The sequence below is a fragment of the Gemmatimonadaceae bacterium genome (assembly GCA_020852815.1).
Classification (GTDB): Bacteria; Gemmatimonadota; Gemmatimonadetes; order Gemmatimonadales; family Gemmatimonadaceae; genus SCN-70-22.
On the sequence record JADZAN010000033.1, the window covers coordinates 1 to 57,671 of the forward strand.

Annotated in this window: 36 protein-coding genes; 25 read left to right on the forward strand and 11 right to left on the reverse strand. The window is 68.6% G+C overall.

Annotated elements, in window-relative coordinates:
- The coding region (locus tag IT359_16980) for a dienelactone hydrolase family protein (GenBank protein MCC6930686.1) at positions 1-670 on the reverse strand (670 nt) is incomplete at its 3' end.
- A gap of 261 nt (positions 671-931) precedes the next feature.
- Between IT359_16980 and IT359_16985 the strand changes: the two genes are divergently transcribed.
- The 4 genes from IT359_16985 to IT359_17000 all read left to right on the forward strand — a co-directional run bounded on the left by IT359_16985 (position 932) and on the right by IT359_17000 (position 7,705).
- On the forward strand, positions 932-2,653 hold the full coding sequence (locus IT359_16985; protein ID MCC6930687.1) for a GMC family oxidoreductase: 1,722 nt from the start codon (positions 932-934) through the stop codon (positions 2,651-2,653).
- On the forward strand, positions 2,650-3,447 hold the full coding sequence (locus IT359_16990; GenBank protein ID MCC6930688.1) for a gluconate 2-dehydrogenase subunit 3 family protein: 798 nt from the start codon (positions 2,650-2,652) through the stop codon (positions 3,445-3,447). The genes IT359_16985 and IT359_16990 overlap by 4 nt, the downstream gene beginning before the upstream one ends.
- 177 nt (positions 3,448-3,624) lie before the next feature.
- A complete protein-coding gene (locus IT359_16995; protein ID MCC6930689.1) occupies positions 3,625-6,138 on the forward strand; it encodes a TonB-dependent receptor in 2,514 nt (837 codons plus the stop codon).
- 19 nt (positions 6,139-6,157) lie between these two features.
- Positions 6,158-7,705, forward strand: a complete 1,548-nt coding sequence (locus tag IT359_17000) for an aminopeptidase P N-terminal domain-containing protein (protein ID MCC6930690.1) — start codon at positions 6,158-6,160, stop codon at positions 7,703-7,705.
- 6 nt (positions 7,706-7,711) lie between these two features.
- Here IT359_17000 and IT359_17005 read toward each other — a convergent pair whose 3' ends face one another.
- Positions 7,712-8,548: a DUF4198 domain-containing protein gene (locus tag IT359_17005; GenBank protein MCC6930691.1), complete on the reverse strand. Its 837-nt coding sequence runs from the start codon at positions 8,546-8,548 to the stop codon at positions 7,712-7,714.
- Positions 8,549-9,303: 755 nt separating this feature from the next.
- On the opposite strand from IT359_17005, the gene IT359_17010 reads away from it, so the two are divergent.
- Together IT359_17010 and IT359_17015 are read left to right on the forward strand one after the other, a co-directional pair.
- Complete coding sequence (locus IT359_17010; GenBank protein ID MCC6930692.1) at positions 9,304-11,748, forward strand: ABC transporter permease; 2,445 nt, start codon at positions 9,304-9,306, stop codon at positions 11,746-11,748.
- Positions 11,749-11,837: 89 nt separating this feature from the next.
- Positions 11,838-12,578, forward strand: coding sequence for a 1-acyl-sn-glycerol-3-phosphate acyltransferase (locus IT359_17015; protein MCC6930693.1), 741 nt, complete (start codon positions 11,838-11,840; stop codon positions 12,576-12,578).
- A 219-nt stretch (positions 12,579-12,797) separates the two neighbouring features.
- Here the strand turns inward: IT359_17015 and IT359_17020 are convergent, their stop codons facing one another.
- Positions 12,798-14,516 (reverse strand): S8 family serine peptidase, encoded by a 1,719-nt coding sequence (locus IT359_17020; protein MCC6930694.1) that lies wholly within the window; start codon positions 14,514-14,516, stop codon positions 12,798-12,800.
- Positions 14,517-14,775: 259 nt separating this feature from the next.
- Positions 14,776-19,677, reverse strand: a complete 4,902-nt coding sequence (locus tag IT359_17025) for a diguanylate cyclase (GenBank protein ID MCC6930695.1) — start codon at positions 19,675-19,677, stop codon at positions 14,776-14,778.
- Positions 19,678-19,891: 214 nt separating this feature from the next.
- Between IT359_17025 and IT359_17030 the strand changes: the two genes are divergently transcribed.
- Both IT359_17030 and IT359_17035 read left to right on the forward strand, forming a co-directional pair.
- A complete protein-coding gene (locus IT359_17030) occupies positions 19,892-21,643 on the forward strand; it encodes a peptide ABC transporter substrate-binding protein (GenBank protein ID MCC6930696.1) in 1,752 nt (583 codons plus the stop codon).
- A gap of 90 nt (positions 21,644-21,733) precedes the next feature.
- On the forward strand, positions 21,734-22,879 hold the full coding sequence (locus tag IT359_17035; GenBank protein MCC6930697.1) for an MFS transporter: 1,146 nt from the start codon (positions 21,734-21,736) through the stop codon (positions 22,877-22,879).
- A gap of 109 nt (positions 22,880-22,988) precedes the next feature.
- Here IT359_17035 and IT359_17040 read toward each other — a convergent pair whose 3' ends face one another.
- Both IT359_17040 and IT359_17045 read right to left on the reverse strand, forming a co-directional pair.
- The gene (locus IT359_17040; GenBank protein ID MCC6930698.1) at positions 22,989-23,579 is read right to left on the reverse strand and encodes an Hsp20 family protein; all 591 of its coding nucleotides are present in this window, start codon (positions 23,577-23,579) and stop codon (positions 22,989-22,991) included.
- 271 nt (positions 23,580-23,850) lie between these two features.
- The gene (locus tag IT359_17045) at positions 23,851-24,507 is read right to left on the reverse strand and encodes a hypothetical protein (GenBank protein MCC6930699.1); all 657 of its coding nucleotides are present in this window, start codon (positions 24,505-24,507) and stop codon (positions 23,851-23,853) included.
- A 295-nt stretch (positions 24,508-24,802) separates the two neighbouring features.
- On the opposite strand from IT359_17045, the gene IT359_17050 reads away from it, so the two are divergent.
- On the forward strand, positions 24,803-25,909 hold the full coding sequence (locus tag IT359_17050; protein MCC6930700.1) for a hypothetical protein: 1,107 nt from the start codon (positions 24,803-24,805) through the stop codon (positions 25,907-25,909).
- Between the two features lie 95 nt (positions 25,910-26,004).
- On the forward strand, positions 26,005-26,760 hold the full coding sequence (locus IT359_17055) for a hypothetical protein (protein MCC6930701.1): 756 nt from the start codon (positions 26,005-26,007) through the stop codon (positions 26,758-26,760).
- Between the two features lie 57 nt (positions 26,761-26,817).
- On the opposite strand, the gene mprF is transcribed toward IT359_17055, so the two are convergent.
- From mprF to IT359_17070, 3 genes are all read right to left on the reverse strand, one after another.
- Positions 26,818-29,442 (reverse strand): bifunctional lysylphosphatidylglycerol flippase/synthetase MprF, encoded by a 2,625-nt coding sequence (gene mprF / locus IT359_17060; GenBank protein ID MCC6930702.1) that lies wholly within the window; start codon positions 29,440-29,442, stop codon positions 26,818-26,820.
- Positions 29,443-29,531: 89 nt separating this feature from the next.
- Complete coding sequence (locus IT359_17065; protein MCC6930703.1) at positions 29,532-30,989, reverse strand: HAMP domain-containing protein; 1,458 nt, start codon at positions 30,987-30,989, stop codon at positions 29,532-29,534.
- Positions 30,990-31,014: 25 nt separating this feature from the next.
- The gene (locus IT359_17070; protein MCC6930704.1) at positions 31,015-31,710 is read right to left on the reverse strand and encodes a response regulator transcription factor; all 696 of its coding nucleotides are present in this window, start codon (positions 31,708-31,710) and stop codon (positions 31,015-31,017) included.
- A gap of 129 nt (positions 31,711-31,839) precedes the next feature.
- Here IT359_17070 and IT359_17075 point away from each other — a divergent pair, with 129 nt between their 5' ends.
- From IT359_17075 to IT359_17120, 10 genes are all read left to right on the forward strand, one after another.
- Positions 31,840-32,046 carry a hypothetical protein gene (locus tag IT359_17075; protein MCC6930705.1) on the forward strand — a complete coding sequence of 69 codons (207 nt, stop codon included), beginning with the start codon at positions 31,840-31,842 and terminating at the stop codon, positions 32,044-32,046.
- An 81-nt stretch (positions 32,047-32,127) separates the two neighbouring features.
- A complete protein-coding gene (locus IT359_17080) occupies positions 32,128-32,814 on the forward strand; it encodes a hypothetical protein (GenBank protein MCC6930706.1) in 687 nt (228 codons plus the stop codon).
- Between the two features lie 97 nt (positions 32,815-32,911).
- On the forward strand, positions 32,912-34,258 hold the full coding sequence (locus IT359_17085) for a hypothetical protein (GenBank protein MCC6930707.1): 1,347 nt from the start codon (positions 32,912-32,914) through the stop codon (positions 34,256-34,258).
- A 45-nt stretch (positions 34,259-34,303) separates the two neighbouring features.
- Entirely contained in the window at positions 34,304-35,284 is a 981-nt protein-coding gene (locus tag IT359_17090) for a carbon-nitrogen hydrolase family protein (protein MCC6930708.1), read from the forward strand.
- 193 nt (positions 35,285-35,477) lie between these two features.
- Positions 35,478-38,621, forward strand: a complete 3,144-nt coding sequence (locus IT359_17095) for a serine/threonine protein kinase (GenBank protein ID MCC6930709.1) — start codon at positions 35,478-35,480, stop codon at positions 38,619-38,621.
- 119 nt (positions 38,622-38,740) lie between these two features.
- Positions 38,741-39,466 carry a hypothetical protein gene (locus IT359_17100; GenBank protein ID MCC6930710.1) on the forward strand — a complete coding sequence of 242 codons (726 nt, stop codon included), beginning with the start codon at positions 38,741-38,743 and terminating at the stop codon, positions 39,464-39,466.
- A 54-nt stretch (positions 39,467-39,520) separates the two neighbouring features.
- Complete coding sequence (locus tag IT359_17105) at positions 39,521-40,243, forward strand: hypothetical protein (GenBank protein MCC6930711.1); 723 nt, start codon at positions 39,521-39,523, stop codon at positions 40,241-40,243.
- Between the two features lie 254 nt (positions 40,244-40,497).
- Positions 40,498-40,956 (forward strand): hypothetical protein, encoded by a 459-nt coding sequence (locus IT359_17110; protein ID MCC6930712.1) that lies wholly within the window; start codon positions 40,498-40,500, stop codon positions 40,954-40,956.
- Positions 40,957-40,996: 40 nt separating this feature from the next.
- Positions 40,997-42,196, forward strand: coding sequence for an Ig-like domain-containing protein (locus IT359_17115; protein MCC6930713.1), 1,200 nt, complete (start codon positions 40,997-40,999; stop codon positions 42,194-42,196).
- 491 nt (positions 42,197-42,687) lie between these two features.
- Positions 42,688-43,251, forward strand: a complete 564-nt coding sequence (locus IT359_17120) for a hypothetical protein (GenBank protein ID MCC6930714.1) — start codon at positions 42,688-42,690, stop codon at positions 43,249-43,251.
- Between the two features lie 82 nt (positions 43,252-43,333).
- Here IT359_17120 and IT359_17125 read toward each other — a convergent pair whose 3' ends face one another.
- Complete coding sequence (locus tag IT359_17125; protein MCC6930715.1) at positions 43,334-45,031, reverse strand: serine hydrolase; 1,698 nt, start codon at positions 45,029-45,031, stop codon at positions 43,334-43,336.
- 214 nt (positions 45,032-45,245) lie between these two features.
- Here IT359_17125 and IT359_17130 point away from each other — a divergent pair, with 214 nt between their 5' ends.
- From IT359_17130 to IT359_17145, 4 genes are all read left to right on the forward strand, one after another.
- On the forward strand, positions 45,246-47,426 hold the full coding sequence (locus IT359_17130; GenBank protein ID MCC6930716.1) for a S9 family peptidase: 2,181 nt from the start codon (positions 45,246-45,248) through the stop codon (positions 47,424-47,426).
- Positions 47,427-47,468: 42 nt separating this feature from the next.
- The gene (locus IT359_17135) at positions 47,469-50,558 is read left to right on the forward strand and encodes a hypothetical protein (GenBank protein ID MCC6930717.1); all 3,090 of its coding nucleotides are present in this window, start codon (positions 47,469-47,471) and stop codon (positions 50,556-50,558) included.
- 151 nt (positions 50,559-50,709) lie between these two features.
- Complete coding sequence (locus tag IT359_17140; GenBank protein ID MCC6930718.1) at positions 50,710-53,181, forward strand: hypothetical protein; 2,472 nt, start codon at positions 50,710-50,712, stop codon at positions 53,179-53,181.
- A 113-nt stretch (positions 53,182-53,294) separates the two neighbouring features.
- Complete coding sequence (locus IT359_17145; protein MCC6930719.1) at positions 53,295-54,557, forward strand: serine hydrolase; 1,263 nt, start codon at positions 53,295-53,297, stop codon at positions 54,555-54,557.
- A gap of 56 nt (positions 54,558-54,613) precedes the next feature.
- Here IT359_17145 and IT359_17150 read toward each other — a convergent pair whose 3' ends face one another.
- On the reverse strand, positions 54,614-54,811 hold the full coding sequence (locus IT359_17150) for a hypothetical protein (protein MCC6930720.1): 198 nt from the start codon (positions 54,809-54,811) through the stop codon (positions 54,614-54,616).
- Positions 54,812-55,052: 241 nt separating this feature from the next.
- On the opposite strand from IT359_17150, the gene IT359_17155 reads away from it, so the two are divergent.
- On the forward strand, positions 55,053-57,047 hold the full coding sequence (locus tag IT359_17155) for a S9 family peptidase (protein ID MCC6930721.1): 1,995 nt from the start codon (positions 55,053-55,055) through the stop codon (positions 57,045-57,047).
- Positions 57,048-57,671 lie beyond the last annotated feature (624 nt).

Here is a 57,671-nt window from a genome sequence, read left to right on the forward strand (position 1 = left end):
CCGCCTTGATCTTCGGCACGTCCGCCGTCGCGGGAGAACTGCCGTAGAACACCACGCCCGCAGCCAGATCCGGCAGCTGCGTGGCCAGGAAATTGACCACGCCGCCGCCGTAGCAGAAGCCCACGGCACCGTACCGGCCGCTGCATTCGGGCCGCGCCTTGAGCCAGGCCGCGCCGGCGATGAAGTCTTCACGCGTCTTGACCTGATCGAGCTTCGGGAACAGCTCGCGCGCCTTATCTTCGTCGCCGGGATAGCCCCCCAGCGGGAACAGAGCGTCGGGCGCGAAGGCCACGAAGTTGTCGAGTGCCAGGCGGCGCGCGATGTCTTCGATGTGCGGGTTGAGGCCGCGGTTCTCGTGAATCACAAGGACGCCGGGTGCCCGCCCCTTGGCACCGGCGGGACGCGCGAAGTAGCCGCGCATGGTCCCGTAACCGTTAGGCGACGGGTACTCGAGGTACTCCTGCTCGATGCGCGCATCGTCGGGCTTCACGACCTGCGCCTCGAGGAACCGTGGGCTCAGCTGCTCCAGGAGCATGGCGGCGGTCACGCCACCGACGGCGAACTTCGAGGCGCGATCGAGGAAGGTGCGGCGATCGATCCCGCCGTGGACGTACGCATCGAACAGGATGAGGAGCTCCTGGTCGAAGTCGTGCGCAGTCTTGCGCTCCATCGGTCGCTCTCCTGCCGGAGGGGTTGGGCGTCGTCCCGTTACCGGGGGGACGGCGGTTTCAGAGTGCAGCGTGATCGGTGAAGTCGCCAGCACTCTCGCCCGTTCCCGACGCCGGCGACTCGCGGTCGCCTCCCCAAGCTCTCTTCCGCGCGTAGATTGGCTCCCGACCTTCACCGGAGTGCACGCCGGGTGTTCCTGCAGAATCCGAAGTCGCAAACCCAATACGACGTCATCGTGGTCGGCTCGGGGGCCGGCGGCGGGATGGCCGCCTACCAGCTCGGCATTGCCGGGCTCAAGGTCCTCGTACTCGAGGCGGGACGCCGCTACGACCCGCAGGTCGAGACGCCGATGTTCAACCTCCCGCGCCAGGCGCCGTTGCGCGGTGCAGGGTCGAAGGAAAAGCCGTTCGGCTTCTACGACGCCACGGTCGACGGCGGGTGGGAGGTGCCGGGCGAGCCGTACACGACGGCGCCGGGCTCCGACTTCATGTGGTGGCGCGCCCGCATGCTCGGCGGGCGCACGAACCACTGGGGGCGCATCTCGCTTCGCATGGGCGAGTACGACTTCAAGCCGAAGTCGCGCGATGGGCTCGGCGCCGACTGGCCCATCTCCTATGCCGACCTCGCACCGTACTACGACAAGACGGAGATGCTGGTGGGGGTGTATGGCGGCGATGACGACCTGGAGAACACGCCGCGCTCGTCACCTGGCGTGCTGATGCCGCCGCCCAGGCCGCGCGCCACGGAGCTGCTCGCCAGGAAGGCGTGCGATCCGATGGGGATCCCGGTGATTCCGGCGCACCTGGCGATCATGACGCAGCGGCAGGACGCCGACACGCTGCCCAGGAAGATCCATCCCGACAACCCGCTGGCGCAGAAGGTCCTGGCCGAGTCGATGCGGCAGCGGCAGGCGTGCTTCTGGGCGACGCCGTGCGGCAATGGCTGCTCGATCCGCGCCAACTTCCAGTCGACGACGGTGCTCATTCCGCCGGCGCTGGCCACGGGGAACGTGGACATCATCCCCGACGCGATGGTGCGCGAGGTGACGGTGGACAACACGGGGAAAGCGACCGGCGTTTCCTACGTCGACAAGCGCACGCGCACCGACCATCACGTCCAGGCGCGCGTGGTGGTGCTGGCGGCGAGCGCCGCCGAGACGGCGCGCATCCTCCTCAACTCGCGCTCGAACCAGTTTCCCAACGGGCTCTCGAACTCGAGCGGGTTGGTGGGGAAGTACCTGATGGACACGGTGGGGGCGGGGATCGGCGGGCAGATCCCGGCGCTGGAGAACACGCCGCCGCACAACCAGGACGGCGCCAGCGGGATGCACATGTACATGCCGTGGTGGCTGTACAAGGAGCAGAAGCGCGGCAAGCTCGGCTTCGCGCGCGGCTACCACATCGAGTTCGGCGGTGGGCGGTCGATGCCCGGGTCGGGCGCTTTTGGTGGTTTGGGGAACCTCACCGAGGGGGCGTACGGGAAGAAGTACAAGGAGGCAGCACGTCGCTACTACGGCTCGTGGATGTGGTTCGACGGGCGCGGCGAGATGATTCCCAACGAGGATTGCTACTGCGAGCTGGATCCGGACGTGGTGGACCAGTGGGGGATCCCGGTGTTGCGCTTCCACTGGAAGTTCAGCGACCACGAGACGCGCCAGGCGGCGCACATGGTGAAGACCTTCGCCCAGATCATCGAGCAGATGGGGGGGAAGGTGAACGGGAAGGTGGAGACCGATGGGGCGAAGGTGATTGCCAAGGGTGGGCAGATCATCCATGAAGTGGGGACGTGCCGGATGGGGACATCGCCGCGCGACTCGGTCCTCAACGAGTGGTGCCAGTCGTGGGACGTGAAGAACCTGTTTGTCACCGACGGGGCGCCGTTCGTGTCGAACGCGGACAAGAACCCGACGTTGTCGATCCTCGCGCTGGCGTGGCGCACGTGCGATCACATTGTCGGCCAACTGAAGACGCGGAGCATCGGATGAGCGAGCGCATGCCTGGCGAGGATTCGCCGGAACCGCAGGGAATTCTCACCGCGGGGGACGCCGCGCGCACCGAGGGGAGCGGCCGCGCGCCAGGGGGAGAGGGGAAGGGGATGGGGCGTCGGGCGGCGCTCAAGGTCCTGGCCTCGACGGCGGCGGCGCTGCCGGTGGTTGGGGCGGTGGCGGCGTGCGCCCCAGGGGAGAAGGGGGGCGAGGGCGGGGCGGCGGCCACGCCTGGTGCAGCTGGCGGTGTGCCCACGTCGACCGGGCGGCCGACTGTCGGGCCGCGCGGCACGCCGAGCGATCCCGACTTGCTCAACCCGAAGATCACGTGGGAGATGCAGCTGACGGCAGCGGAAATGGCGACGCTGACGGCACTGTGCGACATGATCATTCCCGCAGACGAGAAGTCCCCCTCGGCCTCGCAGGTCGGCGTCCCGGCGTACATCAACGAATACGTGAGCGCGCCGGCAGACTGGTACAAGAGAGCGCTGGTACAGGTACGCGGCGGGCTGGCGTGGATCAACGTCGAGAGCACGAAGCGCTTCGGCAAGGCGTTTCATGAAATCACCGATGTGGAACGCACCGCCATCTGCGACGACATCTGCTACGCCGCCAAGGCGAAGCCGGCCTTCAAGCAGGCGGCGAAGTTCTTCGACCGCGTGCGCGACCTCACGGCGGAAGGGTTCTACACGACCGACGCCGGGATGAAGGACATTGGCTACGTGGGCAATGTGGCGCTCGCGACGTTCGACGGTCCGCCGCCTGAGGTGATGAGGCACCTCGGGCTGGCCTGACGGCGTCGTGTCGCGAGGGGAATCTCACGACGGATAGGCGGACACCCCCCGATTGTCGGTTCGGGGGGTGTTTGCACATTCTGGGCGAGATCGCCGGCGACGTCAGCGACTCGAGCGACGTCGGCGCGCGGGGACATCGCGGCTCTCGTTGGGACCGTCGCGAAGGAGAGAAAACCGATGAGAACGCATCTCTCGTCAGCTGCATCGTTGCCCGGTCGCGCGCGCGCCGCAACGGCGCGCCTTCCACTGGTGGCATTGGCGGCCCTCGCGTGGGCGCACCCTGTGCAGCTGCCGGCCCAGGCGCTCTCGACGCTCGAGGGACGGGTGACGTCGAACACGGGCTCGCCGCTCGCGGGTGTCGCGCTCTATCTGACCTCGGCGGTGCATGCGACGCGGGGGACAACGAGCGACGCAGACGGACGATTCCGGTTCGATTCGCTCGCGGTGGGACGCTACTCGCTCCGCGCCCGTCGCGTCGGCTACGAGGCGTGGAACGGCGACGTCGACGTGAAGCCGTCGGGAACAGCCGCGATGGAGATCTCGCTCGTTATTGCCCCGATGAACATCGAGCATGTCTCGATCGGTCCTGCGTGGCAGGCACTTCCGAGGCACCACACCGTCGCGCAACAGCCGCAGGGTGTCACGCACGCACCCGACGTGGCCGGCGGTATCGTCTACGCCGGCACCAAGAACGAAGTCGTGCAGGTGGCGGGGATGGCGGCCAACCTCGCGGAGAAGTCGGCTCGGCAGATCTTCGCTCGCGTCCCCGGCGTCTTCGTGTATGACATGGACGGCACGGGGAACCAGGTGAACATCTCCACGCGAGGGCTCGATGCGCACCGCTCATGGGAGCTCAACGTGCGCCAGGACGGTGTGCTCCTCAACTCCGACCTCTACGGTTATCCGGCCAGTCACTACTCGCCGCCGATGGAGGCCATCGAGCGGCTCGAGCTCACGCGCGGGACGGCGGCGCTGCAGTACGGAGCGCAGTTCGGCGGGTTGCTCAACTACGTCACCAAGGCGCCCCCGCCCGACCGACGCGCCGCCTTCGAGTCGATCAACAGCGCCGGCTCCTACGGGCTGCGCAGCACCTACAACAGCCTTGCCGGCACCGTGGGCGACTGGTCTTACACGGCCTACGCTAGCGGGCGATGGTCGGATGGCTATCGCACCAACGGGACGTCGAACGCCGACGCCGAGTACCTGGCGGTGCACTACGCCCCGCTGGGGAAGTACTTCTCGGTGAAGGGGCGGGTGGGGCACTCGCGCTACCTGTATCGCATCCCCGGGCCGCTCACCGACGCGCAGTTCGCCGCCGACCCGCGCCAGGCAACGCGGAGCCGCAACTATTACAGCCCCAACATCACCGTCCCCTCACTGGTGGTCGCGTGGGGCGACAGCGACTGGACGCGCGTGACGACCACTGTCTCGGGCGTCTTTGGCCCGCGCAACAGCGTGCAGTACTTGGGCTTTGCCAACCAGCCGGATGCGCCCGACGCCTCGGGTGCCTTCGCGCCGCGCCAGGTGGACATCGACAACTTCCAGTCGGTGACGACCGAGACGCGGGTGACGCATACGTGGTGGTGGCACGGGCGCACGCAGGTGCTGGCGGCGGGAATCGCCCTCTCCAGCAACCGGATGCGCCGTCAGCAGCAAGGAACCGGAACGCGCGGCGACGACTACGACCTCACCATCACGGCGGCCGGCTTCCAGCGCGATGTCACATATCGCACGGAGAACGGGGCCGTGTACGTGGAGAACCTCTTCCGCCTCAACAGCCGGTGGGACGTGATTCCCGGCCTCCGCACCGAAGTGGGACGCACGCGGCTGATGGGGCGCCTCGCCTACCATGACCCGGCGGATACCCCGCGGCAGATCGATCATCAGTACCCGCTCCTTGGGCTGCGCACGACCTACCGTGGGAAAGCAGGGATCGAGTGGTACGGCGGGTGGAGCCAGTCGTATCGCCCGCAGATCCTCAAGGACGTCCTCCCCAACTCGGCGCTGGAATACACCGACCCCGCGCTCAAGGACTCGCGCGGCTGGACCGCCGAGGCGGGGGGACGCGGGCGCTGGGGATCGCGGCTGCGCTACGACGTCTCGGCGTTCGAGATGCGCATCGGTGAGCGCTTCGGGACGGTGCGCCGAACGCAGGGGAGCGCGAACGTCCTGGTGCGCACCAACGTGGGCGATTCGCGCACGCGCGGGATCGAACTGGCCGGGGAGCTTGTCCTCTGGGAGGGAACGGGGGTGGCGCTGCGCGTGCATACGGCGTCGTCGTTCTACCAGGCGCGCTACACGTCGGGAACGGTCGTCGCGAGCGGCACGAACCGGAGCATCGTGGGGAACCGCGTGGAGAGCGTCCCCACGGTGATGAGCCGGAGCGGAATAGCGTTCGAGCAGGGGCGGCGCTCGCTGCAGCTCCTGGTGAGCTACGTGGGGGAGAGCTTTGCCGATGCGCTCAACACGCGCACTCCCACGGCGGATGGGGCGGTGGGGCTGGTCCCCGCCTATACGCTCACCGATGTCAACGCCGCCTTCGGCGTGACGCGCCACGCGCGCGTGCGCGTGGGGATCAACAACCTCCTCGACCGCGCGTACTTTACCAAGCGCCCGCAGTTCTACCCCGGCCCCGGCGTCTGGCCCAGCGATGGGCGCGGCGTGCAGGCGTCGCTCGAACTCTTCTACTGACCCAGTCCTCCCGGCTCCCATGACTCAGGCTATCGGACGTTTGTCTCGCCTTGCCCAATGCGCGATGCGTGGCGCGGCGGTTGCCGGCGTTGCCGTGCAGGCGGCGGCGACGATGGCAGCGCTGGCCGGCGCGGCGGTGATGGCGATGCCTAACGCCGCGGCGGCGCAGATCCCGGTCGCCGAGTACGCGACGCGGCGCGCCGCGCTCGCCGCGAAGCTCGATAGCGGCGTCGTCCTCGCCTTCGGTCGGCGCGAGCCGGTGAACCACTGGCCGCCCTTCTACCAGAACCCGCACTTCCGCTACCTCACCGGCTTCCTCGAGTCCAACGCGGCCTTCGTGATGGTGAAGCGTGGCGGCGCCGTCACGTCGACACTGTTCGTCGAGAAGCCCAACCCGCGTACCGCGCTCTATCTCGGCGATCGCAAGACGCCGCAGGAAGCGGCGAAGGAGTTGGGGCTGGCGGTGCGCTACACCGAGGACCTGCAGGCGGTCGCCGATTCACTCGCCCGGACGAGGCTCCCGTTCTATTCCATCGCCGACGCGCAGTCGGCGGAGTTCGAGGGGCGCGATACGCTCTCGTTCGGGCGCAACTTCGTCGCCGACTTCCAACTGCGGAATGCCGGCGTCAAGGTCGCCGACCTCACGCGCGCGGTGGAGCAATTGCGCGCCAGGAAGAGCGATGCCGAGCTGGCGATCATCACGCGAGCCGCCGAGATCTCGGCGAAGGCGCACGAGGAAGTGATGCGCACCATCCGCCCCGGGATGAAGGAGAGCGAGATCCAGGCGGTGATGGAGGCGACGTATCGCAAGCTGGGGGCCGATGGCCCGGGCTATACCTCGATTGTCGGCGCGGGTGGCAACTCGACCATCCTGCACTGGCCGGCGTCGTTCCGCGAGGCCAAGGGGGGCGAAGTCGTCCTGATGGACGTGGCGGCCTACTATGACGGCTACTCGGCCGACGTGACCCGCACGCTCCCCGTGGACGGGACCTACACGCCCGAAGCACGCACCGTGTACCAGATCGTCCTCGACGCGCAGAAGGCGGCGGAACGACAGGTCAGGCCCGGCGTGGCGCGGAATGTCCCGACGGATTCGGCGTACGTGGTGCTCAAGGCGGGGCTCACCTCGCTCAACCTCATCGAGTCGCCCACCGCCTCGTTTGATGCACCGCCCGGTTTGTGCCCGGGCGCGTGGGCCAACAAGGACGGGACGTGCCCGCAGTGGTACCTGTATATCTACCACGGCTTCATCCACGGGATTGGGCTGGACGTGCACGACCCGGGACAGTTCAGCAATGTGCCGCCGCACCAGTTCCAGGATGGCGACGCCTTCACCATCGAGCCCGGGCTCTACGTGCGGGAGAACGTCTTCAAGGATCTCCCCGACACGCCCCGCAACCGGGCGATGATCGCGCATGCCAAGGCCGCGGCCGTGAAGTACCGCAACACCGGCGTGCGCATCGAGGACGACTACATCCTGCAGAAGGGGAAACTGACGCGCATCTCGCTCGCGCCGCGCGAGATCAGCGAGATCGAGGCGTTGCGGAAGAAGGCCGTCGTGCAGTAGGCGGCATCACTTCTTCATCGCGAAGGTGAGCGTCGCCCACTTCGACTCGTAGTTCGCCTCGGCGTCGCCGGTGAGGCGGCGCATATCGATGAACTTGACGTAGTACGTCCCCGCGCGATCGAGCGGGATGCGGGCGATGCCCTGGGCGTCGGAGCGCACGTCGCGCTGCTTCACGCGCTGCTCGTCCGGGGTGCGTCCGCCGTACTGGACGAACTGGCGTGCGACCGGCTTGCCGTCGACGAGGATCTTCACGCCGAGCGTCGAACCGATCGTGAGGGCGTAGGGATTCTCGAGCGGGACGATCTCGGCCGGGTAGCCGAGGATCGTGGAAAAGCCCGTGTCTGGCGTGTCGCCCACCTGCACGAGCGCTTTCACGTGCTTGTGATAGCGCTCCTTCGACGGCTGGTTGATCGTCCCGTCCTTCTTTCGCGCCGCCAACTCGTCAGGCATCCCGTCGTCGGCCAGGTACTGGTTGAAGTCCTTGGGTGGGAGGGCGAGGACGCGTGGGCGGGTGGAGGTGCCGAGGACGTAGGTGCCGGCGGCGCCGGTGGCGAGGGTGAACGTGCTCGTGTCGCCCTGCACGCTCCACTGCGCCGTGTCGAGCTTGGCGCGACCCGCGGGAGAGGCGACCGCGACGTCGACGAGCCGGTCGCGATCGATCGAGTTCTCGCTCTTGCTGAAGGTCCCGTTGAGGAGGCGGACGAGGACCCGGCTATTGGGGCGCGCGAAGTGCGACGCCGGGCGCAGGAACATGTCGTGCGCCGCGAGGAGGCCGGCAGATGCAACGAGCGCGGCGGCGGCGGCGGCGGCGGCGAGCGCGGTGGCGCGGGCGAGGGTGCGCATTGGGGGAGAAGACGAGAGGACGAGAAGACGAGAAGACGAGGGGGTGGGGGCGCTGGCGGGTGCTGGTATTCGGGCTTTGGGAGGCGGGGCGAGGGGGCGGCTCGCGAGGGGGAGCGCTGGCGCGAGGGGGAGCGCTGGTGCGAGGGGGAGCGCTGGTGCGAGGGGGAGCGCTGGCGCGAGGAATCGCGAATGGTGCTCCGCGATTGCGGTCGCGTCCACCTCCCCAGCGAAAGCTGGGGCCCATTTGCCCCGGCGCCGTGCACCGGCCGATGCCGGTCACCGCCTCACTCCCCGCCCCTTCCCCAGCGAAAGCTGGGGCCCATTTGCCCGGCGTCGTGCACCGCCCGATGCCGGTCGCCGCCTCGCTCCCCACCCCTCCCCAGCGAAAGCTGGGGCCCATTTGCCCCGGCGTCGTGCACCGCGCGATGCCGGTCGCCGCCTCACTCCCCGCCCCCTCCCCAGCGAAAGCTGGGGCCCATTTGCCCCGGCGTCGTGCACCGCCCGATGCCGGTCGCCGCCTCACTCCCCGCCACCCCGAACCCCCCGCTCGCCTACCACTCGCGTGTGTTCGCTTCCGCACACCGCGTCCCATCCCCGAACGATCACGCCAGCGCGCCGGCCAAGCTGAAAGCTCCCAAAGCCCCGCAATCACAACAACTTCGACGCGATCGCCAACGGGTACGTCCCTTGCCTTGAACGCGATCGCCGCCCTGCCTCCTCCTAACCCGCTCACGCACCTCGCGCCCACCCCCGCCATGGGTACGCTCCTCACTGACCTTCGTTATGCGCTCCGTCAGGTGGCGCGCGCGCCGGGCTTCACGCTGGTGGCGGTCTTTACGCTCGCCTTGGGGATTGGCGCCAACTCGGCGCTCTTCACCGTCGCCGATTCGATCCTCCGGCGCCCGCGACCGGGAGTTGGGGAGTCGTCGATGCTCCTGTGGGTGGCGTCGACGTCGCGCGAGCGCTCGCGCCCGGTCGGTCTCTCGTTGCAGGTGGCGGAGCGGTTACGGCAGGAGGTGCCCCTCTTCGAGCGCGTGGTGACGGTGCGCGACCTCCCACTCTCGCTCGTGGGGAGCGGCGGCGAGCCGCGACGGGTAAAGGGGCAGGCGGTGAACGGGGGATACTTCACGCAGCTCCGGGCGGGGTTCGCGATGGGGCGCGGCTTCACGTCGGCGGAGGAGACGTCGCCGGCGCCGCAGCCGGTGGCGGTGCTCAACCACGCCACGTGGTCCACCGCCTTCGGGGGCGACCCGGCGATCGTGGGGAAGGCGATCACCGTGAATGGCCACATGCTCACGGTCGTTGGGGTAACGGCGCCCGGTTTCAATGGCGCCGAGCACGATGAAGAGGCGCGCGCGCTGTGGATGCCGAGCTCGATGATCGGGACGCTCCTCCCCGACTGGCAGTCGATGGTCGACGATCCCGCCAGCAGCAACTTCCGCGTCCTCGCACGGCTGCGCGGTCCCGGCGATCGCGCGCAGGCGGCGGCGGCCGTTGGGCGCATCGGCGCCGCGCTCGCCGTCGCCGATACGGCGCGCCCCGCGGGGTTCGCCTTGCAGCTGTACGACGCGTCGGCGGGGATCCCGGCCGGCGGGGAGACGCAGCTCCTGCCGCTCGCCGTCCTCGCGACCGCGGTGACGGGGCTCATCCTCCTCATCTGCTGCGCCAACGTCAGCAACCTGATGCTGGCCCGCGCGCTGGGACGCCGGCGCGAGATCGCCACGCGCCTGTCGATCGGGGCATCGCGCGCACGCGTGGTCCGGCAGCTGCTTGCCGAGTCGTTGCTCCTGGCGGTCATCGCGGGCGCGGCGGGGCTGCTCCTCGCCGCGTGGGGGGGCGACCTGGTGATCGCCAGCGTACTCCCGATCCCGCTCGACCTCTCGCTCGACGGGAGCGTGGTGGCGACGAGTGCCGCCCTCGCCCTGGGGACGACCGTGCTCGTCGGCCTCGCCCCGGCGCTGCACGCCACGCGCGATGGCGTGGCCACCGCATTGCGTGCAGCTGGCGGTGGCGCCTCGCGGCGCTCCCGGCTGCAAGGGATGCTCGTGGCGGCTCAGATCGCGCTCTCGCTCCTCCTCCTCACGACGTCGGGACTCTTCCTGCGCTCGCTCGACACGGCACAGCGTGTGGACGTGGGCTTCGATGCCAGCGATCGCATCCTCGCCGTCTCCGTCGATGCGAGGTTGCTGCAGTACGACAGCGCGCGCACCCGGCGTCTCGCCGACCAGGTGATCGAACGCGCCAGCGCGCTTCCCGGCGTGGAACGCGCGACGCTCACCACGCTCCTTCCTCTCACCGAATGGACGGGCGGGGGGATTCGCTCGCAGCGCGCGGAGGGGGCGCCGCTCACGGCGCCGCTGGTGGCCTCGATCTCGTCGGTACGCCCCGGATACTTCAGCACGCTCGGGATCGCGCTGGTGACCGGGCGCGACTTCGGTGCGGACGATGCGCCCGGCGCACCGCGTGTCGCCATCGTGAGCGAGTCGTTTGCCACGCGTGCCTTCGGCACCACCGACGTCCTCGGCGCGCGTGTGGGAGCGAGCGACGATCGCGCGACGTGGGCAACGATCATCGGGGTGTCGCGCGATGCCGTCGTACAGTCGTTGCAGGCGCCAAGTGTCCCCGCCGTGTACTTCGCACACCTGCAAGGGGGGAGCGCGACGATGACATTCCTGCTGCGGCGTCGCGATGCGAGCGCCGAGCCGCTGGCGCCGGCCATGCGCGACGTGTTGCACGACCTCGACCCCGCCCTCCCGATCTATCGCGTCGTGACCATGGCGCGCGTGCGCCAGGACGCCACGGCCGAGCAGCGCGCCGGTGCGGCCCTGCTGGCCGCCTTTGGGGGGTTGGCGCTGCTGCTGGCCGCGCTCGGCGTGCACGCCGTGATGACGTTCTCCGTTCGGCAGCGCTGGCGCGAGTTGGGCATTCGCGTCGCACTCGGCGCGTCGCGGCGTGCGGTTACCGCGCTGGTTCTGCGGCGCGGCATGCAGCTGGCGGCGATCGGCGTGGTGGCGGGCCTCGCACTGTCGCTCGGGGCGGCGCAGCTGCTGCGTTCGATGCTGTTCGGCATCGCGCCGACCGATGCCGTGACGTTCGTGCTGGTCACGCTGCTGCTCCTCGGCGTGGCCGTGCTCTCGAGTTGGTGGCCCGCGCGGCGGGCGGCGCGCGTGGACCCCGTCTCGGCGATGCGGAGCGAGTAGCGGGACGGGTTGCGGTCACATGGTCCCCAGCCTTGGCCGGGGCGTGGGTGCTCGGCTGCCCCCTCTTCCGCCACGATTAAGTTTCGCGAATGGCTCAGCTCCTCAACGCGTGGGCGTGGTTCGAAACGGTGGCACTCGTCATCATCGCGACGCCCTTCGCCGCCATCCTCTTTGCGCTCACCGCCCCGTTCGACAAGGGACGCTATGCCGCCGGGCGGTTCCTCCGGGTGCTGGCCGTCCTGTCGGTCAAGCTCAACCCGTTGTGGAAGTTCTCCGTGTCGGGGGTGAGGATCCGCGATCCGCGCCGCCCGTATGTCGCCGTCTCCAACCATGAGTCATACGCCGACATCTTCCTCATCTCGCACTTGCCGTGGGAGATGAAGTGGATGTCGAAGGAGACGATGTTCAGGATCCCCTGCTTCGGCTGGATGATGCGCATGGCGGGGGATATCGAAGTGGTGCGCGGCGACCGGAAGAGCGTGGTGCTGGCGATGCGCGCGGCGCGCGACCGACTGGGGAAGCGGGTAAGCGTGATGATGTTCCCGGAGGGGACTCGTTCGCGAGACGGGGAGCTCCTCCCGTTCAAGGACGGCGCCTTCCGCCTGGCGATCGAGACGCAGTCGCCGATCCTGCCGCTGGTCGTGGCCGGGACGCGGGGCTGCATGGCCAAGGGGACCTTCCGCTTTCAGTCGGCGCGGGCGCGGGTAAAGGTCCTCGCCCCGATCGACGTCGCGGGGCTCACGTTGGCCGACGTCGGCGCACTGCGCGATCGCACGCGCGCCCTGATCGCCGCCGCGCGCGTGGAGCTGGTGGCAGAGCTGGAGGGGTGATCGCCGGCGGCACAATTTGCCCATTTGGGGTCAGAGTCATCCAAGCATTTCCCGATGACCCCGACCCCGGACAACCGCCCGAGTAACCGCTAGCCGCAAGTAACCCCTTGTGGGGTAGCTGTTTACGACCCCGAAATTGGGGTCAGAGTCACCGAGAATTTGGTTCGCTGACTCTGACCCCAAACTGCCCGACCCCAAATTGCCCGACTAAGTCCACCCTTACTGCGCCACTCCCCCCGCCGCCAGCGCCGCCTTCACCGCCGCATACGCGTTCACGATCCCCCCGGTGCGCGATAGCTCGCCGAACCGGACCTTCTCCCCCTGCGTCCCGGGGCGAACGACCATCTCATCACCGTGCGGCGTCGCGGTCTCGACCAGGAGGCGCTTCACGTCGCCCGCGCTCAGCTTCGGGAAGTAGCTCATGAGCAGCGCCGCGACGCCGGCCACGACTGGGCTCGCCATGCTGGTCCCGCTCTCTCGCGCGAAGCCGCCGCCCGGCACTGTCGACAGGATGTCGACACCGGGGGCGAAGAGGTCGACCTGGGCCTTTCCATAGTTGGAGAACGGCGCCGCCAGCGCGCTCCCGCCCTTCCACGACGACGCGCCGACCTCGATCCAGTTGGCCGCGCTTCCGCCCCCCGCGTACCCCGCGACCGGGAAGCTCGGCGACTCCGCCAGGTCCTCCCCATCGTTCCCCGCCGCGTGCACGAGGAGCACTCCCTTCGAGTCGGCGTACTTCACCGCCGCGTCGACCGCCGCCTTGTCGGGTGAGAAGCCCTTCCCGAACGACATGTTGATGATCTGCGCCCCATTGTCCACGGCGTAGCGGATGGCGTTGGCGACGTCCTTGTCATGTTCGTCGCCGTTAGGCACGGCGCGCACGGGCATGAGCCTCACCATGGCACCGGCGCCAATCCCCTCCACCCCGCTCGCGGCGTCGCGCGCCGCGGCGATGATCCCCGCCACATGCGTCCCGTGCTTGGCATCCGGGCCGGTGACGTCCCGGTTGCCGTACCGGCGCTCCGCGGGATCACTGGGGTTGTCGCCAATCACCTTCCGCGGATCGAAGTCGGTGTTGAGCCCGTACTCGAGCTGTCCCTGCACGTCCTCCTTGCTGTCGGCGATCGCCTGCCCCGTGATCCCCGCCGCCGTCATGCGCAGGAAGAGCTCTCGCGCCTGGCGCACGCTGTCGACGGCCGGCGCCAGCGCGCGCACGCGCGCCTCGGTGACTGAATCGGTGGGGAGCGCCGTCCGCAAGATGCGCACGGACCGGCGGTACATCCCGTCGATCATGGTGAGCTGCGCCGACATCTGCTGCAGCTCGGTGCGCTTGGCCTCGAACTGCCGGGCGATCGCGGCGCAGCGTGCGCGCGTGGAGTCGGTGGCGGCGGTGGGGCTGGGCACAGCGGTGAGTTTGGTGCAGCGCACCTGCTCGCGCGTGAGCTCGAGCGTGTCCCAGTTCACGTTCTCGCCGCTGGCCCCGCCGAGGAAGTTCCAGCCGCGCGTGTCGTCGGCATAGCCGTTGTTGTCATCGTCCTTCCCGTTCGCGGCCACTTCCTTGGCGTTGCTCCAGAGTGCCGAGCGCAGCGCGACGTGCGCGGTGTCGACGCCGCCATCCACCACCGCGACAACCACGGTGCGCTGCGGCGTGCGCCCCGCCAGCAACTCACGCACGGCGCGCCGGGCGCTCGTCCCGGGGACGCCGTCGGCCGCCGCATCGAGAAGCTGCCAATCCTTAGGCGCCTCGGTGATCTCGCGCGTGGCCGTTGGCGTCGGCGCCGCACCAGGGGTGGGCGCGGCGGCTGGCACCGGCGCAGTCGCCGGTGCAGGCACCGGTGCCGTCACCGGCGTGGTGCGTGGCGCGCTGCACGCGCCCAGGATCAAGAGCGAAAAGAGTGACGAGACGGATACCGCGGAGAATGCTGGACGAGGCGACATGAGGCACTGGTCGGGTGACACGACGACGTGAGGGACCGGTCGATCCCACAGGTGGATCCGCAGGGATGACCCCCAGGGAAACTCCCCAGGCGGCAAACGATACTGGTTTCGCGCTGGGCGACGACCGCGTGTGTTGAGACTAGCAGCTATCTCACGAATGGTCGACTGCACCCGGCCGACGCAGGGTCCCGGCACACGGCTCCTGCGCACGACGCCGAGGGGCATCGCGACGGGGCGGCGACCAATCGTGAAGTGGTTTCTACCCCGAAGTCGCGGGGTGCGCTCCCTCGCCCTCGCCGTTCGCGTGCCCCAGGCCGTCGAGGCGCAAACGCTCGTAGCGCGCGGTCAGCGGGACAAAGTCCAGGCGCGACAGCTGGCCGCGGAAGCGCTCCACATCTTCCCGCACCGCCTCGTAGCCGCCCTGCACGAGGTCGGCGGCGACCTCGGCGACGAGCCATGCGGCGGCGTACAGGTCGTGGCGCTCGGCCAGTACGAGCGAGTCGCGGTAGAGCTGCTCGGCGTCTCGCACCTTTCCGTCGAGCAGGGCGGTGCGGATGCGCAGCGCCACGAGGAGTTCGCGTCCCTGGAACCACCAGTCGGGGCGTCTGGCGAAGAGGACTTCGGCGGTTCGCAGGCAGGCGCGCCCCTCGTCGGCGCGTCCCAGCGAGAGGTAGCACAGCCCCTGGCCGGAGCGGGCGCCGATCTCGACGTCGGCTTGCGAGATCGACGTGGCGACGACGGCGGCCTCGCCATACAGCTCGGCGGCGCGCTTCAGCTGTTCGCGCTCGCGCGCCAGGTTGGCCAGGTTGTACAGCGCGGCCAGGCGATGCAGCTCGTTGCGCACCACCTGGAACTCCTGCATCGCCTCCGTCAGGTGCAGCTCGGCCTCGGCGAAGTGCCCCACCTTCATCAGGAGGACCGCGAGGTTGAGCGAGGCCAGCCCCACCATGTCGGGCGTGCGCGTGCGGCGGCCCAGGGCGAGCGCCGCCTCGTAGTGCAGGCGCGACGCGTCGACCTTACCTAACTGTGAAAGGGCGATGCCGAGGTTGATGTGCGTGCGCGCCTGCGCCACGTGGTCGTTGTGCTGCTCGAAGGTGTCGAGCGCGCGGCGGTAGCAGCGCACCGATCCGTCGGGGTCGCCCTCGAGCGAGGCGGTGCCCAGGTGGACGAGGGTGTCGGCGAGGAGGTGATCGTCGCCATCCTCCTCGGCGCCTTCCACCGCCTGCCGGGCGAAGGCGAGGCCGGCGGCGGGCTCGCCCATGCGGAGGTAGATGCGGGAGAGCATCCCCTGCAGGAGGATGACCTCGGTACGCTGGCCGCGTCCCTGCGCCTCGGCCAGGAGCGCCTCGACGGAGACCCGCGCGTCGGCGAGCGACTGGCCGAGGAGGATTCGCACGCGCTCCCGCTGCCGGCGCACGGCGATGAGGCGGTCGCCGGCGCCTGACGAGAGCTCCTCGGCGAGGATCAGGTCGCAGAGGGCGACGCCATCCTCGTAGCGCCCGGCGAGTTCGAGCGCCGTGGCCTGGCGCAGCCGCGTCTCGAGGCGCTGTTCCACCGTGGGCGCATGGCGCTGGGCCACGGCGAACGAGGCCGCGGCTTCGTTATGCGCATAGACGGCGGCGGCGCGGTCGGCGGCGAGGATGGCGAACTGGAACGCCTTCTCACTCACGCCGGCGGCGTCGTAGTGGGCGGCAATGTCGGCGACGGCGTTGGGGCGCAGCTGTTCGAGCGCGACCGCGACGCGTTCGTGGGCGCGCCCCAGGCGTCGCTGGTTGAGCGAGGCGCGCATCGCGCCGGCGATGAGGCCGTGCGAGAACGAGTACTGGTCGCCTTGCCCGCCGGCGGCGTCGTCGACGACCTTGGCGGCGATCGCCTCGTCGACGGCATCGAGGAAGTCATCCTCGTCGACCTCGCCAGCCGCAAGGACGACGTCGACGTCGAAGGTGCGTCCCACGACGGCGGCGAGCGCCAGGTGCCGCCGCGCGTCGTCCGAGAGGCGCGCCACGCGCGCGGCGATGAGGTCCGCGACCGCGGTCGGCAGCCGCAGTTCCGGCGTGTCGTTCCACTGCCAGCGGCGCCCGGCGTACCAGACGGCGCCATCTTCCACCAGCGAACGCAGGACGTGCACCACCAGGAGCGGGTTCCCTTCCGTGTACTGGTGCAGGAAGCGGGGAAAGGTGTCGCCCACGCTCCCCTGGTGGAACACGGTCTCGATCCAGAGTCTCAGCTCGGCGAGCGTGAGACGTTGCAGCTGCACCTCGCTCGTGCGCTCGTCGCGCGACAGCCGGCGCCGGCGCTCGGCCACGACGTGCGTGTCCTCGACGCGCGTGGTGAGGCAGATCAGGAGGCGTTCGTCCTCGAGCTTCTGGAGGATGAACTCCAGCGCGTCCCACGACGACGCGTCGCCCCATTGCACGTCGTCGAGCACGGCGATGACCGGCGCGCGCCGAGTCGCCAGCCGCAAGTACTCCGCCATCTCGGCCAGCAGGGCGTACTTGCTGCCGACGGCGGGATCGCCGCCGGGCTGGTCGAGCGCGGGAACCAGGCGCCCCAGCTCGGGCCACGGGCGCGGGGCGACGAGCCCCAGGCGATGGATGCTGTCGATGATCTCCGCCCACGGCCCGTACGGCGGCTTGACGTCGGCCTCGATGAAGCGCCCGGCTACCATCGCCGCGCCGCGCAGGCGCGCCTCGGGACGCAACTGCCTGACGAGCGTCGACTTGCCGACGCCGGCCTCGCCCACCACCTCAATCAAGCGCGGCTTGCCGGTCGTGGCCAGCTCCAGCCCGCGGATCAGGAGGCGCAGCTCTCGCGTGCGCCCCACGAATCGCTCGAAGTCGAGGGTGGGGACGGTGGCTTCGTTGACCTCGTCCAGCGCGCTTCCCACCGCGTTGCGCCCGCGCTTCTTGGCGGCGTAGAGCCCGCGGTCGGCGGCGGCGAACAGGTCGTCGGCGCTGGCGATCGTTGGACCCGACGTCGAGACGCCGATGGAGAGCGTGACGCCGATCGTCTCCTCCACGCGGTCGCGCACCACCAGCCGGCTCGACTCGATCCCGAGCCGCAGCCGCTCGGCGATGGCGAGCGCGCCGTCGTGCGTCGTGCCCGGGAGGAGGACCACGAACTCGTCGCCGGCGTAGCGTCCCACCAGGTCGCCAGGGCGCACGCCCTGTTCGAGCCCGTTGGCCACGGCGCGCAGGACGTCGTCGCCCTGCAGGTGACCGTACGTGTCGTTGACGAGCTTGAAGTGGTCGACGTCGATGACCAGGAGCGAGGCGACGTGCCCCGCGGCCGCCGCCGCCTCGAGCGCCTGCTGGGTGGTGGCGAGGAACGCCTTGCGGAGGGGGAGGCCGGTGAGGTCGTCCCGGGAAGGGGCGGCGTTGCTGCTGGCGGACTGCCCGGGAACCGGGGTGCTGCTGGCGGGTGTCCGCATGCGCCCGGCGACCTCGATGCCGGGGGCGTCGCGGAGGTGGCGCTGCACCGGCGGCGAGACGCGCGTCATCTCCTCGAACAGGTGGAAGACGGCGGGATCGAACTGCCGCCCCACGTCGCGCCGCATCACCTCCATGGCCTCGCTGTGCGACAGCGCGCGCTTGTACGAGCGCTCGGACGTCAGCGCATCGTACACGTCGGCCACGCACACGATGCGCGCCCACAGCGGAATGCGTTCCCCGCGCAGCCCGTCGGGATAGCCGCTCCCGTCCCAGTTCTCATGGTGCGAGCGCACGATGTGCGTGACGTCGTCCGGGAGCCCAGCGGCCGACAGCATCTCGACCCCCGTCACCGTGTGCCGCTTGATGAGCACCCACTCGGCGGCGGTGAGGCGGTCCGCCTTGTTGAGCACTTCCTGGTCGATGCTGACCTTGCCGACGTCGTGCAGGATGGCACCGATGCGGAACCAGAAGAGCGACGGCTCGTCCACGCCGCACCGCTCGGCCAGCGCGCACGACAGCTCGGCGACGCGCTCGCAGTGCCCTTGCGTGTAGCGATCCTTCTCCTCGACCGACTCACCCCACTGCTGCACCACGTGCATGAAGTCGAGCTCGATGCGGCGCGACAGCCGCTGGATGTCGGCCATGGATCGCTGCGCGCGCAGCCGCCCGAAGAGGGCGCGCGCTCGCGTCAGGTGGAGGAGCACGTCCGACAGCTGCCCCAGCTGGCGCGCGAGCTCGGCGCGTTCGCGCGCCACGTGCGCCTGCAGCAGCACGTCCTCGCGCTCCTGCGCGATGCGGTCGGCGAGGGCGAGCGACGATTCGGCCCCCTCGAAGTCGCGACGCTCGCGGGCGATGATCCCAAGCACGCGCTGCGCCTCGCCGTCGGCGTGCGAGTCGCCAGCCGTGCGGGCACGGGCGATGGCGCGTGCGCACGACGCTTCTGCCTTGTCGAAGTCGCGTCGCGAGACCCACATCTCGGCGATGTTGATCTCGATCATCGTGGCCCGGCTCGTCTCGCCGAGCGTGGTGGCGAGCGACAGCGCCGACTCCAGCGCCGCCTCGGCCTCGTCCCATTGGGCACGATCGCAGTGCAGGCGTCCCAGGTTGTTCTGCACCGCGAGGATCTCGCGGTCGGCCCCTAACGAGCGATAGGCCTGCAACGAGGCCTTGAAGTGGTGCAGCGCCTGGTCGTGGTCACCGCGCACGGTGGCGACGATGCCGAGGTTCTGCGCCGCCATGGCCGCCAGCAGCGTGGCCGACTCGTGGAGCGCGATGTCGAGGCACTGACTATAGAGGCGTTGCGCCTCGGACAGCTCGCCGCGGTGCCAGTGAATGATCCCCCGCACGTTGACGGCGTGCCCGTAGGCGATCTGGTCGCCGTTGGCGAGGGCGATCGCCTCCGACGCGTCCACGCAATCCAGCGCCTCCTCGTGGCGGCCGTCCACCTGCAGCGAGCGTGCGATCCACCGCGTGAGGGCGGCCGCGCGGCGACCCGGTTGGTCGCGCACGGCGTCCTCGATAGGCGCCTCCGACAGTCGCCACAGCGCGACTTCGTAGGCGTCGCGGGCGAGGGCGCGGCTGCCGACCTTTCCCTGTTCCTCGGCGAGCGCGACGAGCGAGCTCCAGTCCAAGGTCGAGAGCGCCTGGAGCGCCCGCGTGGCTGGCGCTCGCGCTGGCGCGGCGCCTTCACACCCTTGCGCCTGGGCGTCGCGGTCGGTCCTGTTAGGCAAGTCGGGAAGGGCGGGAGACGTACGGGAGCAGATCGAGGGTCCCCGGCATGCCTTCGCGACGTGGGACAGCTCTGTAGAGGAAGGACGAATGGCGTGAGGCGCTGTCACGAGGTGACGGAGCGCGTCGGCTCACGGCAAGTCGATGTGTGGAAAGGCGTTGCCTGTCGCTGTCGCGGCGCGTCTCTCGTGCGAGTTCATCACCAGGCCCCCGGACATGCTCCTCTCCATCTCCCGTCGTTCGCGCCGGTTCGTTATCGCCCTCGCGGCCCCGGTCGCGTTGCTCCTTGCCGCCTGCGACTCCAGGGGCGGGGCGTCCGGCGACGGTGCCTCCGGCGGCGGTACCATCATCATCGCCGTTGCCGCTGACGCCGACTTCCTGATGCCCGCGCTGGCGCAGCAGCTGGTGAGCAAGGGAATCATCGACCAGATGTTCGAGCCGTTGGCGCTGCCGCCGGCGTCGCTGCAGACAGTTGGTGACCAGGGGTACGAGCCGCGTCTGGCGAAGAGCTGGAGCTGGTCGGCCGACTCGCTGCAGATCGCCTTCTCGCTCGACCCGCGCGCCAGGTGGCACGATGGGAAGCCGGTCACGGCGGAGGACGTTCGCTACTCGGTCGAGGTGAACAAGGACCCGGTCGTGATGTCGCGGCAGCTGGCGGGGCTGTCGATGGTCGACTCGGTGTCGGTGCGCGACTCGCTCACGCCGGTGCTCTGGTTCAGCGCGCGTTCGCCGGAGCAGTTCTTCTCCGTGGTGAACAACCTCACGGTGATGCCGTCGCACCTCCTCAAGGACATTCCGCACGACAAGTTGCGCGAGTCGGAGTATGCGCAGCGCCCGGTGGGGAATGGGCGCTATCGCCTGCGCCGCTGGGTGAAGGGGTCGCTGATCGAGCTCGTCGCCGACTCGACGAACTTCCGCGGGCGACCCAGGGTGGACCGCCAGATCTGGAGCATCTCCCCCGATCCCGCGACGCTGTGGGCGCGACTCGTGGCCGAAGAGGCGGACGTGGTGGAGATCCTGCGCGGTGAGGCGGTGCAGAAGGTTGCGGAGTCGAAGACGGCGCGACTGGTGCCGTACCAGGGCTTCGACTTCGGCTTCTCGATGTTCAACAACATGGACCCCGCCAACCGCCGCCGGCCGCACCCGATTCTCTCCGATCGCGGAGTGCGCCGGGCGCTGGCCATGGCGGTGGACCGTCCGACCATCGTGAAGAACCTCTTCGACACGCTGGCGTACGTGGGGATCGGTCCGGTGGTGCGCGCACAGTGGACCGCGGACACGACGATAGGCGGACTTCCCTACGACACAACCGGGGCGAAGCGGCTGCTCGACTCGTTAGGTTGGCGTGATGCCGACGGCAACGGGGTGCGGGAGAAGGGGGGGCGTGCGCTCGCCTTCGGGATCATCGTTCCGTCGTCGAGCGCCACGCGGCGCCAGGCGGCGATCCTCCTGCAGGCGGCGTGGAAGGGGATCGGCGCCGACGTTTCCATCGAGGACATGGAGTTCAACACGTACGTGACGCGGATGGAGGCGGGGAAGTTCGACGTCACCATGCACGCCTTGCATCCCGATCCCTCGCCGACCGACGCCGCGGCCACCTTTGCCACGCCGAAGCCGCCGGCGCCGTGGGGGACGAACTATGCGGCGTACTCCAACACGGTCGTCGACGCCGCGTTCGACTCGGCGCGCGTCGAGTTCGATGCCGCCAGGAGCAAGGCGCTGTACCATCGCGCGTACACCACCATCATCGAGGACGCCGCCGCCATCTTCCTCTACGAGCCGAAAATGGTCGCCGGGATCCACAAGCGGATCGACCCGGGCGTACTCCCCAAGGCCGGGTGGTGGCTCAATCTCGGCGACTGGACCATCGCGCCGGATCAGCGCATCGCGCGCGACCGCATCCCGATCGGCGCCGACATCCAGGCGGGACGCGCGGCTGGCCCGGGTGACTCCGCGACCTCGACGTAGCGCCGCCATCGATCAGCCGTCGAGGAAGCCCTGCCCGGTCCGTTGCAGCTGACGCACCCACCCCCGTCGCCATCGCGAGCCCGTGTCGCGGTGGCGGCGATCTTCTTCCTCGATGGCGTTGCTGTCGCCAGTTGGGTGGTGCGCATCCCCGATGCGCAACGTGCGCTCGCGCTCTCCGCGGGCACGCTCGGCGTTGCGCTGCTGGGAGCGGCGGCGGGGGCGCTGCTGGCCATGCCGCTGGCCGGTCGCCTGGTGGCGCGCTACGGGAGCCGCGTGGTCACCTGCGGCGCGGCGGTCCTGTACGCGGCCACCCTCGCCCTGCCAGCGGTGGCCCCCTCGTTCCCCTTCCTGCTGGCGGCGCTCATCCTCAACGGCGCGGCCAACGGGTCGCTCAACGTCTCGATGAACGCCCAGGCGTCGACGGTCGAGCGCGCGCACGGGGCGCCGATCATGGCCTCCTTCCACGCCCTCTTCAGCGGCGGCGGGCTGGCCGGGGCGGCCATAGGCGGAATGATTGCAGCTGCCGGAATCGCGCCCGGCATGCACCTGGCGGCGGTGGGTGCCGCGACCATCATCGTGACCATCGTCGCCTGGCGCTTCCTCTATCCCGCCCGCTTCGAGGAACATCCGCATGAGGAAGCGACCGCCGAGGCGCCGCCACAGGGGCGCCGGCTCGCCGTCCTCGGGCTGCTCGCCTTCAGCGTCCTCTTTGCCGAGGGGGCCATGGGCGACTGGAGTGCGGTCTACCTGCGCGACGTGGCCGGCGCCGGCCCCGGGCTCGCCGCCACCGGTTATGCCGCCTTCTCCATCGCCATGGCGCTGGGGCGAGTGGTGGGCGACCGGCTCACGGTCAGGTTGGGGGCGACCCGTACCGTGGGCGTCGGGGCACTCGTGGCAACGGCGGGGATCGTGCTCGCGCTATGGGATACGCGAACGCGAGCCATCGCGATCGGCTTCGGATCGGTAGGGGGCGGGCTGGCCACCGCCTTCCCGTCGGTTCTCACGGCGGCGAGCCGTGTGCCGGGGATGAAGGCCGGCTCGGGGATCGCCACCGTCGCCACGTTAGGCTACTTCGGGCTCCTGGCGGGCCCTCCTCTCATCGGCTTCGTGGCGCAGGTGACCAACCTGCGCGGTGGCATGGCGGTGGTGGGGGTGGCGTGCTTCGTGACCGCGCTCCTGGCACGTTCGCTCGCCGAACGACAGCCGACCCCGCTCCCCGTCCAGCGCGCCGCCTGACCCGCCGCCTGACCCGCCGCCTGACGCGCCGCACGTCACCGGCGACGTGGAGACGCGGCCGTCGTGGGGGGCAGGGGACGGCCGCGCCTCGTGTCACGCGGGGATGCTGCTACCCCGTGATGGGGACGTCGATGGCGCTCTCGCGCGACGATGGCATCGTTGTGCCTGCCGGCATCGTCTTCGACTTGGACGACGCGAGCGGTCGCTCGGCCGCGAGCGACGGTTCCACGGACACCTCCAGCTTTGGCGCGCGGACCTTCAGGATCCCGTTCTCGAGCGTTGCGGTGATCTTGTCGGCGTCGACCGTGCGTGGAAAACCGAAGCGCCGATAGACGTCGTTGGAGCCGAACTCGCTCCACAGCACCTCTTCATCTTCCCCATGCTGCTCCTTCACGGAGGCCGCATGGACAATCAGCTCCGACGACGTCGCGGTGACCTCGACCTCCTTGGCGTTGAAGCCGGGGAGGGTGATGTCGACCTGGAAGGCGCCGTTGGCTTCCTTGAGCTCGGCGGAGGGCCACCCGAGTACTTCGTGCTCGGCGGTAATCCAATCGTCGAGGTCGTGCCCTTCCTCTCGCCCGCGCTCGGCGAACAGCTCGAATGCGCGTTGCCGGACAGACTCCATGCGTCGCGCCATTTCGGTGAAGATGGGAAGGTCGCGCTCGCCATCGGCGGCGCGCTGGATGCGAATGTTGGGCATGGTCGCACTCCTTCGTCTCGCCCTCACGTGAAACTGCAGGCTCCGCCGCCAGGGCGTCGGCGTGAATGGTGGCGTTGCCGCGGGGTCCCAGAATGCGGCGCGGTAGTCGGCTTGGCAATCCGGGAATTGCCCTCAACTGCGCAAGAATTCCGATACAGCGGGCGCGGCGCTGCAACGAATGCTCGAGCTGGCCTGCAGGAGATGATTAGGATATCCTGATACGCATGCGCCACACCCGCCGACTTCTTCGTGCGCGTTGTGCGCGCCGTCGTCAGGCGGGCTGGGGCGCCGGCGGGTGCGCATCGAGCGCGTCGAGCACTTCCTGGTCGCTCACGTCGTGGAAGTCGTCATACCAGGCGCCCACTCCATAGAAGGGGTGGGGCATCTCGAGACACTCGCACTCGTCGGCGAGCGCGCGAAGCGAGGTACAGGCCGCTTCGGCGCCGACCGGAACCGCGCAGACGATGCGTCGGGCGCCGAGCTTGCGAAGCGCCTCGACGGCGGCGGTCATCGTGGCGCCGGTGGCCAGGCCGTCATCGACGACGATGGCGGTCTTTCCGCGCACCGCCAGCTCGCCGCGTCCGGCGCGGAAGACGGCGTCTCGCCGCGCCAGTTCGCGCTCTTCCATCTCGATGATTGGCGCGAGGTCGTGCATGCTGAGGCCGACGGTCCGCATACCGTCGTGATCGAAGACGACAACGTCGCCCGTGGCGATGGCCCCGACCGCCAGCTCAGGGTTCCATGGAACGCCGAGTTTTCGCACGGTGAACGTGTCGAGCGGGAGGCGCAGCGCCGAGGCGACTTGGGCGGCGACGATCACGCCGCCGCGCGGCAGGCCCAGGACGATGGTATCGGTCTTTGCCGCGTATGCTCCCAGGGCGCTGGCGAGTCGGCGGCCGGCGGCTTCGCGATCGGGATAGCGTAGCATACGTCCTCCTTGCCTGTTCAACAGTGCGCGAGCGGGGCCCGATGGTCCAGCGGGAGAATGCAGGACGTTCGTCAGGAGGGCGCTGGTCGGCGTGTCCGAACCAACCGGGCGCAGTCGGAACATCGGGAGGGGTGGTGGGGGTTTCTCGGATGGCCCTTGGCGAGCACACCACTGCAAGTTCATTCAGGCGGGTGGCGTGGGATGAATGGCCAGCGTCGCCAAGGAAAGGACGCGACGCACCGATGTCCCAGGCTGCTCGTCTGCCACGATCACCCGAACCAAACCGGGGTGCCGTATGTTGAACCATCGCGACTTGCTGCAGCTGGCGGCGACGTTCCAGGGTCGCCAGGTGCTCACCGTGTACCTGCACGCGACCGTCGAGAACCCGGCCGATCGTCACCGCTGGGAGGCGGAGCTCACGCAGGCTCTTCGCTCACTGCGCGACCGCACCGCCAGCGCTCCCCACGCCGACCGCATGGCGCTCGACGCCGCCATCGAGCACCTGCGCTCGTGGATGACGGCGCAGCGCGAGTCGTTGCGCGCACCGGGGGTGCTGCTGGTCGTGGATGAGCGCGAGGTGGTCTTCTTCACGCCGATCGACACCGTGGTCCCCAACCTTGCCACGTGGCAGCAGGGCGTGTTGCTGTCGCCGCTGCTGCGTGAGGTGTCGTTAGGTGTTCCGGCGGCGGTGATGATGGTCGATGCGCGGCACGTCCACCTGTATCGCTTCGCGCCGCCGCGCCACCTCGAACGCCTGGAGACGCTGGAGGCGCGCGCCGACGTCGATGTCGAGCGGCACCTGGGGGGCGCCAACGCGGCGTTCCATGCCGGGACGCGCGGCGGCACGGTCGCCGATGAGATGGATCGCCAGCACCTCGCGATGCGCGACCGCCTCTTCTCCGAGGCGATGGTGCGCGCGCTCGAAATCGCGGGAAAGGATGGATGGCTCGTCGTGGCCGGCAACGCGCGCGCGGTGTCCGCCATGCGCTCGGCGATCCCGACTTCGCTGGCCGCGCGCACGCTCTCGGTCGATGGGCTCGACCTGCACTCCACGCCGTTCGAGATTGCGCAGGCAGTGGCTGGCGTCACGATGGCGCGCCTGGAGCAGCTCGACACCGAGCTGGTGCGGGAGATCATCGATGAGCACGGAGCGCGAGGCCGCGGCGTCGCCGGGCTGCGTGCCACGCGGGCAATGCTCGATCGCGACGGCGTGGCCGACCTGATCCTCAGCGAGCGCTTCGTGGAGCGCTTCCCGGCCGACACCGATGACCTGATGCGTCACGCCTTTAGCCAGGGGGCGCAAGTGCGCGAGGTCCACGGCGCGGCAGCCGAGGAGATCGACGAGCGCGCGGAAGGCGTGGTGGCGCGACTGCGCTTTGCCATGCCGTGGATGAGCAGCTAGCGGACGCACGCGCGTTCATCGAGGAGTAAGCTCTGGCAGGAGAGTGTTGGCGGGGGGCGCGCCCGGCGTGCCCCCCACCCCTCATCTCTCCCATCATGCCGTTCACTCCACGCGTCACCGCGCTGTCGATCGCCATCGTCGCGCTTGCCCATGCATCGGCACCGGCCCATGCCTTGCCGCTGGGCGACGCTCCCTGCCTGACGAGTGATGGCAAGCCGCTGCCACTCATCGAGCGCCCCGCCGCACAGGGGGCGGGGCCATTGGTCCTCCTCCTCACGGGAGACGGTGGATGGGCAAACGCCGACCAGCAGGTGGCCGATGCGCTGGTCGCGCGCGGCGCATCGGTCGTGGGACTCAACATGCGGGCGTATCTCTCCACGCGACGCACCCCCGTCGATGCCGCACACGACGTCGGGTGTGTCGCCAACCACTACCTGGCGGCATGGCATCGCACGCGGCTCGTCGTTCTGGGCTACTCGCGTGGCGCCGACATCGTGCCGTTTGTCGTCGCCCGCTGGCCCGATGCGCTGCGGCGGAAGGTCGACATGGTCGCCCTGGTGTCGATGTCGACGAGCGCGAACTTCCAGTTCCACTTCATCGACATGGTTCGCGACGTCAAGCGCGACGACGACGTCCCGGTGGCACCCGAGGTCACGCAACTGCGCGGCCTAACCGTGATCTGCGTGTACGGTGACGGCGACAAGGACACGGGGTGCACCAAGGTCGACACCACGATCGCCAGGCCCTACGTGCGGCGCGGCGGTCATCGCCTCACCGACGGCTTCGACGCCATCGCCTCCCTGCTGGCGCCGGCACTCTCGCCCGTTCCCGCGGGCGACGCCAAGCGTTAGGCATCGTCCAGCAACGACGAGCGCGTGACGACCACAGGCTCGCTCGTTCTCACGCCATCACCCCTTGCTGACCAGCGCGCGCACCCCGCCGGAGATGAGCGTCATGACGTCGAGCAGGACGCGCGGCAGGGCAAGGCGACTCGTCGTCGCGAGGTAACGCGGCTCCCACGTGGGGTCGAACTTCTCCTTGTAGCGCCGCAGCCCCTGGAAGTTGTAGACCGGTTCGCCGTGACGGTACATCAGGGCGGCGAGTCGCGTCCAGCGCGTGGCGAAGGCGTGCGGCTCAAGCCCCGACAGCGGTGCGATGCCCAGGCTCATGCGGCGAAAGCCGTTCGCCTTGGCCCACAGCATCAGCTCGGCGAAGAGGAAGTCCATCAGGCCATCCGGGCCATCGTCGTCGTAGCGCATGAGGTCCACCGAGAAGTCGCCGTTCCCGGCGGTGAGGATGTTGGCGAAGGCAACGACGCGACCCGCGACGCGCACCACGGCGATGTCGAAGTTGCGCAGGTACGCCGCGTCGAAGACGCCGAGCGAGAACCCCTTTTCGTGCGTCGCCTTCTGCTCCAGCCACGCATCGGACACCAGTTCGAGGTCGGCGAGGACCGCATCCACGTCGCCGCGCGCGACGATCTCGAAGGTCGCGCCCCCTCTTTGCGCCTCACGGTGGCTGCGGCGCACGTTCTTGCGCCGTCCACCCTCGAGCGTGAAGTCGGCGAGCGGGACGAACGCCTCCTCCCCCAGCTTCACCACCGAGAAGCCTAACTCGATGCAGAGTGGGAGGTGATCGGGGCCGATCTCATACAACACCGGCCACCCGCCGGCACGGTCGGCCAACGCCATGAAGCGAAGGATGAGTTCGCGCGCCGACCGGGGATTGCCGATGGGTTCGTGCAGGGCGACGAACGAGCGACCGCGCACCGCGTACATCAGGAAGGCGTCGCCTCGCTCGGCGACCAGGAACTCCTTGTCACCCAGCAGGGCGAGGTTCCCCTCGACATTGGCCGACTGCGCGAGGATGGCGCGCACGGTCGTGAGCGACTGCGCGTCGGGCGTTCCGCCTTCCGGGAGGTAGTACCGGAGGAGTCGCAGCAACCCCATGACGCCGAGCGTGACCGACACACCGACCGAGGCGCGCAGGAAGCGCGGGGCATCGCCACGCACGGCGAAGCGCCACCACTGGTCCTGCGTGAACTCCACGTGACGGAACGAGACTACACCGACGACAATGCTCGCCACGACGATGCCGGCGATGGAAAGAATCCATCCAGCCGACAGCGGTTCGCGCGTGAAGCTCGAGCGACGGTGGAAGAGCTCGTGGTTGGGGAGGAGGATCGCGAGGAGGACGGCGAGCGCGATCGCTTCCTCGTAGTCGAAGCCCTTGAGAAGCGAGGCGGCGATGCCGGCAGCGAGCAGGGCGCACGCCAGTGTCCACGCCGCGTCGAGCTTGCGGGTGAGCCCCCACCCGATGACGAGGAGCGATGCGCCCACGACGCTCCCCGCGAAGTGCGACAGCTCGACGATGCCTAACGGCATCACGTCGATCAGCATGCGCAGGCGTCCGTGCGCGGCCGGCGTGGCGCCGGAGACGAGGAGCATTGCCCCGCCGCAGAGCGTCATGATTCCGAGCGCCGACGGCAGGAGCGCGCGCGCCCACCGGTCCAGTCCCGTGCGCACGGCGCCGGCGGCGCGGCGCAGGTGATGGCGGCGGCGCCACGCCTCGAAGGCGGAGAGCGCGCCCACCGCCATGGCAAACGGCGCGAAGTAGAAGATGAAGCGATAGGCGACGAGTGCGCCGAGCAGCGGCCCCGTGGCAACGCGGCCGTGCAGCTGCCAGATCATCAGCGTCTCGAAGACGCCGAGCCCCCCGGGGACGTGGCTCACCAGCCCCACCAGTTGCGCCAGGACAAAGGCGGAGGTGAAGGCCCACAGCGAGAGATGGCTCCCCGCCGGGAGGAGGGCGTAGAGGACGCCGGCCGCGGCCAACCAGTCGGCGAAGCCTAACGCTACCTGCCCCAGCGCCATCCACAGGGAGGGGATGCGGAAGGCGCGCCCCGGCCACGACAGCGCGCCGATGCGGCGCGCACCGAGCGTGACCTCTCGCCCGCCGTATCGCCACGCCGTCACGAGATAGAGCGCCACCGCTACGAGGGCGACGACGCCTACCGCGCGGGCACCCCCCGCGGCGAACGGGAGGTGCGCCAGCATGGTGGGCGGCTCGCCGACGAGTGCCACGCCGGCGACGGCGGTGATGGCGAGGACGAAGGTGAAGCCCGCAAAGCCTGCCGCCACCGCGATGTCGAGCGCCCCAAGCCCCCATGAAGACCAGAAGCGCGCCCGCACGGCGTTCCCGGTCACGGCGGCGAAGCCTAACGTGTGGCTGATGCCGTAGGCGATGGTCGCGGCGAGTACCGCGCGTCCCGTCCCGATGCGCTGCCGCACGTAGCGCAGTGCGAGGAGGTCGTACGCGGGGAGCAGGAGATACGTCGCGATGGTCAGCGCGGCGGCGGCAACCAGCTGCGACCAGGCGAGCTGCGACAGCGCGTGGGCAATCGCCCCGCTGCGCATCGTCGCCAGCTCGCGCCGCCACACACCCACCACGAGGGCGGCACCGCCCAGTGCGACGATGACCACGCCCACGCGCCGCGCCCACCGCTTCCATGTTGGCTGTACTTCCTTTGTCACGCGCATCGCTCGCTGGATCCGAGGCCTGTCTCCCGGCCGCATCGAGCGGGGGGACATGCCTGTCTCCGGCAAAGCTCGGACGGCGGAGCTTACGTCCCGATGAACGCGTGCGCCGGTCCCCTGGGAATGACGAGGCGGAAGGTGCTCCCTTCTTCCGACGTCTCCACGAGAATGGCGTCGCCCGCGTGCGCACGTGCGATCCATCGCGTGATGGCGAGTCCCAGCCCCGCGCCATCGACCGAGCTGGTGGCGCGCGCCTCCTCGGCGCGGAAGAAGCGCTCGAAGAGGCGCCCCTGCGCGTCGGGGGCGATGCCCGGGCCGCTGTCGCGCACGTCGACGTGCCAGTGGGCGCCCGCATCGGCGAGGGTAAGCGTCACCTCGCCCCCGGTGCGCGAGTACTTGATGGCGTTGACGAGCAGGTTGTCGATCGCGCGCCGCAGCAGCGCCTCGTCGCCGACGATGGGCGCCTCCGCATCACCCGTCAGCTGCACCGTCACCTGGCGCGCCGCTGCCAACGAGCGCACGGCGCGCACCGCGTCCTCGAGCAGGTCGTGCAGGTAGAGCGGGGTGGGGCGCAACATGGGATCGCCACTGTCGGCACGCGCCAGGAAGAAGAGGTTGTCGACGATGTGCCGCAGCCGTGCGCTCTGGTCGCCAACGATGCGCAGCGCCTCCTGCAGCTCCTCGCGCGACCGGTCGCCGCGCGACAGGGCGAACTCCGCCTCCCCGCTGATGACGGCGACCGGGGTGCGCAGCTCGTGCGAGGCATCGGCGGCAAAGCGCGCCTGCGCGTCGAAGGCCGACTCGAGGCGTGCCAGCAGCCCGTTGAAGACCGTCGCCAGGCGCCCCAGCTCGTCCGCCGGGTTGGCGACGGGGAGCCGCTGGTGCAGGTTGCTCGCCCCGATGCGCCCGGCCTGCCGTGACATGTCGTCCACCGGGGCCAGCGACTTCCCGGCCAGCCACCACCCGCCGAGCGACGCGACCAGGATCACGAGCGGAAGGCCCACGCCTAACGCCCACCGCGCATCGCGCAACATGAGCGAACGCGCCGTCATCACCTGCGCCACGCCAATCACCAGCGCGCGGTCGGCGATGGCGTACGGCAGGGTGAGCAGGCGCACGTCCTGCTCGTCGGCCTGCAGCGTCACGAGCGTCGGGTCGCGCGGGGCCGAGCGAGCCACGCGCCCCAGGAGCGAGTCCAGCGCCACCTCCAGCGTTCGCATGCCGGTGCGCCGAAAGCGCAGCCCCTCGTAGCTGGTGAGTGCGCGCCCGCTCGATTCATCGACGAGGTACACGGCGACATCCGGCAGCCGCATCGACGCCACCACGGTGCGCACGGCCTCGGTGTCTGCTGCGCCCTGTTTGCGTTCGAACTCGATGGCCGAGGCGATCGTTGCCGCCGATTCCGCCAGGAACTCGTCCACGCGCTCCTGCGACGTGAAGGCCAGGAACCAGTACGACGCCATGGCGAGCACAGCGAGAAATGGCGCGAAGACCGCGGTGTACCACTGCGCGATGCGAACGCGGATCGAACGCCCCGAACTCACCATCGTGTCTCCGCGCCGGCGGGCCTCACGACGAACCGCCCGCCTCGTCGCCCGCCAGTGCGGCGAGGACGTAACCCGCGCCACGCCGCGTATGGATCAACGCCGACGTTCCGTCGTCTAGCTTCTTGCGCAGTCGATTGATGTACACCTCGAGCGCGTTGGTGAAGGGATCGTGATTCTCGTCCCAGACGTGCTCCACCAACTCGGCGCGCCCGATGACGCGCCCCGCATGGCGCGCGAGGTATTCCAGCAGCACGTACTCCTTGGTGGTGAGCGGGAGGACGCGCCCCGCGCGCTGGGCGCGTTGCGCCGCAAGGTCGACCACGAGGTCGCCCACCGTGATGACCTGCGGCGCCAGCTCGGGCATGCGGCGCAACAGCGCCCGGATGCGCGCATGCAGCTCCGACAGGTCGAATGGCTTCGTGAGGTAGTCGTCGGCGCCGGCGTCGAGCCCGGCCACGCGATCGGTCACGGCGTCGCGTGCCGTGAGCATGAGGATCGGGACGCGCAGGCCGCGGCGGCGCAGCTCGGCACACACCTCGAAGCCATTGCGCCGCGGCAGCTGCACGTCGAGCACGATGACATCGTAGGGATTCACCGCGGCCTGCACGATCCCGCTCTCACCGTCGGTGGCGTGATCCACCGCGTATCGCTGTTCGCGCAAAGAACGCACAAGCAGGTCGGCGAGGCGTGCGTCGTCTTCTACCAGCAGCAGTCGCATGGGACGGTGGGAACCTGTAACGCTCCATTAAGCCCGCCATTCCTACCCTACACGCGGCACGACGAACCGATCCTCGTCGTCCGCGGCGCCGGTACGGCGTCGCCACCGACAACATAGCGGGAGACTCCGATGCGAGCACGCAACTTCCTCGGCACCACGGCTGCCATCCTCCTCTCGGCAACCGCCCTCACGGCTCAGGCGACGCCGAAGCCCGCGCACAAGGCCGCAGCGGTGACTGCTGCAAAGGCGACGGACAGCACCAAGAAGGCGGTTTCCGCCACCGACTCGACTCACAAGAAGGCCCGCAAGCACGCGACCGCGGCCAAGAAGCCGTAACCCGAGCCGCCGAGCGATGCCCCGTATTGCGAGTGCACCGGCCCGCACGGCGGTGCCACTCGCGAGCGGTGGAGCGTTACCATGACGCCGCGTCACGCGATCGCGCGCATCGCCGTGCCATTGCTCCTGGCGGCCAGTGCCGCGCTCGCCTCGTGCCGTCCTGGACGCGCCGAGCCGGTGGCCGAGTTTCCTTCGACCACGCAGGGTGCGCGACTGGCGTTCGTCTTCACCGGCGACGATGGTGCCACCGCCGCCATTCGCGAGTTGGCGCGGCGACTGGCGCGCGCCGGCATTCCCAGTGTCGTGGTGGCGAGTGATGACACCCCCGACTCCCCTCGCGCCACCGGTGACGAGATCGACCGACTCGTCAGGCAGCACCTGTCGGAGTGGGATCGCGACCGGCTGCTCCTCATCGGGGCGGCGCGCGGCGCCGGGATGCTGCCGTTCGTGGCCAACCGCATGGGACGCGACCTGCGTGACCGCGTGGACGCGATTGTCCTCGTCGATGTCCCGGAGCGTGTCTCGTTCCGCCGCGAGTGGAAGCGACCGTGGCGCGCCGATCCGAGTCCCACCGACCTCCCTATCCTCCCCGAACTCGAGCGCATGCGGGGGATCCCGCTGCTCTGCCTCTACGAGCGCGGCGACCGCGATGCGTTCTGTCCGTCGCTCGACCCGGCGCTCGTCAAGCGCGATGTCGCCCCGCACAGCGTCTCCTGGGACGATGACGGTGGCGAACTTGCACGGCGCGTGTTGTCATTCGCGCGCTGACTAAGGGTCAACGCGATCACTTGCGCCTGACGCCGTCGCTTACCGGGGGTGGCGTGACGGAGTAGCTTTGCCGCGCCCTTCACCCCAAGCCTCGTACATGCTCACCTTGTTCGCGTATGGCATGGTCCTGGTCTTCATGACCTTGATCATGACCAGGCGCATGGCCCCACTCACCGCGCTCATCCTTGTCCCCATCGCCTTTGGCCTGCTGGCGGGTCACCGGGGCGAGCTTGGGGCCATGATGCTCGACGGCGTGAGCAAGCTGGCGCCTACCGGGATCATGCTCACCTTCGCGATCCTCTTCTTCGCGATCATGATCGACGCCGGGCTGTTCCAGCCCTTCGTGGACTTCATCGTGCAGCGCGTGCATGGTGACCCGATGAAGGTCGTGGTGGGGACGGCCTTGTTGGCGCTGGTGGTCTCGCTCGATGGCGACGGGTCGACAACCTACATGATCGTCACCGCGGCGATGCTTCCGCTGTATCGCCAACTGGGCATCAGACCGGTCATCCTCTGTTGCGTGACCATGACGGCGAGCGGAGTGATGAACATCATCCCCTGGGGTGGCCCCACCGCGCGGGCGGCGACGGCGCTTGCCATCGATTCGTCGGAGATCTTCCGCCCGATGGTGCCGGCGATGGCGATCGCCGCGGCGTGGCTGCTCTATGTGGCGTATCGACTGGGGGTGGGTGAGCGGTTGCGGCTGGCGGCGATGGATGCCGCGGGCTCACGGGCCATCGCGACTGCCACCGGCGACGTTGCTGCTGACGACTCGATCCTCGGCGAGTCCCACGCGCGAGCGGACGACCGCATCGCCACCGGTGGGCGGTACGGCGTCAATGCCGTGCTCACCCTTGCCCTGCTGGTGGGGCTGGTCGCCGGCGTCCTGCCGCTTCCCATCCTGTTCATGGTAGGCTTCGCCATCGCGCTCATGGTGAACTTTCCGTCGGTAGCGAGCCAGAAGGCCTTCCTGGCGCGACACGCCGCCAACGTCGTCGCCGTGTCGGGCCTCATCTTCGCGGCCGGCATCTTCACCGGGATCCTTTCCGGGACCAGGATGGTCGACGCCATGGCCGCAAGCGTCATCGCCATCGTCCCTCCATCGTTGGGGCCATTCCTCGCCGTGGTGACCGGGATCGTCAGCATCCCGTTCACCTTCTTCATCTCCAACGACGCGTTCTACTATGGCGTCCTCCCCATCCTGGCCAAGGCGGCGAGTGCCTACGGCATCTCGGCCGCCGAGATGGGGCGGGCGTCCATCATTGGGCAGCCGGTGCACCTCCTGAGCCCGCTCGTGCCGTCCACGTACCTGTTGGTGGGGCTGGCCGGGGTGGAGTTCGGGGACCACCAGCGGTACACGCTCAAGTGGGCGACGCTGACGTCGGTGGTCTTGCTGGTGGCGGGGATCGCCCTCACTGTCATTCCATTGATCGCTCGCGCCTGACGAGGGCGACGACCCGCGCACTTCACACTCCACTCTTCACGCACCATGCCTCACGATGCAGGCGACGTGCTCACCGTCGCCGCCGTGCAGATGGCCCCCGTCTGGCTCGACCGCGAACGGACCATTGCCAAGGTCGTCGCGCGCCTGCACGAGGCGGCGAGCGCCGGCGCGACGCTCGTCACCTTCGGCGAGGCGCTCGTCCCCGGCTACCCATTCTGGATCGAGCATACCGATGGCGCGCGTTTCGAGTCGCGGGTGCAGAAGGTCTTTCACGCGCACTACCTCGACCAGGCCGTGCAGGTCGAGGCCGGGCACCTGGTGCCGGTGTGCGAAGCCGCGGCTGCGTTAGGCACCGCGGTCATCCTCGGCATCATGGAGCGCCCGTCGGACCGCGGCGGGCATAGCGTCTACGCGTCGCTTGTGTACATCGACCGCGCCGGTCGTGTGCAGGCGGTGCATCGCAAGCTCATGCCCACGTACGAGGAGCGCCTGAGCTGGTCGCCTGGCGACGGACACGGGCTGCGCACGCACCGACTCGGCGCCTTCACCGTGGGCGCGCTGAACTGCTGGGAGAACTGGATGCCGCTGGCCCGCACGGCGCTCTACGCGCAGGGTGAGGACCTGCACGTCGCCATTTGGCCCGGCGGAATGCACAACACCCCCGACATCACGCGATGGATCGCGCGCGAGTCGCGATCGTTCGTCATCTCCACGTGTGGCGTCCTGCGGCGGAGCGACATTCCCGATGGCCTTCCGCAGGGTGAACTGCTGCGCTCGTCGCTCCCCGACGTCATCGCCAACGGCGGGTCGTGCATCGCCGCGCCAGACGGGTCGTGGGTTGCGGCACCCCTCCCCGAGGAAGAGCGGGTGATCGTGGCCACGCTCGACCATGCGCGCGTGCGCGAGGAGCGGCAGAACTTCGACCCCGTGGGGCACTACGCGCGCCCCGACGTCCTGCGGCTCGAGGTAAACCGCGAGCGGCAGGGGACGGCCCGGTTCAGGGAAGGGGCGGGCGACGCGTCGTGACGGTATTGGCCGGCCACGGGGAGTGAAACGACCATGCCCACGGTCGAGCCCGCTGGCGAGCGTCCCTAACTGCTAACGACCGAGGGCGCTCGCAGGGACGGGGCGTATCACTCGGGAGATACGCTGCCGGCGTCTAGCGGCCCGAAGTGCAGTGCCACAAGATCCACTCGACTTCACGAGGTGGATGTGGGACGTGGAAGCTACGGGCGACGGGATGGTTGCTGGTCGATACGTCATCGAGCGGGAGGTCGGTCGCGGCGGGTCGGCGACGGTCTACCTGGCGCGTGACGTTCAGTCTGGCGCCCAGGTTGCCCTCAAGCTCCTGCACGAGGAGTTCTCCGGGTCACGCGCAGCGGAGCGCTTCACGCAGGAAGTCCGCCTCCTCAGGGAGTTCTCCCATCCCAGCATCCTGACCGTCCTGGATTCCGGCGAATGGAGCGGACGTCCCTTCTACGTCATGCGCTACGTGGAGGGCGAGTCGCTGCAGGAGCGGCTTCGGCGCGAACGTCGCTTGCCGTTCGAGGAGGTGGTGCGCATTGGCCGCCGGCTGTGCGAGGCGTTAGGCTATGCGCACGCTCGGAAGGTCGTGCATCGCGACGTAAAGCCGGCCAACGTGATGCTGTCGGGCGAGGATGTGTACCTGACGGACTTCGGCATCGCCAAGGCACTGGAGCCGCAATCGGGTCAGCTGCACAGCACCACTGGGGTCGCGCGCGGGACGCGGGCGTACATGAGTCCCGAGCAGGCGATGGCCGACCGCGACCTGGACCACCGGAGCGACATCTTCAGCCTGGGGTGTGTGCTCTACGAGATGATGGCGGGGCAGAACCCGTTCCACAGCGCCGACGAGTCGCGGATGCTGATGCGGCGGGTGACGGATGTGCCGGATCCGTTGTCCAGGCATCGCGATGGGGTACCGGCGGGGTTGGAAGCGGTGGTGATGAAGGCGTTGGTGCGGGAGCCGGCGGATCGGTGGCGTGATGTGGGGGAGATGGGGAGGGAGTTGGGGGGGAGCCTGGATCTCGGGAGGGCGGACCATAGGCGTGGGCGGCGTCGAATTGCGGCTTTCGCAGCGGTCGTGACGGTGGTGCTGTCGGTGGCGGCGATGTTCAAGCCGACGATGCGCGATGCTGCAGCGTCGTGCGCACTGGCGTCATTGGATGCGGTGTCGAAGCCGCGAATCGTCGTTGTACCCTTGACGCCCGACTTGGCGGGCGCGGCGCGACGATCAGAGGCGGACCTGCAGGCGCCGGTACTCGCGGCAATGCGGTGGCGCGATGCCGACGTCCATGCTGGCCCGGGGACGGCAGGAGTACTGCGCGATACACAAGCTGCCGTGTGCGCCGCGAGCAGGGCCAACTCGGAGATGCTCATCGCCGCCAGCACGAGCGCAACGGCGAGTGCCGAGTCGGTGAGTCTGCAAGTACGCGTGGTGTCACAAGGGGTGGACGTTCGAAGCGCGCGTGTAGTTTCGCGGGCGAGTGTGAGTTCAGCCGGTACGTGGACCGCGCTGATTCGAGCCGCGCTTCGGACAGCCGGGCCTCCATCGCGATACCCCGGCACGGACTCCGCCGAAACGTCGTTCTCGGCGTGGAGGGAGTGCTGGCGCGGCTGGTCCCTGCTCAATGCGGGAAGCATTGACTCGGCGATGCGACGGTTCAAGTCGTCGGGGGACCTGGACCCGAGCTACAGTTGCGCAGCGCTCGGCATCGCCATAGGCGAGCAGCTGCGTGCCGCAGCTCCCGAGGAGTCGCGTCGAACGGCGGTCCGAGCCCTTGCTCTCGATTGGCCATGGTCGCCGACCGAGCGCGCCATCTTGCGCGCCGCACTCGACCGTTCCGAGTCGCGATTTGGTGAGGCATGCGACCGCCTTCGGACGTCAGCGCTGCGGCAACCGAGTGATCACTTGCTCCTGACGGTGCTGTCCGACTGCCTGCGTGACGATTCCACGGTCGGGCGGCGGCCGAACGGCACGCTGGCGTTTCAGTCCAGCCGAATGGAGGCGCTGCGAACGCTGCTGCGTGCGAGCGAGAACGCTCCGGTTGGATTCGACCACGTCATTCTCACGCGGCTCGCGACAGTGGCTCCAACCGCGCCGACCGTTCGATGGGGATGGACGCCTGCCACTCCACGTGCGCGATATGCCGCGTATCCGGCATGGATGGCCGATTCGTTCGCGTATGAGCCTAAACCGCGCGAGCACGTCATCGCGTCGAGAAGGGACATGGTACCGGCGTCGCTCGGACTCGCGCTTGGAGAAGGCAAGCGACTGCGCATCGCGACTGCCGAGCGTTGGGTACGTCATGCGCCGTCCAATGGGGAAGCGCATCTGGAGTACGCCGCAGCGCTGGAGCTGGTGGGACGACTCCTCCCGGGATCAGCGGGCTCGAGGAGTGCCATGCAGGAGCTGGCGATGGCAGCCGAAGCCACTGAGTCGAAAGTGCCGCCGCTCCGTCTGTTGGAGAATCGCGTGCGCCTCTTGCTCAAGGCCGGTCGACTCGAGGAGCTCACCACGACGGTCGACTCGGCACTCGCTCGGCTCGACGTGGCGGATTCGAATCAGTTGCGCGTGATCGGTCCGCTGGCGCTCATGACCGGACGCGTGCAGATGGCGTTACCGATTGTGCGGGCGACGACTGCGCTGGACTTGGAGATCCCGCTCTCGGACGCTGCGGTGTCGGAGTTGGCCGAGTACTCCGTGCGGTCCGCCATCGGGTGTTGCAAGGTGCGGCTGGACTCATTGGAGGCGGCGTTGCGGCGCCGGCTTCGTGTCGAGCTGGATGCAACCACTCGCAAGCTGTGGGAAGACCGCCTGTTGTGGCGCGGCCTGTCGCAGGCGGCGAGCTGCCGAGGATGGTCGAGCGTCCTGCGCGCAGTGGGGGCAAACGACCGGGAGCTACAGATTCAGCAGTTGTTGGCTCGTGGCAGGCGCGAAGCCGCACGGCGCGCGCTCGACGAGCTCGGCGAGGAGCGGGCGCGCTTCGGGACTGGTGACATCGCGGTCGACTACGTGCTCCAGGATGCGCAGGTCGCGTTGGCACTCGGAGACACGGTGTTGGCGAGACGTCGTGTTGGCGGGTGGCTGGCGGCGCTTCCCGTGAGCGGAGCATTGGAGCTCCGGGAGCTTTCACAGGCGGCGTCGATCATTCCGCTCTTGATGCTGGCGGATGAACTGGGCGCACCCCTTCCGGAACCATGGCGGGAGTTTCGCCGGCCTGGCGAGGCGCTGAACACACTGCTTGGGCGCGCTGATGTGAAGGTTCTCGACATTGCGCGCAGCGACAGACCCCTCGAGAACCTGTGCCGGCTGCAATCACCTTCAGCAAGGGGGACCTGATGGGAGAGCGATATCACGACACGACTGTCCCGATCGAGAACGCAATGCGTCGCGCGCTCGTACTTGTAGCGTTGTGCATGGGATGCGGCAGCGGAAAGGACTCACAGCCAGGGGCGCGATTGTCGCCCGACAGCGCCTCGCCAGCGGTGGCGCCAACAACGCCCCCGCCGTCCATCGACGAGATCACCTTGAGGCAACCACTCAAGGACTACACCGCGGACAGCCTCTGGCGCGACTTCGGTCCGGAACAGACGGGGGGCCCTCCCTATGCGCGCGAGAGCAGTTCGCTCTTCCGATGGTGCGCGGGTAACAAGCGCTGCGACTTCAAGGTCAGGGCAACAGAGGCATCCCGAGTGGTCACGCTTGATTCCGTACCAGCCAACGGCGTGGTCATGGCGTTCTACAGACCGACCTCGTCGAATGATGACGAGTCGATGTACCGCATGCAGCGCAACGTACGGGGGTACTTTCTCGTGATCACTCCTGGGGCTGGAGGCAGCGCGAAGTGGCAGTTGGTCGGGGTGAGGACAAATGGCAAAAAGCATATTCTCCCTGCAGAAGGCACGTTCGGAGAGTTCAAGTCGTGCGACCACCGGTACAGGCCGGATTCTTCCGCTGCCGGCTTCGAGTCGTGTGAGAGGAAGCAGGAGCTGCACGAGCTGGCACAGAAGAACGGCACCAGCTTCGGTGCCGAACTCGAGGCGTATCGTGCGACGCTGATGCAGAAGCTCGAAGACGCGGAACGGAAGCAGGACGCGAACTTGATGAAGACGCTCGTGGGTGGGCCGTACGACTTTGCCTGGACGTCCTGCGCCGCCGGCTGTTGCCGCGCGACGCCCCTGTGATGCTTCGGCACGATGCAGTCGGCTGGAGCTGAGACGGCGCACCCTGGGTTCACCATGCCCCACCTCTCCATCCTCCGCCCCACCACCCTCACCCACCTCGACCCCGCGGCTGCGTCAGACCTTCTGGCGCAGCCGCGCCCCGCGTCGCTCCTCATCTACCTCGCCGCCGCACACCCCGGCGCCTTCCTCCGCCGCGACCACCTCGTCACGCTCTTCTGGCCGGAATCGGGGCAGGAACAGGCACGCACAAACCTCCGGAAGCTCCTCCATATCATCCGGCGCACGTTAGGCGAGGAGTCGATCGAGACGCGTGGAGACGAGGAGGTGCGCCTGCGCCCCGACGCACTGACCTGCGACCTGGTCGAATTCGAGGACGACTATCGCGCCCGGCGCTTCGCACGCGCCCTGGAACGGCTCGGCAACACACAACCGTCCGACTGGATCGCGGTCACTGGCTCGTCCGTGCTCGAGGACTGGGCCGCCGCCACGCGCATGCGCGTGGCCGATACGGCGTCGGCCGCCGCGTGGTCCATGGCGCAGCTCTCGGAGTCTGGCGCCGATCTCACGGAAGCCGGTCGCTGGGCGCGCCGAGCTGCCGACTTCGCCCCCGAGGACGAACGGCGGCTGCGCCGCGTGATGGAGTTGCTCGAGCGCATTGGCGAAACCGCGGGCGCGCTACGCCTCTACGAGCGCTTCGAGCAACGACTCGCCCGCGACCTCGACGCCCTCCCGGCTGGCGACACCCGCGCACTCGCACAGCGCCTGCGCCAGCGCTAGCTCGCGCGGCGCCGAGCGGGCGCCAAACGGCGTGACTGCGACGCTCGGTCGAGCGCGCCCTCCGCGCCCGGACCGCCGCGCATCGCTGACGAAACGCCAACGGAACGCTGGATGAACGTAGACCCCACGCACCTGCCCGCGTGTGGGAACGGTCACGGCACATCCGCTCGCGAACGTACGCTCGCAGTGCATCGACGAGCGCGCCCGCCCCTGCACTGGTCAACACGGCGCGCACGCACACTCGGAGCTGAACAATGTCCCCTTTCGCGAGTGGCCGGATTGCGCGAAACGCCTGGGCGTTCTCGCTGACGCTAGTGCTCGCTGCCTGCTGCGACATCACCGGCAGCTGCAGCGAGGTCTGCGAGGAAAGCACACAGCTGCTGACCAACAGCTTCAACACCTACACGGTGACGGGAGCCCCCGTCGCCACGTTCAGCCTCAGTCAGCACCATCGATCGGCGTCCGCAAGCTGCGGCGATGCGAGTGGCGGCGCCGTCACCCTGAGCGTCACCGGCATCGCCCCGGTTCCGCTGCGGTTCGAGTTCCAGGTGCAAGGCGTGGGGGCCACGGGGTTGGTCGTGTGGAACCATGCGGGGAGCGTCCCGCGCCTTGCACCTGGCCAGACGCTCGATCTCGGCCAGGTGGCTCGAACGCCGGTGCGCGTCGACGTCGGCGCGCGCGCCCTGCTCAGCAACATCGCCAGCGTGCCGTGAACGAGTGCGCTCGATCAACGACCCGAACGGAGGACTCCTGATGCGTACCCACGGCCCTCGGTGGACGACGCGCCTTGCCGGCGCCGCGTTCGCCGCACTCATTCTCCTGAACGCCTGCGGAACCGATCCCGTCACGCCGCAAGGCGGCGACGACGGACGCAACGTCCCTCGTGTCAATTCGGTCGTCGTCTCCCCGGCAGCGCCATCGCTGCGCGTTGGCGAGAGCACCGTGCTCTCGGCCGAGGTGCGCGATCAGAACGGAGCGTCGATGGCCGGCCAGGCAGTGGCATGGACCAGCGGGTCGGCCTCGATCGCCACAGTAAGCGGAAACGGAACGACGGCAACGGTGACCGCAATCTCGGCGGGCAGCGCCCTTGTCCTCGCCTCGGTCGGAGGCGTCTCCGGGAGTGCGACGGTGTCGGTTGCCGCGCCGCCGCAGCAGGCGCCCGTCGCCCTCGTCCGCTGCGCGCCCGCGAGTGTCACGATCCCGGTTGGGCAGACGGTCGCGTTGCAGTCGACGGCGTTCGATGCGGCCGGCAACATCATCGCAGGTCGCCCCGTCAGCTGGTCCGCCACGCCAACGAGCGTCGCGACCGTGACCGCCACCGGAGTGGTGACCGGCGTCTCGGCGGGTACAGCCCAGATCACGACAATCGTCGAGGGGCAATCATCGGCGTGCATCGTCACGGTGACTTCCGTGACGAGCCAGGTGACGCTCGTCGTCACCAACCAGCTCATCGCCACCGTCCAGATCCTCGTGAACGGCGCGCCAGTCGGGACCGTCCCCGCACAGTCCACGCGCCAGACCACCGTTGCCTCCACGGCAAGCATGGACGTGACCTTCGAAGTGATCGAGCCACGTCTCGGGACGCGCGTGCTGGGCGACCGGATGAGCGGACGCTGGACGCTCACCGCACCTACCGGGACGGTGAACCTGAACGTCGACAACCTCGTGGGCAGTCAGTGGTACTTCGCGCCACTCGTCAACAACCTCACGGGAACCTCACTGCTGATGGCCGTCAACTTCGGCCTACAGGCAGAGAACAGATGCCAGTGCGTGGTGCCACCGGGCGGACAACGAGTGTTCCTGGGGTACTATCGCCTGTATTCCAACTCGGTCTTGCATGCGTTCAGGGATGGATCGAGCTACACCGGCCCGTATTGGTACTTCTACGACTTTGGCAACGCCATCGCGCGCGGATCCGGCGTGCGCGAGTTCACGTTCAACGTCGCCCCGTGAAGAGGAGGAGGAAGATGAACAGACGATTGGCGGTGCCGGGGCTGGTGCTCCTGGCAACCTTCGGAACCCGGCCGTCCATGCTTCACTCCCAGGGGACACAGGGAGCGGCGCATCTGGAGCACCAACGCGCAGGACTCGCCCGAGACTCCCTGGTTCTGCTGCACAACCGCGTGATCGCCTACCTTGCCGAACGTGAGGCGTTCGAGCAAGCAGTTGCCTCGCGCAACGAACGCGATGACGGCGCATATCGTCGCCGTGCGTTGCGGGTGCTCGAACTCGGACGAGAGCTTCGCCGCATGTCACTCGAGGAGCGTGGTTATCGCGAGGCTCTTCGAAACTTCGCCGACGAAGCCCGCGCGCTGGACTCTCTTACGCCCCAGCCTGGGACGCGAGCAGCATTCGCGCGTCACGACGTCGGCGTCACGGCGCTCGCGTTGACGCCCCCGTTTCCGGGTGCGCTCTCACCGAACGTTGCCTTCACGCTTGGGATCGTGTCGCCACCGTGCAGCCGGTGCGGCGCAGGCGTGGAGCTGGGGACGAATCTCGCCGGCGCGGCACTCGGCGCCGCCGTCGGCGCACTTGGCGCGCCGGCAGGACTCAAGGAGTACTTCGAGAAGAACATCGCGCTGGGGCTCACGCTGGGGACGCGCAAGACGTCGCGCATCACGAGCGCCGTGTCGGTAGGTCTGGGGAGCGTGGACGTCCTCTCGCGCGCCCTGTGGCCCATGCTCGGCGTCGAGCAGTTCGACAGTAGCGATGCCCGGCTCCCGGCTGACGTGCGTGCGCGAGACCCGGCCCAGGGCACGTGGAGCGTTCCGCAGCTCGGTGTAGGTCTAACGTGGTACAGCAAGGCAGAAGTGAAGAAGCGATTGCAGGAGAACAAGCCGGTCCCCATCCTCTCGCTTGGCGTGCGGCTCCCCCAGTACTACCCGGGGAGCGCGTCCGCAGCGCTTGGCGCGTTGTTCAACGGCAACGAGCACAAGTATGCTGGTGTCGGATCGGCGCGCATCTTCGCGTCGCTCACGATTCCGCTCTTTCGGGTTGACGGGAGCTGAGCCGCGTTCAGGGAGCGGCGGCCGCTTTGCCGGGCCGCCGCTGCCCGGAACGCCACTCATTCATGTCCGGCCCCTCTCCCGCCTAACGCACCTTTCCGAACCGGATGTCCCGGCTCCGCTCATCGATGTTCACCACCAACCCGTTCACCTTCCCCTTCCCATCCCGCACGAACTGCACGGACCGCACGAAGAACGCGCTTCCGCCGAACTCCTCTCCCCACCGCCGCGTGAGCGTCAGCACGCCATGTCGCCGGTTGCGCATCACGAGCGCGCCATCCTTCACCTCGACGGCATACGTCGCCTGCAGCTCGTCGCTCACATAATCCCCCACGTAGTCGGCCAGGGCTCGCGCCGCTGGTTCACGGTCGCTCATGCGCGGTGAGAAGCGCCCACGATAGACGAGCCCAGTCACCATGCCGCTGGCATCGCGCCGGAACACCATCGACGCGCCGTAGTTGGCGACGAACAGCTCGCTGTCGGAGCGCGCCACGGTTTGTGCCACCTCCTCGCCGCTTGCCTGCACGGTGAGCGCCCCGCCGGCACGGCGGACGGTCGCGTACCACGCCGGGCCCAGGCGATACGTCCCCGGGTACGCGGCGAGCGCCTCTTCCGTCAGCTGCACCACGGGCCGCGTGACGGCGGCTGGCACGGGGGCGAGCTGGTCGCCAAGGAGGATATCGGTCACCAATTGCGCCGATCGCGTGGGATTCACCTGCGGCGCGTTGGCCAGCACCACGACGCCGAAGCGTTGCTGCGGGATGTGCATGACGTAGGTGGCGAAGCCGGCCCATGACCCGGTGTGCGCAATGGTGGCCGCGCCGCGATACTCGCCGTGCGAGAGGCCGAAGGCGTACGGAATCGTCGACCCGTCGTTGAGCACACCGCGCGTGCGCGTGAGCGCCATGGCCTGCGCCCCGCCCACGCGCATGGAGTCGAAGTTGATGACCCAGCGCGCCAGGTCCTCGACGGTGCTCATGAGCGAGCTGGAGCCGAGTGCGGTGAGGTTGTTGGTGACGGCATGCCACCGCCCGTCGGCTCCGCGCGTGTAGCCCAGCGCCCGGTCGGGGATCACGACCGTATGATCGTCGCGGAAAACGGTGCGCGTCATCCCTAACGGCTGAAAGAGATTCGCGTCGGTCCACGCCCGGAATGACTGCCCAGTCACCCGCTGCACCGACTCGGCCAGGAGATTGTAGCCCGTGTTGGAGTAGGTGTACTCGCTCCCCGGGACGAAGTTGAGCGAGCGCTGATGGTACGCCATCGTCAGGATCTGCTGGAAGGAGATGACGTCGTCAAAGCTCCAACCGGCGAGCCCCAGCGATCCGGGCCAGTCGCGCATCCCGCTGGTGTGGTGCACCAGGTGATTGATGGTGATCGGCTGTCCGATGTTAGACATCTCGGGGATGTAGCGCCGGATGTCGTCGTCGAGGCGGATCTTTCCTTCGCCGACGAGCATGGCGATCGCCAGCCCCGCGAACTGCTTGGAGACGGAGGCGACGTCGAAGACGGTGGACGGCGTGATGGCCACCCGGTGCTCGAGGTCGGCCATGCCGTACCCCTTGGCGAAGATCGTGCGTCCATCGCGCACCACGGCGATGGCGAGCCCAGGCGCATCGGTGCGGCTGTATGGCGTGAAGAGCGAGTCGATGCGCGCGACGGTGGCGCGCGGAAGCTCCTGCGCCGGCGCGCGCGTCGCGAGCAGCAAGGTGGCGCCGACGGCAAGCGCGACGACGCAGCGGGGCGCGCGGAGGTTGGAGGGCGTGTGGCGTTGGGGGGACATGGGAGCTCTGGGGACGAGGCGGGTCTATCGCGACCGATCCACGATCGCGCGCCCCTCGTTATGTCCCCGCACCGTGCCACGCGCAAGGCCGCGCGCGGGCGACGCGCGAGGCCATGGAACGCGCGTCGCGTACGGCCGGAGCGCCTCCGGGCAGCGGAACCGCGTGGGAAGGCGTAGCTTCTGCAACCCGAATGGATCCCACGAGCCTGCCGCCATGTCCATCGCCCCGCGCAGCCGTTGTGTCGTGATGCCCCGATTGCCCGGTGTTCACCCGCTCGTCGCAATCGCGACGAGCCTAGCGGCAGCGACCGCCGCACTCGCCCTTCCGGCGCGTGCACAGGCGCAACGCCGCCCGCTTGCGCGCGGTGTCCCCGCAACGCGCGTCACGCCTGCCATCGACACGATTCACGGCGTCGCCGTGGAAGACCGCTTTCGATGGTTGGAGTCGCAAACTGCCCCCGACGTGCTGGCCTGGATCGACGCGCAGTACCGGTATGCGCTACAGGTGCTCGGCCCCGAGACCGCTCTCCGCCGTGCACTGGGCGCGCGCCTTCGCGATCTGCTCGACGTGCCGACTTCGTCGCCGCCGCGCCGGGGCGGTGACTTCGAGTACTTCACGCTGCGGCGGAAAGGGGAAGAGGTAGCGGCCATCTATCGTCGTCGCTGGTCGCCCACCGCCGGTCGCTTCGAACCCGATTCGCAGTACGAGCGCGTGATCAACCCGCTCGACCTGCGCGCCGATGGAACTACGAGCGTGGGGATCGAGGGGCTGTCGCCCGATGGGTCGCTCCTGATGTACTCGGTGCGCGACGGCGGCCCCGACGAGACCACGGTGAAGATCCGCGACCTGCGGAGTGGCAAGGATCTCCCGGACTCGCTCCCCCGCGCGCTGTACGGGGCGCTCTCCTTTGCGCCTGACGGACAGGGGTTCTACTATGTCCATCGCTCGCGCTACGAGGGGCCGCGCTTTCGCTATCACGGCCTCGGGCAATCGCCGGGACGCGACTCGCTTATCTTCGGCGACTTCATCCTCCCCACGCACTTCCTCGCCGTCACCTCCGCGCTCAAGGGGCGCTATCGCATCTACACCATCTCGGCCGGCTGGGCGCGCAACGATATCGTCCTCGAGGACACGCAGACGGGGACGCGCACCTCGCTCACCGAGGGGACCAATGCGCACTTCACCCCGCAGGTGGTCGACGACGAACTCTGGCTCCGCACCGATCTCGACGCCCCGCGCGGGAAGCTGGTGGCGGTCGATCTCGCCAATCCGAGTCGCTCGGCGTGGCGCACCGTGATTCCCGAGGGAGACGACGTCCTCGACGCTTTCACGCTGATCGAGGGGAAACTCTACGTTACCTACCTGCGGAATGCTAGCCATCGTATCGCCGTCTTTTCTCGCAATGGCGCACCGGCGGGCGACGTTGCAGTCCCCGCCAACGCGACCGTTTCCATCCGTGGCGGCGACAAGGGGAAGGCGCTCCTCACCATCGCCTCGTTCACACAGCCGGGTATCACGTACGCGCTCGACCTTGCCACCGGCTCGCGTACCGTGTACGAGGCGAGCAAGGTCCCCTTCGATACCGCGGCCTTCGAGGTGGCGCAGCACTGGTATCGCTCCAAGGACGGGACGCGCGCCCCGCTCTGGGTGGTGCAGAAGCGTGGCCACGTTCGCAGTCGCAACACGCCGGCGCTCCTCCATGGCTACGGCGGCTTTGCCGTCAACCTCGGCCCCCGCTTCGACGCGCGAGCCGCGCTCTGGGTGGAACGTGGCGGGATCTACGTGCAGGCGACGCTGCGCGGCGGCAACGAGTTTGGCGAGGCGTGGCACAAGGGCGGGATGCTCGCCAACAAGCAGAATGTCTTCGACGACTTCACGAGTGCCGCGCAGTTCCTGGTGGACAGCAGCTTCACCTCGCCCGAGCGGCTCGCCATTCGGGGCGTGAGCAACGGCGGGCTCCTGATGGGGGCGGCGCTCACGCAACGTCCGGATCTCTTTGCCGCCGCCTTCGTCGGCGTCCCCGACCTGGACCTGGTACGCTTCCCCTGGTTTGTCACTCAGAACAACGCGCCGGCGCTCCTCGAGTACGGCGATGCACGCGTGCCCGCGGAGTTCGAGGCGCTGCGCCGCTTCTCCCCATACCAGAACGTGCGCGATGGGGTGAAGTACCCCGCCATCATGGTGCAGACCGGGATCAACGACACGCGCGTCCCGCCGTGGCAAGCGCGGCGCTTCGCGGCGCGCCTGCAGGAAGCAACGGCATCGGGAAAGCCGGTCATCCTCCTCCACGACTTGCGCTCCGGCCACGCCGGCGGACGATCGATGAGCGGGAACGTGGAGCTGGCGACGCGTGAGATGGAGTTCCTGCTGCGGCACGTTGGCGCGCTGCGCTGAGTCCTGCTTCTTCGTTCGACATCCTTCCAGCACGAACCGACCATGTCCCCCTGCACACGAATGCTCCGCACGCCGCAGGCACTGTGCTTCGTCGTTGCCTTCCTCGCGGCATTGGCCTCCACGCACACTGTGGGCGCCCAGGATCTCTCCACCCTCCCGTGGCGTCACATCGGCCCCGCATCCTTCGGCGGGCGCATCGACGACGTCGAGGCCGTACCCGGGAAGCCTTCGACCGTCTTTGTCGGGACGGCGGGGGGCGGCGTCTTTCGCAGCACCAACAACGGGACGACGTGGACGCCGGTCTTCGACCGCGACGGTCGCTCGACCTCCATCGGCGACATCGCCATCGCGCCCAGTGACCCGGGAATCGTCTGGGTCGGCACCGGCGAGCCCAACAATCGGCAGAGCACCACGTGGGGTGACGGGATCTACCGTTCGCTCGACGGCGGCGACACGTGGACCCACATGGGGCTCAGGGAGACGCAGCACATCGGGCGCGTCGTGATCCACCCGCGCAACGCGAACATCGTCTTCGTTGCGGCTGTCGGACGGCTGTTTGGCGCCAGCGACGAACGCGGCGTCTACCGCACGACGGACGGTGGGCAGAGCTGGAAGAAGGTCCTAGCGGGCAACAACGTCACCGGCGCCATCGACGTCGCCCTCGATCCCGACGGACGGACGGTGTACGCCGCGATGTATCAGCGACAGCGCCGCGGCTTCGGCTTTGTAGGGGGAGGGCCGGGGAGCGGGCTCTATCGCTCGCGCGACGGCGGCGACTCGTGGGAACCGCTCACCAACGGGCTTCCCGTGGGCGTGAAGGGGCGCATCGGGATCGCCATCGCGCCGAGCCAGCCCAACACCGTCTACGCCATCATCGAGGCCAAGGTCGGCGGCGTCTTCCGGTCGGATGACAAGGGGAATACGTGGACGCGGCAGTCGTCGCTCAACCCGCGCCCCATGTACTACTCGCAGATTCGCGTCGATCCGCAGCATCCCGACCGCGTCTGGGTGCTGGGCACCGAGCTGCACAAGTCGATCGATGGCGGGAAGACCTTCACCACGGAGAAGACCGGAGAGCGCATCCACGTCGACCACCACGCGCTCTGGCTCGATCCCGCCGATGGCAACCACATGATGTTGGGGAACGATGGCGGGTTGTACTTCACCTACGATGGCACCCGCACCTGGGACTTCATCGACAACCTCCCCATCGGGCAGTTCTACGATATCGACGTCGACGATCGCGACCCGTACTACGTCTACGGCGGGGCGCAGGACAACGGGACGTGGGGCGTTCCGGTGCGCACGTGGAATGGCGTGGGGATCACCAACGCCGACGTGGTCAACATTGCGTACGGCGACGGTTTCTTCACCGTGACCGATCCTGCCGACCCGCGCTACATCTACGCCAATTCGCAAGGCGGGCGCGCCTATCGCGTGCACCTGGCGACGCGCGAGGAGCGCGGCATTCGCCCCGTACCCCCCGACGCGAAGGAGACGTATCGCTTCAACTGGAGCACGCCCATGCTCCGCTCTCCGCATGATCCGCGCACCGTGTACTACGGCGGGAACAAGCTCTTTCGCACGCGCGACGGCGGACAGTCGTGGGACGTTGTCTCGCCCGACCTCACCCGGGCGCTCGACTGGAAGACGCTCCCCATCATGGGGATTACCCGCGACTCCACCACGCTGTCGCGCGACGACGGCGTGAGCGACTACGGGACCCTCACCTCGATCAGCGAGTCCCCCGCGGCGCGCGGCACGCTCCTCGTGGGTACCGACGATGGCAACGTGCAGCTGACGACTGATGGCGGGACGACGTGGACCAACATCACGTCGCGCTTCCGCCTGGCCGCGCCGCGCTGGGTGAGCAAGGTCCTCTGGTCGCAGCACGACGCGCGCACGGCCTACGTCACCTTCGACGGGCACTACGACGACGACATGTCGCCGATGGTGTATCGCACCACAGACGGCGGTGCCACGTGGCTCTCTGTTGCGGGCGACCTTCCGGCGGGGCACTCCATCAAGACCATCGCCGAGCATCCGGGCAACCGCGATGTGGTCTTCGCGGGGACCGAGTTCGGGCTGTACGTCACCTTCGATGGCGGAAAGTCGTGGAAGCACGCCGGCGGTTCGCTCCCACGCGTGCGCATCGACGACATCGCCATCCACCAGAAGCACCGTGACCTCCTGCTGGGCACGCACGGGCGCAGCTTCATTGTCCTCGACGACATCGCCCTCTTCGACAAGGGGGCGCCGACGGTTGCGGCGGGCGAGACGCAGCTCTATCCCATTCGTCCCTCGATGCAGCGCTTCATCACGCGTGTCCTCCCCACGCCGGGGGCGCGCAACTTCCAGGCGCCCAACCCGCCGTCGGGGGCAATCCTCACCTATGCGTTAGGCGCGCAGGCGTCGGCGGGCGACACCGTCGCCACCTTCACGGTCACCGACGCCAGCGGGGCAGTGGTGCGCACCATCAAGGCGGACGCCACGCCCGGCATTCATCGCACGGGCTGGGACCTGCACCGCGATCGTGCGCCTGGCGTGAGCGACAGCGACGAAGGGTGGTTCGGGGCGCCGACCGGGGCGTGGGTCGTCCCCGGGCGCTACACCGTGACGCTCGCCGCGCGCGGGAAGCGTGTGTCGCAGCCGGTCGACGTCCTGGCCGACACGCGCCTGGAGATTGCCAGCGGTGCGCTTGACGCGCGTGCCGCCGCCTCGGCGACGCTCTCCACGCTGCAGGGTGCGTTCAACGACGGCGTGGAGTTGCACAAGAAGATGGTCGCCGAGCGTGAGCGGTTGGAGAAGGCACTCGCCGGGAATGCGGTAAAGCGCGACTCGCTGGCGACGCTGATGGGGCAGGTGAAGCAGCGGCTCGACTCGTTAGGGCGCCGCTTCGGTGCCGGCTTCGGCGGTCCCAAGTTCGGCTTCCTCGACCTGGACGGCGCCATGCAGGCGTCGAGCACGGGGCCCACGGTGGCGCAGGGGCGCACCATCGAGCAACTCGGTGCGCAACTCAAGGTCGATCTCACGTCGCTGAACGCGCTGCTCGCCGGTGCGTTTGCCGAGCTGCAGCGGAAGGCGGAGGGGGCGGGGGTGGTGCTGGCGCCGGCGAGGGTGCCGCAGGAGTAAAGTGGAGCAGGGGGAGGGTGTTTTCCCATTGCGTCTTCGCGTCTCGGTCACGAAGCTAGAGGGAGTTGGTGCACTCGGGAACGGTGGACGGAGCGTGTCGCGGATGGGAGACGTTCGGGGGCGCAGGCGAACCTGGTGTTGGGCGCTGCCGGTGGCGCTCGCCCTTGTGGCGGGCGCGTGCAGTGACACCGGTGCGCCCTCGCCGCTGCGCCCGATTCGCCTCCTGCCTAACGTTGCGCTCGAGGGATCGGTCCGGGCAAATGATACCGCGCGCTACTACTTCCAGGGTGCGGCGGACGTGCCCTTCACCATCGCAGTGACTGCGCTGCGCAGCACGGTCGCCCTCATCGTGCGCGATTCGTCCGGGCAGGAGCTGGTCCCGCGTGTTCTGGCGACGACGAGCGCTCCAGAGAAGGTGACCGGTACGACGTGGTTGATCGAGCGCAGTACGGCGGCGCGGTACGACATCCTGCTGATCGGTGACGGTCGCTTCTCGTTGCGCGTGTTCGAGGGGACGCCTGAGCATGCGCCGGCGGAACTCGTCCCCGGGACCACGATCGACGAGGCGATAGACGTTCCCAACGATGTCGATGTCTTCACCTTCCGCGGGACGCCGGGCGACCTCTTCATCTTCTACGTACGAGGGCTCGATCCTTCCGGCGGGAAGCAGCTCGAGGCGCAAGTCGTCTCCCTGCCGATGTACCCCGACAATCTTTTCGCCGTCTCGTACGGCAACGATCCGGAACTCGAGACGCAGTTCTCCCGGACGTTCGTCGTTCCCGACGACAAGCCGATCACCCTTCGCGTGTCCGGCAGCTATGTCGGACAGTACCAGTTGCTCGTCAGGCGCATCGATCGCCGTCCCGAAGTGGCGGCTCCCGTGGCGGTCGAGAATCACATCACGCTGACAGAGCGCCTCGACTACGTCGGCGACATCGACGACTTCCGCATCACCGGCACGCCGGGGGCGATGTACAACGTCTTCTTCCGTCTGGCGAACGGTCACCCGGCGCAGGTGGCGTCTGCTCATTTCGTTCCCGACGACACCAGCGCCATCGAACGTGTCGTGCGAAGCATGGGATCCGACACCTCGTGGCGGGACCGTTCGACCGGTCGCGTGACGCTTGACGCGAGCGGGCGCGCCACCGTCTCGGTGATCCCGGAAGGAGTGACACGCGGGGCGTACGAGCTCTACGTCTACCGCGTCGATCCCCGGCCGGAACAGGGCAAGGAAACACTCGCGCCATCGGACAGCGTCACGCAGGAGACGATCGAGCTCCCCGGCGACCGCGACGACTATGATATCGACCTCGACGCCGGCGACACGCTGATCGTTACCTTTGCCGCCCCGCTCCCGTCCACGGTGGCCGTCATCGAGGTGACGCTGCTTGCGCCTGACGGAACGATCATGGCGCGCGAGACGGCCTACGACAACGTCCCCATCCTCCTGCGACTGCGGGCGGGAACGAGCGGGCGCTATCGCGCGCGCGTCGATAACGTGTTCGGAGTCGGGCGCGAATACCTCGGGACGTACACGCTCGCCACGCATCGCTTCAGTGGCGCCCCCGAGTCGGGGAGCGGGCGACTCGCGTGGGATGAGGAAGTCGTCGAGGCGCTCGAACCGGCGGGCGACGAGGATCATTACGAACTCGATGTGGTACCGGGCGAAGCCTTCGAGCTCTTTCTCGCCACCGTCGATCTTGGCGCCGGCGAGTGGTTCATCGCTGAGCTTGGCAAGTATCCCGACGCCGGCGGCCTTGCCTACCTCCTGCCGGGGGATCGACAGTATGCGGGATCGCGGCGGCTTCTCGTGCGCGAACCGGGACGCTATCGCGTGTGGGTGCACGCTGGGGTGCAGGGGGACGTGCTCACACCGCGAGGGCGCTATCGCCTCACGATCCGCCGCCTGCCCATGACCCCTGAGCGGGTGAGCGCGATCCTCGCGCCGGGCGACGTGGTGACCCGCGAATGGGTCGACTACCCGGGCGACATCGATCAGTTCACGGTGCGGGGCACCCCCGGGGGTTATGTACGTGCTACCCTCGCCGTTCGCCCACCGGGCGGAAGGGTCGACATGGAGGTCCTCGATCCGCCCACCTTAAACGTCCTGACCGCGACGAGCAGTGTCGGCTATCGCCCGGCCTTGGGACGCCTGCGAATCCCTCCGTCCGGGATGCTCCAGCTACAGCTGCTCGAACCTCAGCGTGCGGCGCCCTTCACCGTTGTCGCGCCGTATACGCTTGCAGTGCCCAACATTGACGCGCGCCCCGAGCATTCGCCCGCCGTCATCGCGATCGGCGACACCATCAGAACGGAATCGCTGGAGGACGGACTCGATCTCGACGAATTCGCCGTAACGGCGACCGCGGGGAGCACGCTCGCTGTGGTCATCGACACGCCGGACGGTGTGCCGCGCCCCGGCTTGTACATCGAGGCGATCGATCCGCGAACCGACACCATTCTCGGCGAGGTTTCGTGCTATCAGCCGTCGCGGTTCTTCGGCCAGTCGCGCACCCTCGATTTCACGATCCCGACGACCGGGTCGTACATCATTCGCATACGCAAGCTCGAGGAGTACGACGACGGACCCTGGCGCTACACGTTTGCGGTCGTGCGCCCTTGAGCGGGAAGTCCGCCCTTTCCCGCGCGGGGACATTCGAAGATCGCGGTCGCGTCCTTCTATGGGGCACCTCATCCGAACGGTAGTTTGGTGCGACTCCTTCTACAGGGCATCGACTGGTGCGTGCACTAGACCTCATCTCGTCCTCCGCTTTGGCTGTCGCCGTCTCGTTGGGTTTCGCGGCACCCGTTGGTGCGCAGGCCCAGGGCCGCGGCCGTGTGTCCGCCATTCCTTATTTTCCCGGTCCCACCTGGGAGCGCCGCTCCGCCGCAACGGTGGGGCTCGACTCCACCAAGCTCGCCGACGCGATTGCGTTCGCCATCAAGAGCGATGCGAAGGGGTCGCGCGACATGGAGGAAAACCACTATCGCACGTTCGGGCGCAACGAACCGCTTGCGCAGGGGATCGGTCCGTTCAAGCCGCGCGGCGACCCGAGCGGCGTGATCGTGCGCGGCGGCTATCTCGTGGCGCAGTGGGGCGACCCCGATCGCGTCGACATGACGCACTCGGTGACCAAGTCGTTCCTCTCGGCCACCGTCGGGATGGCCTTCGACCGCGGACTGATCCCCTCGGTGAAGGACACGGTCTGGAAGTCGCAGGCGCCGGTGTACCGTTTGCGCCTGACGGCACCCTCCGAGCCGGGGAGCGAGCTTGGGCGGTCGATGTTCATCGACCCGTGGAACACCCCGCACAACCGCACCATCACGTGGGACGACCTGCTGCGCCAGACGAGCGACTGGGAGGGAGCCATGTGGGGGAAGCCGGAGTGGGCCGATCGTCCATTGCCTAACGCCGCCGAATGGACCACGCGCCCCCGCAAGCCGGCGGGGACGGCGTACGAGTACAACGACGTGCGCGTCAATGTCCTTGCCCTGGCCGCGACCAACATCTGGCGGCGCCCTCTTCCCGAGGTGCTGCGCGACAACCTGATGGACCCCATCGGTGCCTCGCGCACCTGGCGGTGGAACGGCTACGACAACGCCTGGATCACCCTCGACGGGCGCCCCGTGCAGGTGGTGAGCGGCGGCGGCCACTGGGGGGGCGGGATGTTCATCAACGCCTGGGACATGGCGCGCTTCGGCCTCCTCACGCTGCGTCGCGGCGTGTGGGGAGACAAGCGCATCCTCTCCGAGGAATGGGTGAAGCTCTCCCTCACCCCTACCGTTCCGCAGCCGACGTACGGCTACATGAACTGGTTCCTCAACACCGACAGGAAGTGGATGCCGAATGCGCCAGCATCGGCGTTCGGTCACGTCGGTAACGGGACGAACCTCGTCTTCGTCGACCCGGACCACGACCTGGTGGCGGTGGTGCGCTGGATCGAGAACGGGCAGGTGAACGAGTTCCTGGGACGGCTCATGGCCGCGGTGGTGAAGTAACCTGCACGCGCTTGGGTGGTTGCGCACGCCCACCACCTCAGCGCACGCCCACCACCTCAGCGCACGCCCACCACCTCAGCGAGCGCCCACCTTCCCAGCGAAAGCTGGGATCCATTTGTCGTCGCGCCGTACGCGAACAGTCGTGCGTGGTCGCTGCCCGAAGGCCGGTCGCTGCCCTCGGCGTGCTCGCCCACCACCAGCAATTGGCGCGCGCCTCCGCGTGGTGAAAGAACGTCGTGCTCGATGGTGAACACGCTTCCTGCTCCATCGCGAAAGAGCCCACACACTAACGCACTGAAACCGTCCGCTCCGCCCTAGCGACCTATCGAACGGCGGGCCAGCTTCTCGCTCGACCCCTTCGACACGATGACGATGCCTTGGTCGCACGCCGTCCAAACGAGCGCCCGCTGCGCACTCGCGGTTGCGCTATTGCTTCCCGCAGCGCCCGCGCGCGCCCTCTCACAAGCCGTCGCGCGACCGCACATCGCCCGCGCGTTGCGCGTTGAGGACTTCTACGCGTTGCGCGCCGTCGGTGCGCCCACCATCTCGCGCGACGGCCGCTGGGTCGCCTTCACGGTGACCTCGCGCGTCGAGGCGACCAACGCGGAGCCGAGCGAGGTGTGGCTCGCCCCGTCTGACGCGTCGCGCCCGGCGCAGCGCGTCTCACCCGAGGGGCTTAGCGCGACGCAGCCGCGCTGGACCGATGGCAGCACGTTGCAGTTTGTCGCCGACAACAAGGGGTGGCAGCTCGATCCGGCCGCGCCGGCGCAGGTGACGGAAATCGAGCGTCCGACGACGCGACGCCCCGGAGGCGAGTTGACGCTTGCCGCGCCTAACGGCTCCCTCGTCGCGTATCTCCGAAACAGCGCGCCCCCGCCTCGCACGCCGCCGACGCGCTCCGAGTTCGAGCAGCGCCACGAGGCGCGCTTCAAGGGGCGCCAGTTCGACTGGCTCGACTTCCAGCGCGACGGGCAGGACTATCCCGCGCCGAGCCGCATCGACCCGTACGTCACGCCGGCGCAGGAGCTCTGGATCAGTCGCAACGGTGGTGAGGCGCAGCAACTCACGCGACTCGGCCTGCGTCCGCAGGGCGCCCAGTGGAACCGCGACGCCACGCGCCTCCTCTTCGTCGCCGACTCCAGCTATCGCGAGGAGCGTCGCTACGGCGCGAGCGCCGTCTACACCGTTGCACTTGACGGATTTGTTCGCCGCCTGACGCCCGAGCGCGACTACCAGCACACCAACGCTGCCTTCTCCCCCGACGGGAAGTGGGTGCTGTACACGAAGCAGCTCTCGACCGACGCCGTCATTGCCCGCAAGCTCGACCACGGCGGGGCGAGCGACCTGAATGTGGTTGCTGCTGACGGTGGCGCGGAGCGAAACCTGACGGCAGAGTGGGACTACCTGCCTACCGATGCGCAGTGGAGTCCGGACGGACGCTACGTCTACTTCTTGGGCGGTGTGGGCGGGACGACGCACCTCTTTCGCGTTGCGGCTGCCGGCGGCCCGGTCGAGCAGGTGACCAGGGGCGAGCGGCGCATCAACAACCTCGACATCGACGAACACTTCACGACCATCACCTACACCGTCGGTCTCATCGACGCGCCGGCCGACGTGTACGTCGCCAGCATCGACGGATCGAAGGAACGTCGCCTGACGACGCTCAACGCCGACGCCCTGCGCGAGGTCTCGCTCTCCCGCGCCGACCGACTGCAATTCCCCAGCAAGGACGGAACGCCCATCGAGGGGTGGATCCTCCCGCCGTTCGCCTATCGCGCCGGTGGCGGTCCCTACCCGCTGGTGGTGATGAACCACGGCGGCCCCCACTCGGCGGACGGATACGCGTTTGACTTCAAGGCGCAGTACCTCGCCGCCAACGGCTACTTCGTGCTCAAGGTCAACTTCCGCTCGAGCACCGGCTACGGCGAGAAGTTCCTGTGGGCCACCTGGGGTGCGTGGGGGAACAAGGACGGCGAGGACGTCATGGCCGGCGTCGACTATGCCATCGCGCACTATCCCATCCACCGCGCCAAGGTCGCCACGATGGGGCATTCGTACGGCGGCTTCATGACCAACTGGCTCATCACGCAGTACCCGGATCGCTTCGCAGCTGCAATTCCCGGCGCCGGCATCGTGAACTGGGTGAGCGACTACGGCACCGCCGACATAGCGCGCACCAAGGAGACCGAGTTCTACGGGACGCCGTGGGACCCCAAGGCGCGCGAGATCATGATCCGCCAGTCGCCGCTCACCTACGCCGACCGCGTGAAGGCGCCGACGCTCTTCGTGCACGGCGCCAACGACGAGCGCGTCCCGTATTCCGAGGCTGAGCAGATGTACGTCGCGCTGAAGAAGAACGGCGTCTCCACGAAGATGATCCAGTACGAGGGGCAGTGGCACTCGATCGGTGGGTCGTGGAATTCGGTGCACCGGATGCTCAACGAGCGGCGGTGGCTGGACGAGTGGTTGAAGGGGGCGGGGGTGTCGTGAGGGCGGGGGGGTGGCGTGCGGTGATGCTTCTCGTGCTTGGCGTCAGTGCTCGGACGATGCACGGTCAGGTTGTGGAAGGAGAAGTACGTGGGTCGCAAACGGGAACATCGATTGGCCCCACGCTCGTCCGGGCGATCGACGTTTGGACGGGTCGGGAGATCGCACGCGTCCTTACCGACCACCGCGGACGCTTCACGCTGCGCGCAGTGGCCGGCGAGGAGTTCATCCTGGAACTCCGGCGCATCGGCATTCGTCCGACCACGACCGCTCCCCTGCGACTCGGTGTCGGTGAAACATCCCGACGCCAATTCACGGTCGACGAGATCGTCGTTCCGCTGGATCGCGTCGCGGTCGAGGCGAAGGCAACGTGCGGTTCCGGCGCGGCACACTCCGTTGAGGTGGCTCGCCTACTCGAGGAGATCCGTACGGTTGTCGGGATGGCGGAACTGTCTGTGAGCACTGTCGCCACGGACGCAGATGTTCGAGCGTTTCGTCGCATGATGCAGCCGCAGTCGAATGCTATTCGATCGGACACGCTATCGACCCTTCCCGGAAGGTATCGCTGGCCGTTTCGCGGCCCTTCGCCGAAGCAACTGGCCACGGCTGGTTACGCGACGACGCACG

Excerpts from the sequence above, each read along its gene's own strand:
- IT359_17020 (MCC6930694.1), bottom strand. The coding sequence starts at position 14,516 with ATGTCGCCTCGTCCAGCATTCTCCGCGGTATCCGTCTCGTCACTCTTT.
- IT359_17085 (MCC6930707.1), top strand. The coding sequence starts at position 32,912 with ATGCTCACCTTGTTCGCGTATGGCATGGTCCTGGTCTTCATGACCTTG.
- IT359_17130 (MCC6930716.1), top strand. The coding sequence starts at position 45,246 with ATGTCCATCGCCCCGCGCAGCCGTTGTGTCGTGATGCCCCGATTGCCC.
- IT359_16990 (MCC6930688.1), top strand. The coding sequence starts at position 2,650 with ATGAGCGAGCGCATGCCTGGCGAGGATTCGCCGGAACCGCAGGGAATT.
- IT359_17030 (MCC6930696.1), top strand. The coding sequence starts at position 19,892 with ATGCTCCTCTCCATCTCCCGTCGTTCGCGCCGGTTCGTTATCGCCCTC.
- IT359_17135 (MCC6930717.1), top strand. The coding sequence starts at position 47,469 with ATGTCCCCCTGCACACGAATGCTCCGCACGCCGCAGGCACTGTGCTTC.
- IT359_17070 (MCC6930704.1), bottom strand. The coding sequence starts at position 31,710 with ATGCGACTGCTGCTGGTAGAAGACGACGCACGCCTCGCCGACCTGCTT.
- IT359_17080 (MCC6930706.1), top strand. The coding sequence starts at position 32,128 with ATGACGCCGCGTCACGCGATCGCGCGCATCGCCGTGCCATTGCTCCTG.
- IT359_17110 (MCC6930712.1), top strand. The coding sequence starts at position 40,498 with ATGTCCCCTTTCGCGAGTGGCCGGATTGCGCGAAACGCCTGGGCGTTC.
- IT359_17115 (MCC6930713.1), top strand. The coding sequence starts at position 40,997 with ATGCGTACCCACGGCCCTCGGTGGACGACGCGCCTTGCCGGCGCCGCG.
- IT359_17005 (MCC6930691.1), bottom strand. The coding sequence starts at position 8,548 with ATGCGCACCCTCGCCCGCGCCACCGCGCTCGCCGCCGCCGCCGCCGCC.
- IT359_17045 (MCC6930699.1), bottom strand. The coding sequence starts at position 24,507 with ATGCTACGCTATCCCGATCGCGAAGCCGCCGGCCGCCGACTCGCCAGC.
- IT359_17090 (MCC6930708.1), top strand. The coding sequence starts at position 34,304 with ATGCCTCACGATGCAGGCGACGTGCTCACCGTCGCCGCCGTGCAGATG.
- IT359_17125 (MCC6930715.1), bottom strand. The coding sequence starts at position 45,031 with ATGTCCCCCCAACGCCACACGCCCTCCAACCTCCGCGCGCCCCGCTGC.
- IT359_17055 (MCC6930701.1), top strand. The coding sequence starts at position 26,005 with ATGCCGTTCACTCCACGCGTCACCGCGCTGTCGATCGCCATCGTCGCG.
- IT359_17050 (MCC6930700.1), top strand. The coding sequence starts at position 24,803 with ATGTTGAACCATCGCGACTTGCTGCAGCTGGCGGCGACGTTCCAGGGT.
- IT359_17075 (MCC6930705.1), top strand. The coding sequence starts at position 31,840 with ATGCGAGCACGCAACTTCCTCGGCACCACGGCTGCCATCCTCCTCTCG.
- IT359_17015 (MCC6930693.1), top strand. The coding sequence starts at position 11,838 with ATGGCTCAGCTCCTCAACGCGTGGGCGTGGTTCGAAACGGTGGCACTC.
- IT359_17000 (MCC6930690.1), top strand. The coding sequence starts at position 6,158 with ATGACTCAGGCTATCGGACGTTTGTCTCGCCTTGCCCAATGCGCGATG.
- IT359_16995 (MCC6930689.1), top strand. The coding sequence starts at position 3,625 with ATGAGAACGCATCTCTCGTCAGCTGCATCGTTGCCCGGTCGCGCGCGC.
- IT359_17040 (MCC6930698.1), bottom strand. The coding sequence starts at position 23,579 with ATGCCCAACATTCGCATCCAGCGCGCCGCCGATGGCGAGCGCGACCTT.
- IT359_17105 (MCC6930711.1), top strand. The coding sequence starts at position 39,521 with ATGCCCCACCTCTCCATCCTCCGCCCCACCACCCTCACCCACCTCGAC.
- IT359_16985 (MCC6930687.1), top strand. The coding sequence starts at position 932 with ATGGCCGCCTACCAGCTCGGCATTGCCGGGCTCAAGGTCCTCGTACTC.
- IT359_17010 (MCC6930692.1), top strand. The coding sequence starts at position 9,304 with ATGGGTACGCTCCTCACTGACCTTCGTTATGCGCTCCGTCAGGTGGCG.